Source organism: Bacteroidota bacterium (assembly GCA_016722565.1).
GTDB lineage: Bacteria > Bacteroidota > Bacteroidia > 2-12-FULL-35-15 > 2-12-FULL-35-15 > 2-12-FULL-35-15.
In genome coordinates this window covers 634,386-692,056 of sequence record JADKIU010000001.1, presented here as the reverse complement: position 1 = coordinate 692,056, position 57,671 = coordinate 634,386, and the positions used below count along the sequence as shown (strand labels likewise).

Here is a 57,671-nt window from a genome sequence, read left to right as displayed (position 1 = left end):
GTAAATGTACATCCATTAATATCTCTAACCACCACCGAATAAACACCCGAAGCCAAAGCTGTATAAGATGTAGTTGAAGTAAATGCACTTCCATTAAATGAATACGTATAAGGAGCCGCTCCACCAGTAACAGCACCTAATGTTGCTGTACCAGTTGACAATCCACAACTTGCATTGGTTGAAGAAACAACCAATGCTGTTGGTCCTGCTAAATTGGTAATCGTTGCAGAAGTTGTAAACGTACAACCATTTACATCTCTAACAACAACAGTGTATGTTCCCGCTGCAAAACCAGTTACGGTTGTAGTACCTGAAAAAGGACCACCATTTACTGAATACGTATATACTGGTGTACCGCCAGTTACAGCACCCATAATGATTGAACCATTGCTTGCACCACAACTAGCATTTACTACTGTTGTTGCAAATGCTGTTGGTCCGGCTGTGTTTGCAATTGTTGCAGATGTTGTAAACGTACAACCATTCGCATCTCTTACAATAACAGTATATGTTCCCACTCCAAATCCTGTATAACTTGTTGTTGTTGTAAACGCACTGCCATTTACAGAATAAGTATATGGAATCGATCCACCGGTTACGATACCAATATTAATTGTTCCATTCGTATTTCCACAAGTTGCGTTAACAGTAGAAACAGCTAATGCTGTAGGACCTGGAGTATTAACAATGGTAGCTGTAGTACTATAGGTACAACCATTTACGTCTCGAACAATTACGGTATACGTTCCTGCTGCAAAACTTGCATAACTTGTTGCGCCAGTAAAAGCACTTCCGTTTACAGAGTATGTATAAGGAGCGGTTCCCCCGGTAGTTGTACCAATATTAATAATACCATTGCTTAAACCACAAGTGGAGTTAAGTGTTGTAACGCCCAAAGCAGTTGGGCCAGGAGAATTTCCAATTGTAATCGTTGTCGTAAATGTACAACCATTCACATCTCGAACAACTACAGGATATGTTCCTGCTGCAAATCCCGGATAAGCAATTGTTGTGGTAAACGGACTACCATTTACGGAATATGTATAAGGACCAGTTCCGCCAGTTGCTAAACCAATATTAATAACACCATTACTCAATCCACAGGTAGCATTAACCGCTGTAACACCTAATGCTGTTGGATTTGAATACACTGTTACGGTTGAGGTAGTAGTAGAAGTACAACCACCTGTTGCAGTTACAACATGTGTAATTGTATAGGTTCCCGGTAGCGTATACGTGATGCCTGTAGGACTCACCAATGTGGAAGTATTTACAACTGCCCCACCAAAATTCCAGGTTTGACTATACCCTGCTCCACTCGATCCGGTGCTTGTAAAGTTAAACGTGTTTCCGGTTAAACATTGATTAGCGGATTGTGTATACGTTGAAGTTGGGTTCGGATTAATTGTAATTGTATATGTTAACGGAGGGCCAGTACATACTCCAATTGTTGGAGTCACAGTAATGGTTCCGGTAATTGGAGTTGCTGTAATATTTGTACCAACAAATGCCGGAACGTTTCCTGTTCCACCGGCAGCAAGACCAATTGCTGTATTGGAGTTCGTCCAAGAGAATGTTCCCCCAGCCGGAGTAGTAGCAAAAGCTGATGCTGGAATTGTTGCTCCGGAACAAACAGTAATATTTGTAATTGGGTTAACAATAGGGTTTGGATTCACGGTAATGGTGAATGTCAATGGGGTTCCCGGACAAGGATTCCCGGCTATAGTAGGTGTTACTGTTATTGTAGATGTGATGGGCGAACTGGTTGCATTGGTTGCAGTAAACGTTGGCAAACCACCGGTACCACTGGCGACAAGACCAATAGCCGTATTGGAGTTCGTCCAAGTATACGTTGCTCCTACAGGAGTACTCGCAAAAGTATTCGCGGGGACGGCTGTTCCAGAACAATAAGTTAGGTTAGGTTCGGGATTAACAACCGGACTCGGTTGTACAAGCACGACAAGTGGAAAAGACAAAGGCGCAAAACATGCATTAACCGGTGTTCCGGTAACGGTATAAGTAGTTGTAGTAGCCGGACTAGCAGAAACGGTTGCACCGGTTGTAGGTGTCAAACCAGCTGTTGGAGCCCAAGACCAGTTGTAACTTGCAATGTTTGGACCTGCAACACCAATAGTAGCAGGTACACCTTGACAAATTCTAGCAGTATCAGTATAAGGAGTACAAGCAGCAGGCGGAGCAGTTGCAGAACCCGGATAGGTCAAATAAGTAGTATTGGCAACCGCATTTGTTGCTGCTAAGTCATCAAGAATAACAACAAATTTAAATGTTTCGGTTGCTCCCGGAGCTAAGTTTGTAATTCGGTAAGCTAAAGCAATTGCAATATCTGCAAACATACTAGAACCAACGGTTTGCGTAAAACCCACACCATTCCACAAATCAGAAGCATCTCTATTGGAAAAACCACCATACGATGCTCTCCAATTAGCCCCTGTTGCAGCCAAACCTACATATGACATCGGTTGAGCTGCAGGAACAACAGAAGTAGCTTTTACGTGAGCAGTGTTACATAAACCACTGAATGGCTGAGCAACAATGGTATTTGTTGTAGTAAAGTCAAAACTAATAGGCTCATTGTTATCAGGGTCAAAGTTTCTGTAATAATACAAAGTAGGGATTGTCGCTCCTGTATTATTGGTAATGGATACTGTTGTGGTATAAAAAAGATCATTTTGCTTTAAAAGATAATTGATTTTAAAATGCAAGTTTGTTCCAGACGTCAAATCTCCATCCCAAGTAGAAGAGTAACATGTAAAAGTATTTGTAGAACTTGTTATCGATCCATTGATTTGTTGCAAAAAAGAACAATTGTTTCCATAATTAATCCCTGAAGGAAGCTCAATCCCCCATCCATTTTCAGGACTCCCTGGTGTAAAAAAGTCACCATCAAAAGTAGCCCAAGCATTTACTTGCGGATTAGATACGAATCCAAAATAAGGATTTCCCCCTGAACGAAAGTGATAACCCAAAGGAGGAGGCGATGTAGTAGTTGGAGCCCCTTCGAATCCACCGATGCCCGAAATTCCGAGTTCAACACTCGTTCCTTTGATGTAGGAATCAGGACCGACCATTACGGACTGGGCATTCAATAAAAGTGTTTGTAATAAAAGTGCCACAAAAAAGGCAGAACGAAGGAGTAATTTTTTAATCATTTGAGAGCTGGGGTAAGTAAAAAGTTTCCTTTTTCGAATCTAGTTATATCAAATATATCTGATATTTGATATAATACGACACTATTTTAACAAAGAAGGTTGCATAGATTTTAACTTTTGTTAACAAGTTATCTCCAGCAAACGAGCAACTCAACACAAAACACTCATAATCAACTATTTAAATTAAAATGATTCTATTTTAGGTTATTCATTTTTTCATAAAAAAAGCTCTGATATTTCTATCAGAGCTTTTAAAATCTATCATCATATTCCTCTATTTGATCATATCAAAACCGCAATATGGAACTAACACTTTCGGAATTCTAATTCCTTCAGCCGTTTGATTATTTTCTAACATGGTTGCAACAATTCTTGGTAATGCCAATGCACTTCCATTTAATGTATGAGCCAATACAGGTTTTGCATCTCCATCTTTGAAACGTAATTTCAAGCGGTTACTTTGGAAGGTTTCGAAATTGGAAACAGAACTTACCTCCAGCCATTTTTGCTGCGCTGTAGAGTATGTTTCGAAATCGTAGGTTAATGCAGAAGCAAAACTCATATCACCTCCACACAATTTTAATATTCTGAACGGCAATTCTAATTCACGCAATAATCCGGCAACATAATTTCGCATATCTTCTAATGTTTCATAGGACTTATCGGGATGTGCAATTTGTACAATTTCTACTTTATCAAATTGGTGCAAACGATTTAATCCGCGCACGTGTGCTCCATAACTACCAGCTTCTCTTCGGAAACAAGGAGTATAACCACAATTTTTAATTGGCAATTGTTCCGCTTTTAAAATCACATCACGGTAAATATTTGTGATAGGTACTTCAGCGGTTGGAATTAAATATAAATCATCAATTCCAGCATGATACATTTGTCCTTCTTTATCCGGAAGTTGTCCGGTTGCATACCCCGAAGCAGCGTTCACTAAAATAGGCGGTTGCACCTCTAAATATCCAGCAGCAGTTGCTCGATCAAGAAAGAAATTGATTAGTGCACGTTGTAAACGCGCTCCTTTCCCTTTATAAACAGGGAATCCGGCACCCGTTAATTTAACACCCAATTCAAAATCAATCAAATCATATTTTGTAGTCAGTTCCCAGTGTGGTTTTGCGCCATCATACAATTTCGGAATTTCCCCTTCCTGATATACGTTTTCGTTATCCTCAGGTGTTTTTCCTTTTGGAACTTTTGTACTAGGTGCATTTGGAACTTGCACCAATAAATCGTGTTGTTCTTTTTCGATGAGTGCTAATTGTTCTTCTAATTTTTTAGAATTTTCTTTTAGCTGAGCACTCTTACTTTTTAAATCATCGCCTTCCGCTTTTTTTCCTTGTTTGTATAAATCACCAACTTGTTTAGCAAGTACGTTTGCTTCATTTAAAATAGCATCCAATTCATTTTGAATTTTTTTGCGTTTCACATCCATTTCCAAAACATTTTCCAGAATGGCTTTTGCATCAAAATTTTTGATTGCTAAACGAGCAATTGCTTCGTCTTTATTTTCGCGGATATAATTAAGTTGTAACATAAATTCGTTGTTGGTTAATAGTTGTTGGTTATTGGTATCATTACATAAAAAAATCTCCTAAACTTCGAATGAAGCCCAGGAGATTTTTATGAAATATATTTCCTTCTTATGCTTCAGTAGAGAATGGAACAACCGAAACAAACGATCTTTCATCGCGTTTCTTTTTAAATTGTACTGTTCCATCAACCAATGCAAATAAAGTATGGTCTTTACCAATACCCACGTTTTCACCCGGGTTATGCTTAGTACCTCTTTGGCGAACAATAATGTTACCAGCGATAGCTAATTGACCACCAAAAATCTTAACGCCAAGGCGTTTGCTGTGTGACTCACGACCGTTCTTAGAACTACCCGCACCTTTTTTATGTGCCATTTTATTATAAAATTATAAGTTAAAACTTAAAAGTTAAAAGGTTTTGAGGCCAGCTAACTTTTTCTAATTGTCTATTATTTTGCTGCCTTTTTTGCTGCTTTTTTAGGAGCTGCTTTTTTTGCTGGAGCTGCTTCTTTTTTTGCTGCCGCTTTTTTAGGAGCTGCCTTTTTAGCTTTCACTTCTGCTACAGGAGCTTCTGCTTTAGGTGCTTTTTTCTCAACCTTAATCTCATCTTTCAACGTTTCGCCTTTACCTAAAATTCCTTGAACAAGGATTTGAGTTAATTGCTGACGGTGACCATTTGATTTTTGGTAACCTTTTCTGCGTTTCTTTTTAAATACGATGACTTTGTCACCTTTCAGATGGGAAAGTACTGTTGCAGCTACTTTTGCACCATCAATTGAAGGAGTTCCGATTTGAACTTTTCCGCCATTGTCAACCAACAATACTTTGTCGAATTCAACTTTAGCCCCTTCGTTAGCATCTAGGCGGTGAACGTATACTTTGTTTCCACGTTCCACTTTAAATTGTTGCCCGGCTATTTCTACAATTGCGTACATTTTTTAGGGTTTTATTTGTTTATAATTCCAAGACATTTTTTTCTTGGGGGCACGAAATTAAGAATTTATTTGAATGTGGCAAAGATTTTTGGAAAAAAAGTGCTTAAAAACAGGCAATTCCATCTTCAATAAGCAATTTTTCTGCTGTTAAGCTTCAATTCTAGGCTTTTTGTTCACCAAATAAACACCCAGCAAAATAATCACAATCCACACAAAATGAAGAACTTGAACATCTTCTCCGTCCAAAATACCCCACATCAATGCCACAATCGGGATTAAATAGGTAACGGAGGAGGCAAACAGTGCATTGGTATTCCGAATCAGAACATTGAATACCATAACAGACAAGGCTGTTCCAAATACGGCTAAAATCACTACATAACCTAAACTATTATATGCCAACGGGTTAGAGGCAAGTTTAGTGGTAAAATCCGTAAAACCAAAGAGGTAGATTCCTGCTAATGGACCAATAAACATTATCGCCCATACGGTTGCCGTCACCGAATTCACTTCATTCAAATCTTTTTTAATAATATTTACACTTAGTGCATAACAAATGGTCGCCAAGACAACATAAAAACCAAACAACATATTGTTATTCATGTCTTCAGATTTTCCTACCAGCAACAATCCAATTGCTCCTACAAAACCTATTAATATACCAACAACATTGATCCATTTTGTTTTTGATTTAAATAACATAACGCCCAGCAACAATGTGAATAGAGGAGTCAATGAATTAAGCATCCCGGTTAACGAACTAGAAATTCCAGTTTCTGCTTTTGTAAATAAAAACGCTGGAATAAAATTTCCAAGCACACCCATTCCTAAAAAACCTTTCCAATGTTTTAGCAAAGGCTTTTTAACATGTCGATAAATTAATGGGGTTAAAAAAACAAACGCAATGAATATTCGCAATGCCGCAACTTCCTCACTGGAGTATACATCCATCCCACGCTTCATAAGAATGAAAGAGCTTCCCCATGTAAGCGCCAATACAATTAAAATAATCCAATTGATAACTTTTGTGTTCACGACCACGATTTTAGTGGCGACAAAGATAGGATTAGAATCAAGATGGCATGAGTCCAATATTAAAAAAGTCTTCGACTCCGCACAGCCTGACATTTGAGTTGTCACACTGAGCGGAGTCGAAGTGTTGTTATTTGCGGAGACTATAATCCCTTCAGCTTCTCTCCTGCTCGTTTCGAATAGAACCCTTTTTCATTTGCAATTTCGGTTAGTAATCGTTTTGCATTAACTTTTTCACCAACTTTTAAATTGGCCAATGCAAGATTCCATTTTGCTTCCGGATGAAATGTATTGTTTTCTAGACTCAAAACGGCTTCCAAATTTTTTATCGTACGATCATATTTTCCAATATTATAATAGCAAACAGCGCTGTAAAAAAGTGAATTTACATCTTTCGGATTTGCTTCTAATAACAACTGAAATTCAGCTGCAGCATTCGTATATTTCCCTTTATTAAAATACCACAAGCCAGATTTTAAAATCTTATCTGCTGCAATAATTTCTTCAGTTTCTTTTTGCGCGAAATTATTTTCGCTCTCTTTATTTTCTTTATACGGTGGTGTATGCCCTTTTATTTCAAAAGGATTCGTTTGATGATTAAAATATAACGCATTGTAACTTGTCACTTTCAAATCGTAGATATAAATAATATCCGAATTATAAGTTGGCTCAACAAGCACTTCAGGAATATTAATTGAAACGGGAGTTAAATCCGGGGTAATGCTTTTTATCGGTTCTACAGGAATACTCACCTTTTCAACTATATTGATTTTTTCAACAACAGCCTGAGCGCTTAGTTTTAGTTGAGGTGTTGATTCAAATTTCTCAACTGAAAACGTTTTCTCAATCACCGGCTGAACAAATTGCTGATTATTTTCTGGCAAAATTGCTTTTTGTTTTTCAGGTTCAAACGAATTTACAAAATGATAAAACCCAAAAATAGATAACACCGAAATACAAGCAACAAAAGCTTGCACAAAGGTTAACGGATTTGCGTGCGTAGCATTTACTTTTAGATCAAGCTGGTGGTGGATGGCGTCAACCTCATCTGAACTAAAAGGAATAGCAGTAAATCCGTTAACCGCACAAGCGCACAATTCGCATGTTGAAATGTGCTGATACAATTGGGCGCGTTCCGCTTTTTCACTTGTGTTAAGTGAATACGACTGAAGCTGCTCGTATGATAAACAATGGTTGTGCATAGTAGTTGTGTTCATGGGGATGGTTATTTTGTATTTGTAATAATCATTTTTAAATTTCGCTTACCGTTTTGAATATAACTTTTCACTTCATTCACTGAATAACCAGTCATTTCAACAATTTGTGTATACGTCATATTTTTCAAATAAAACAATTCAATGCATTTCTTTTGAAAAGGGTTTAAACTTTCCAAAGCTTTTTCCAATGCTTCCAGCTTTTGTTCCTCCTCCGCTTCCAACTCTTCATCTTCTTCAATTGCATTTACTTTAACCTGATATTGATATTCAACATCTCGATTTAGTTGTGTTTGCATTTTTCGCAATTCGGAAATACAATGATTACGAACAACGAATGTTAGCCATGCTTTGAAATTTTCTACTTCACGCTTTTTTAATTCTTCAAACAGTTTTTCGAAAATCTGCAATACCACATCTTTTGCAACATCTTTATCTTTAAAATAGTTGATGCACATTCCCAGTACCAAATGTGTATAGCGTTTGTATAATTCTCCAACATAAATTTTATCACTACTCATTTTGTAGTGTTTTACCAATTCATTATCGGTTAAATGGCTTTGATGTGAAGTAGCGTAACTCATAATCCGATGTTTTTAAAAGTTCCGGAATCGCACCGATAAATGACCGGTTGAAAATTAGACGTATTGAAGTATCCGATTCCATAAGATTAAACTGCATTTTTTAGGAATAGTTTGTGGCAATGAGCAAACGGCAGATTTTCTGATTAAATGGCAGAAGGGTACAAATCTGAATCGATAGAAATATCGAATTGGAGATACTGAACATTACAGAACTATAGTAAAATCATTTTCCTATCCTCCTTTTTCATTCTATGTTTATGTGATTAATTTTTTATTTATGGAAAAGTGTTTTTGTAAACGTCTTATTTGCAAACCGAGTAAAAGCGCAATCTCGAATCAACATAAACCTTTTAAACTCCATACTTATGAAAACGAAAAATCAGGAACTCAATCACTTTAAAAATAAAGTAATGAGTAGTACATTAAAAACAATTGCAATACTGTTTGTAATGTTGGGTTCAATCAATGCCATTGCTCAAACAAATGGTACTATTAAAGGAACAATAGAAGATGAAAAGAAAGCGCCCTTACCATTTACTCAAGTCGCTATCCTACAAGATTCAACCGTTGTTGCTTCGACTCAAACCGACATCAATGGGGAATTTACCGTAAAAGAATTAACTCCGGGGAAGTATAGCATCAAAGCATTTGCAAGCAGTTACAATACTTTTCTTCTGGAAAAAGTAAGTGTCAATCCGAATCAAATCAGATATGTGACTATCAACATGAGTTTATCATCGAAAGATTTACCATATGTTGTAATCACAGCAAATTTCGTAGAACCTGCTTTTGACTCTAAATTTGTAACCGTAACTCCACTTTCCATCAATCAAATTGAAAACAGTGCTGTTGGAAAAACTGATATTATAGGCTTAATAGTAATGGTAACGCCAGGAGTATTGGAAACGCCTGACGGAAAAGACATTTATGTAAGAGGTTCACGCAGAGGAAGCACAGGCTATTATGTGGATGGTAATAAAACAATGGAAGTACCAGATGTACCGGGCATGGGAATTAGCGGAATGGAAATCATTACAGGTGGTGTACCGGCCATGTATGGTGATTGCACCGGTGGATTAGTAATCATTACCACCAAAGAATACAAATGGGAAATGAATCGTAAACAGAATAAAATAGACGACAGAAAAGAACGAGATGCTGCGGCTAAAAAAGTAAGTGAACCAATGGAAATTACTCAATAAAATAAAAACTCCGCTCTGACAATCAGAGCGGAGTTTTTATTTTAAGATGAAGTATTTTTCTTTTTTTCTTTTACAACAAATAAATTAAAACCTAACCCAAATGTAATTCTCAACTCTTCAAGAGAAATTGGACTAGGAGCCTGAGACAAGTGTCTTCCGTAAACGTATCTTGTTTCAACAAATAAATGAGCAAAGCGCTGGAAATAATAGTTAAAACCAACACCAACAGTTGCTAAAGGACTAACTACACCTGGATAATATGTATGACTTATTTGCTCATCTTGCAATTGAACCGGAACCCAATTGTGAACTTGAAAAGAAGATGTATACGCCACCCCCGGTTGCACAATCACATATGGATCAAAGTGACCATTGGTAGTAAAGTGATAGGCCGCTCCTAAATAGATTGAATGAAAATCTTTTAAACCCATCGAATCATTTGTGATACCGCTACTTCCCAAGAGATAACTGGCTGAACCTCGAATTGATATTTTATTATCCATATAATATTCTGCGCTTCCGTTTATATGCACATTGCTTAGTCCTTCATTAAACAAATACCCGCCTACAATAGAAGCATCTGCACGAACCAAATGTTTGTGTATATATTGTATTTTGTCTTGTTGTGCAAAAACAACACTTGAAAAAAACAGAAATATTGCGCTTAATTTTTTAGAATCCATAAGTGTAAAATTTAAAAATCGTTCGTATTCTGAAACACAAAACAGTTAGGCCGTTTTCTTTCTTTTATGATGTTGATCCCACATATCAAATAAGCGTACATTTAAACTTATATTAATGAGCATATGCCCTTCAATTCCCCTCACTTGATTCTTTTCTATCAAAACGTCTTTCCTTCCATCTATCTCAAAAACTTCCGCATTAATGTCTTTACCGAGATGCATCATATATTGTGCAGTTAATGAAATATCCGCTTTATCGGTGATGTTATAATGCATCCCCAAACCTGCTTGAACAGCACTGCTCAGCTTGTCTTTTGCAAATCCATTCGCATTTTTAGTAATTTTCGAATAGTCAAAGCAATGTCCTGCCAAAATGTAAGGCGTAATTTTACCTTTATTAGTGTGGTAGTTGAATGGGTAAGCCAGAACGGACCAACCGATGTGCAAATCCTCTCTTCGAGCCAATCCGCCAATATCCGTTGTAATATAATCGGCATACCAATCAGTATTAATACGACTTAAAACCCGAATTCGAAATTGACCACCGTATCCAAAACCTGCAGCACCATCATCGCTGAATACACTCACTGCATTTCTAACACCTAATTGAAAATAACCGCTTTCTTTGTCGAGCGGTTCTTGTGCCATGCCCATCACTGGAAGAAGCAAAGCAAATAGAATGATCTTGTTCATAGGGATGTTTGTTTTAGTTATATGTGTAAAACAACCCACTGCTTACTGATATTGCAGTAGGTGCTTGATTTGAGGTAAATAGACTATAAGATTCGGTAGAACCTGATATTTTTTGTTTTTACAATCTGACAATTATCATATTGCGAGGCGAAACATTTAGTAATTTTGATGCGAAATTCATTTTATGAATACAAAGAGCATCCATCGTTTTATTCTGATTGCCCAAATCACCTTGGTATTTATTATTATTGTCATCATTGCCGGCTCTGTCGTTCGTGCGACCGGCTCCGGAATGGGCTGTCCGGACTGGCCAAAATGTTTCGGCAATTGGATTCCGCCAACGGATGTTTCACAATTACCTCCAAACTATAAAGACCTGTATGCAGGAGAACATCATGCGGTTGCAGAATTTAATGCACTAAACACATGGACAGAGTATATTAATCGTTTGGCGGGAGCTATTTTAGGGATATTGGTATTTATTCAATTACTTCTTTCTATCAAAATCAGAAAGCAAGACAAACGTATTTTTGTGATGTCGTTGCTTTCATTTTTTATGATTGGATTTCAAGGGTGGCTGGGAGCAAAAGTGGTGAGCAGTAATTTAGCACCAATGAAAATTACGATTCACATGGTGATGGCGCTGGTGATATTAGCTGTTGCTGTTGCAATTATTTATCGTGCTAAAAAATTAATTTCAATTACTTCCGAAACAATTGTAAACCCTCGAATTATTCAACTGGGTGCGATTGTTTTCTTTTTTACGATTATTCAAATTATGCTTGGAACACAGGTACGCGAAGAAGTAGATGTATTATTAAAAAATTTCGATGCATCCTTCAGAGGAGATATCATTGAAAACTTAGGCATATCCTTTAAAGTTCACCGTAGCTTTTCAATTGCAATTATGCTGGTTAACTTTTTTATGATTTATAAAATCATAAAAAGTGACGCGACTGATTCATTAAAAAAATACGGGAAGATATTAGGAATTGTTTTAATTGGAGAACTTCTCGCTGGTATTATCTTAAGTAGATTTGCACTTCCGGCTCCACTCCAACCTATTCATTTACTGTTAGCTTGTATTGCTTATGCGCTGCAGTTCTTGATTATTTTGAAGGTTTTGAAGAAGTAATCGTTCCTCCACTTTTCCATTCAAATGTTTCTATCATTCGATAGATATCTTTCCTAACAAAATCAACAACAGGAGCAATTGAATCTGTATTTGGTGCAACGTTAAAATACAGGGCACCGCGAATAAAATGATGTGTGCTGTCTGTTAAAAAAAACTGAATAGATGAAGCAGCATTTCCGCCAATCTCATAAATTAATCCATATACTTTACTGGAATCACGCGCAACTAATTTCTCTTCAATGCCTGAGGCTTTGATTTGATGCTTCGATGCCAGTTCGTTTGTTTCATCTAAATAAGCATTGATGTCGTTCTTCACTTCATGATAGGTTAAATGAAGTGTTCCATTCATGCTTGGAAATTCCAAATTCAGCCAACAAGGTTCAGCACGATAATTCTTATCCTTTTCCATTTTAGTGTAGGTAGGGATTTCAAAAGAAAAAGGACAAACTGAATCGTAGCGTACATATTTTTTTTCAGGGAAAACCAAACGATAGTATGCACGTGGCTTCGGAGCAATGGCTTCATCTTCGTCATCACCACCACAAGCTGGAAACAAGACGCAAGAAAAAAGAATCAAGATGCCTCCTAAAATTCCCGACACCTGATATGTAACACCTCTTAATTTACTCTTCATCATTCGACCTTTCAATTGTAATTTTAACACGTTTAATTTTTCTATTATCGGCAGATTCAATTGTGAAAATTAAATTTTTGAATGCAATTTTTTCGTTTTTCGTTGGAATACGACCTTCAATTTCAATAATCAATCCAGCAAGACTATCAGCTTCGCCTTTTGCATCTTCAAAATCAGCTCTATCAATTTCCAGAATTCTCGCCACATCGTTTAATGCGGCTTTCCCTTCAAATACAAAATTAGAATCATCTAACTTCGAATAAACGATATCATCATCATCAAACTCATCGTTAATTTCTCCAACAATTTCTTCAATCACATCTTCCAAGGTAACAATCCCTGAAGTTCCGCCATATTCATCAACCACAACAGCTAAGTGAATTTTTTTGTATTGAAACTCACGCAACAAATCGTCAATTTTTTTATTCTCAGGAACAAAAAACGGAGGACGAACAATGCCTTGCCAATTAAAATCATCCGTTTCATTAATGTATTGCAACAAATCTTTGGTATACAATACACCTACAATATTGTCTAATGTTTCTTTATAAATTGGAACGCGCGAAAAGCCAAAAGCGGTAATATCCGCGAGTAATTTTGTGTATCCGATTTTATATTCGAATGCAGTCACATGGGTACGTGATTGCATAATCTGTTTTACATCGGTATTTCCAAATTTCACAATGCCTTTTAAAATTTTATGATCTTCTTCAGGAATATCCTCGTCTGAAGTCAAATCCAGGGCTTGAGACAATTCATCAACGGAAATACTATGTGATTTTGGCTTTATGACTTTATCCAATAAAGAAGTAATAAAAATCAAAAATGAGCTGACAGGTGAGAACAAACGTTGGAGAACGAGCACAAAATAAATCAGTCTGCGTGAGGCTTTCAACGGATTTTGGGTCGCATAAATTTTAGGGGTTACTTCACCAATCAACAAGATTAAAAAGGTAACAGCAACCACCTGAATTACGAATCCTAAGGTTGGACTACCTGGAAAATCAAACCATCCTTCCGCACCGAAAATAAAGGAGGAGTTGACAATTACAATTGCGATATTAATAAAGTTGATACTTATTAAAACCGTGGCCAACAAGCGTTTCGGTGATTCTATCAATTGAAGGATTTTCTCATCTGATTTTGCATCGGAAGATTTCAATTCTTCCATATCATTCGGGGTGAGTGAGAAGAATGCTGATTCAGCAGCAGAAACTAAAGCGACCACCAATAACAACACAAACATGGTTATCATTGCAATTACAATACTAAACGATAATGGATTTACGACAATGCTTAAAAGCGAAGAATGAACAAGAAGGGTACTCGTGACGGCCAAAATTTTTTGGTATTAGTTAAACGTATATTCCTGCAAAGATAGCAGTTTGCAATTAATCGGATTAAAAAGGTAAATCATCTCCTGTTTTGGGTCCCGACAAGCTACTATGATCATCGTTGCTACCACCGGATTGATTTTCTTTTTTACTTAAAATGGTGAATGTATCGCCAACCACTTCAGTTGTATAGCGCTTGTGTCCTTCCTTATCATCCCAAGAACGTGTTCTTAATTTGCCCTCGATATAGATGGTCATTCCCTTTTTCAAATATTTTTCTGCTACTTCTGCCAAGCCTCTCCAAACAACAATATTATGCCATTCGGTTTGTTCTTGACGAGCTCCTGTTTTGTCTTTATATATTTCTGTTGTAGCGATTGGAAAATTCGCAACTGCCGCACCACCTTCTAGGTGTCGCACTTCTGGATCTTTCCCTAAATTACCAACCAATATTACTTTATTAACGCCTGCCATAACTAAAAATTTATTTCAGTAACAAATATAAGGAAAAATGGCCTTACATCCAAAGATGAAATGCTCCTTGGTTGCCAGTTAAACAGAATCAATTTTTCTTCTCCAGATAAAGGTCCACCAACCTCGGAACTGCGAATTTATGAATATCGTTTTCTCTGATAACAAGAACATCCTTTGGTAAAAATGTTTTTAAAGTTTGTTTTGATTCAATTTCTACAAAACGGGCATAAATTTTTTGGTGACTCAGGATGTGCTTATAAGGTTTCGAAATCGACTTTATAGAATATTTTGTCTTACCCAATAGTTGTTTCCACTCGGGTGATTTTAACAATTGCTCTTCAGATAACTCTTTGTCCGTTTCAATCAACGGAAAATCATGAAGATTTATCCAAATATCATTTGCAGTACGTTTATGAATTGCAATTGTTCCTTTATACCGGAATACAATATAATTGAAGTAGCGATTTCGTACTTTTGTTTTCTTTTCCTTGATTGGCAAATCGGCTACCATCTTTTTAGAAAATGCATAACAATGCATATTTAAAGGACAACCATTACAATCAGGATTTACCGGCTTGCACTGAATAGCGCCAAATTCCATGAAGGCTTGATTGTGCAGACCTGGATTTTTCTTATCAATTAGTTCGTTGGCTAATTTGTAAAACTCTTTTTACCCAATGAGCTATCAATAGGCGTTTCAATACCAAAAACACGAGAAAGTACGCGATAAACATTGCCATCCACAACCGCATGCGGTTTATTAAATGCAAAAGAAGCAATTGCAGCAGCTGTATAATCGCCCACCCCTTTTAAAGAGAGAATATCTTCATAGCTAGATGGAAACTTACCTTTATATATTGTATGAACCGTTTTTGCGGTAGTATGTAAGTTACGGGCACGGGAATAATAGCCCAATCCTTGCCAGAGTTTCATTACTTTATCATTATCAGCTTGTGCAAGATGTTTTACAGTAGGGAAATTTTGGGCAAATTTTAAATAATAGGCCATCCCCTGCTCTACACGGGTTTGTTGCAAGATAATCTCTGAAAGCCATATTAAATAAGCATCTTTTGTATTCCGCCAAGGCAAATCACGTTTATTTTGGTGGTACCAGGCAATTATTTTAGGAGAAAAATGCTTCATTTTGAGGCTTTAATGCAGGATTTTAATCAAAATCAGGTCGAAATTACGATTTAAATTTTTGTTTGAAAATTAAAATACTATCTTTTGCCTCCCGAAAAATTATTATTGTATTAATTGTTTGATTATAAATAGTTTATAGAAGTATGACAAAGGCAGACATCATTAACGACATTGCAGAAAAAACAGGAATTGAAAAAGTAGCAGTTCAAGCAAGCGTAGAAGCATTCATGAAATCAGTTAGAAACTCAATGGTGAGCGGAGAGAATGTTTATTTAAGAGGATTTGGAAGTTTCATTGTAAAAAAACGTGCTGAAAAAACCGGAAGAAATATTTCCAAAAACACAACCATCATTATCCCAGCTCATTATATTCCGGCTTTCAAACCGGCTAAAACATTTGCTGAGAAAGTGAAGAAAAACGTTAAAAAAGAAATACCAGCATAACTAATTTAGGATTGCTGAATTTAGGATCGTGAAATTTTAAAATCCTTTATTGTATTCCTAAATCAAACATATAAAAATGAAACTGAATAAAACTCAAATAGCAGTCGTTTCAGGAGCATTATTACTTATCGTTCTTTTATTATTAGCAAACACAAAACTTCTTCCAAAAGAAGAAGCCCCAGTTGCAGAACACGAGCATTCAGAAACAGCTGATTTCACCAAAATGGTGCAAAGTGCTATTGATGCGTTGGGTGCAAGCGAAAAAAAAGCAGTTCAATCATTGGATGAAGCCATTAAAACTTCGCCTGATAAAAAGCTTGCTTTTGAAAACATGATTAACATGTGGGACAGCTTGCGAAATCCTTCGGTTGCTGCTTATTATATGGAGCTAGCATCACAAGCCTCACCAACGGAAGTGAATTGGTTTGAAGCAGCAAGTCGTTATTACGCTGCTACCCGGTTTGTGGAAGAAACCAATCGCCCTTTATTGTATAACAAGGCAATTGAATGTTACAACCATGTGCTTGAAATGAATCCCAAAAACGTGGATGCAAAAATCAGTTTAGCAGCATGTTATGTGGAAGGCAGTCCGGATCCGATGAAAGGAATCGGAATGTTACGTGAGATTGAGAAAACAGATTCAACGAATGTAAACTTGCAATTAAATTTTGCATTTTTCTCAGAACGTTCAGGACAATGGGAAAAGGCAATTGCTCGATTTGAAAAAGTTTTGAAATTTCAACCGGATTACATTGAGGCTTATTTGCATTTAGCAGATGCATATATTCAGATGGGTGATAAAACAAAAGCGATTGAGAGTTTAAAAAAATATGTTGCATTGGTAGACGATGTAACTATTAAAACAGAAGTACAGGATTATATAAATAAATTAACCACTGAGGAAACTCATGGTCACACACAGTAAATAGATTTTATAAACATTAAATTTTTAAGTCATGCCAAGCGGTAAAAAAAGAAAAAGACATAAAATGGCTACTCACAAACGTAAAAACGTTTGAGAAAAACAGACATAAGAAAAATAATTCCTTCCTGATTAATTATCGGGATTAGGATTATTTTAAATATGTGATTAGTAGCTTTATTTTACAGAATAGAAATTCCAATTTCTATTCTGTTTATTAGCACACGTCTGTTTGTTTTCTTTTCGTCCCATAATGCCGGGAGAAATTAAGCACAATCAATATTAAAAAAAGTCCACAGACTCCCAATTAGCGGAGGGCTGTGGATATTGTATTATTTAAAAAACTTTAGAGTGAACAGCGAATTAATCATTGATTCCAAGCCCTCGGAAGTTGTTATTGCATTATTGAATGACAAACGATTAGTAGAACTTAATCGAGAAAAAGCAACAATAACTTTTCAGTAGGCGACATTTATTTGGGACGCGTTAAAAAAGTGATGCCCGGATTAAATGCAGCCTTTGTGGATGTTGGATACGAAAAAGATGCATTTTTGCATTATCTGGATTTGGGGCCTCAGGCCGCATCATTCGGAAAATATACCAAATTGGTACAAACGGGGAAACAAACGACTTCCAACTTAATGTATTTTAAGTTCGAAAACGATATCCCAAAGGATGGTAAAATAGGCAATATCATCAATGCCAACCAACAAATTCTAATTCAAATTGCCAAGGAGCCGATTTCTACAAAAGGCCCTCGAATTACTACCGAAATTTCTTTAGCAGGACGATATTTAGTCCTAATTCCTTTTTCAGATAAAATATCCGTTTCTCAAAAAATTAAAACCAATGATGAGAAAACGCGTTTAAAAAAACTGATTGCCAGCATCAAACCTAAAAACTTTGGTGTTATTATCCGTACCGTAGCTGAAGGAAAGAGTGTTGCAGATTTGGATGCAGATTTAAACGATTTGGTAAAAAAGTGGGACATCTGTTTTGAAGCATTAAAAACAGCACAACCACCGCAAAAGTATTAGGTGAATTGGATCGTACCTCTGCAATATTGCGAGATTTGCTTAATGCAAGTTTCAACAGTATTCATGTAAATGACCAAGCATTGTATGACGAAACAAAAACGTATTTACATGCCATTGCTCCCGATAAAGAAAACATTTTAAAACTTTACAAAGGCACCACTCCTATCTTCGACAACTTTGGAGTTGATAGACAAATCAAAGGATTGTTTGGAAAAACAGTAACCATGAAAAGTGGTGGTTATTTAATTGTTGAGCATACCGAAGCGTTACACGTTATCGATGTAAACAGTGGTAATCGCGCGAAATCGGACAACTCACAAGAAAACAATGCGCTAGAAGTAAACTTAGAGGCAGCTGTTGAAGTGGCTCGTCAATTGCGTTTACGCGATATGGGCGGAATCATCGTTGTCGATTTTATTGATTTACATTCTGCCGAAAATCGCAAATTGCTTTACGAAAAGATTCGTGACGAAATGTCGAAAGATCGTGCGAAGCACAACATTCTTCCTCCAAGTAAATTTGGATTAATCCAGATTACACGTCAACGCGTTCGCCCGGAGATGAATATTGTAACCGTAGAAAAATGCCCTACATGTAATGGTAGTGGTGAAATTCAAGCGAGTATTATTTTAATTGATCAAATAGAAAATAACTTACGTTATATTCTAAAAGAACAAAACGAAAAAGACATTACACTTTGTGTGCATCCTTACCTTGAAGCCTACATCACAAAAGGTTTCTTCTTTAATTCATTAAAACACAAATGGGCTAAAAAGTACGGACGAAAATTTAAAGTACGCGCAGTTTCTTCTTATACATTTATGGAATACCATTTTATGAATAAGAATGAAGATGAGATTAAGATTTAAAATAGTAGATGTAAAATAATAGACAAAACGCCTTGAGAGATTGAGGCGTTTTTGTTATTAAAATATATTTGATAAATAAAGTAAAACCAATGAAAAAAATTATCCCAACACTTTTCGCATTCTTCTTTTATATAACACTTCAAGCACAAATCATCAATCAAGATTCTGTTTATTTTGTTACCAACTATTATAAAATCGAACGTAGCATCCCAATGCGTGATGGTGTAAAACTATTTACATCCATTTATATTCCGAAAGATGCTTCAAAAAAATATCCCATCATGCTTACGCGCACCCCATACTCTTGCGCTCCCTATGGTGAAGATAAATTCAGAAATTTCTGGACCAGAAACACGCGTGAGTATTTCAAACAAAATTACATCATCGTTTATCAGGATGTGCGCGGTGCCTACATGAGCGAAGGAGTATATGAAGATGTTCGACCCTATAACCCAAATAAAAAAACAAAAAAAGATGTGGACGAAGCAAGTGATACTTATGATGCGATTGATTGGATGATAAAAACATTCCTACAAATAATGGCAATGTTGGTGTAAGTGGAATTTCGTATCCCGGTTTTTATTCAACTATGGCAGCCTTATGTGGGCATCCGGCATTAAAAGCTGTTGGTCCACAAGCCCCTGTTACTGATTGGTTTATTGGTGATGACGTTCATCACAAAGGTGCATTCTTTATGATGGATGATTTTGATTTCGATTATTCCTTTGGAGTTCCTCGTCCGAAACCAACAACAGAGAGTGGACCCGACTTTAAATATCCCACTCCCGACAATTACGATTTCTTCTTAAAAGTTGGAACATTAAAAAATCTCACCAAATTATACATGGGTGATTCCATGAAATTTTGGAATGAAGAAATGAATCATGGAAACTATGATGAATTTTGGAAAGCAAGAGCCGTAACCTATCATTTAAAAAATGTTAAACCCGCTGTTTTGATCACCGGAGGTTTATTTGATGCAGAAGATGTTTGGGGAGCTTGGAACACTTATAAAACAATTGAAAAAAACAGTCCGAAAACAAACAACAGAATTGTGATGGGCCCTTGGATTCACGGTGGATGGGCAAAAACAGACGGCAGTTCCTTAGGAAATGTAAAATTTGGAGAAGGAAATTCTGACTTTTATTATAAAAATATTGAAATGCCTTTTTTCAATTATTATTTGAAAGGAGAAGGCGATGCGAACAAAATTGCAGAAGCAACTATTTTTTTAACAGGCGCCAACAAATGGACAACCTTTACAGAATGGCCACCTAAAAATGTTGAATCAAAACTCATTTATTTAAAAGAGAATGGTGGACTCTCGTTCACAAAACCAACATCCGTAAACAGTTTTACGGATTATGTGAGCGATCCGGCTAAACCAGTTCCATATACGGAAGATGTGCACTTACAACGTACACGTGAATACATGATTGACGACCAACGCTTTGCTGCACGTAGACCGGATGTTCTTGTGTTTACGACTGAAATTTTAGCAGAGGACATAACACTAGCAGGTCCGGTAATTGCCAATTTGTTAGCGAGCATTTCCACCACCGATGCCGATTTTATTGTAAAACTCATTGATGTATTCCCGAATGATTTTAAATATACCGAAACCGATAAATACCCGATGGGAGGTTATCAAATGTTGGTTCGCGGAGAAGTATTGAGAGGAAAATTCAGAAATAGTTTTACTCCTGGCGATTCAATCGGAAAGCTTCCTGAACCGTTTGTTCCGAACCAAATTACTCCTGTGAGTTTTGAATTACCGGATGTTGCACACACCTTTCAAAAAGGGCATAAATTAATGATTCAGATACAAAGCACTTGGTTTCCTTTGGTAGATAGAAATCCACAACAATTTTTAGACATTTACCATTGTGATGAAAAAGATTTTATCAAGTCTAACATTAAAATTTATCATGATGCAACAAATGCATCCAGCATTCTATTACCGATATTAAAAAAATAAATCATGGAGATTGCAATAAAAATAATTATTGGCTTAGTAGCAGTAACTCACATTTATATTTTGTGGCTGGAAATGTTTGCATGGACAACCAGAGGTAAAAAAACGTTTAAAAATTTTCCGGAACATTTATTTGAACCAACCAAGGCCTTGGCAGCAAACCAGGGACTCTATAATGGATTTTTGGCGCCAGGATTGATTTGGTCAATGTTTATTAAGGATGTACAGTGGTCAGAAAATGTTTCTATTTTCTTTTTAGGATGTGTTTTGGTTGCCGGAATTTATGGTGCACTAACGGCCGATAAAAAAATATTTATGGTTCAAGGATTTTTGCCGTTGGTTGGGTTAATTTCAATTTTGTTGAAATAATAAATCAGCGAAAATTTATTTTCCGCGTCTCCCGATAGTTATCAGGTTGCGTTCTACTTATCAAAATTATACTGGCTATAATCTTGCACAACAGTTGCTAAAAATTGCGTATCAGGCAATTTTGTTTGTATTCCCATTGCATCTTTTGTTTTAATCGCTAGGCGCTCGATGGCTTCTTGATTTCCTGTTCGTATTGCCATTTGCATCACCTCTTTAATAATAGCAATATCCGAATCGGATAGCCGAGATACTTCCGGGTAGACGATGGTATAAACTGGCTTTACTTTATTGAGGATTGTATCGTGGATGGTTACTTTCTGTTTCATTTTTATAACAGTGGTTCCTGCGGCCATATCACCAATACGTTGTCCTTTTCCATTCACAAGTATTGCAATCAATGCAATCGCTCCCGAGAATAAACGCATGTCGATTATTCGCAACAACCAGCGCAATAGATATGCTCCGAAACCTGCTTGAGTACCATCCAACTTCACTACTTTTATTTTCATAATCATTTTTCCAAAAGACTTGCCTTGAAAAAAAAGTTCGCATAACAAATCATAAAGCAGAATTGGTAAAAAAAGAACAATCACCAGCCAAATATTATTTTCAATTACTTCTCCAATTACATTCATCAATAAGAGAATTAGAAGAGAATACCCGAAAAAAAACAAATAATCAAGAAGAGTGGCAAGAATACGGTCGCCAATACTCGCTAACTCGTATTCGATATCAACATTTTGTGTTGTTTGTATTTTAATATTATCCATCGAAATCAGGAATTTTTATAAAAATAAGCAATTAAATGGACTATAAAAACCTATTAAATAACGATTATTTTTCATAAATTTACGAGATGTGTTCGGGATAAACACTACTACCAGAATCGATAAACAGATCGTGAAAGAAATTACATTTTTAAAACAAAATGCCGACAAATGGCAAGAGTTTGAAAAGCTCATCTCCACCAAAGGTGGTTCTAATCCCGATTTAATGGCAGATTTGTTTATTCAACTGACAGATGATTTATCCTATTCAAAAACACATTATCCAAAAACCAAAACAACGCAGTATTTAAATTCAATTGCTGCTCGTGTGCATCAAGAAATCTATAAAAACAAAAAAGAAAAAAAATCACGCATTTTTAATTTTTGGAAATATGAATTACCGTTCCTGTTTAAAAATTCACATAAACAATTGCTTTATGCATTTCTCATTTTTGGTGTTGCCTTTTTAATAGGAGTGGTTTCCACGTTGTATGATGACAGCTTTGTTCGATTAATCTTAGGCGACCAATATATTAATGAAACCTTAGAAAATATCGACAAAAACGATCCTATGGACATTTACAAAGGAATGAGTCAGGGAAACATGTTTTCAATCATTACAATAAATAATATTTATGTTTCTTTTATTTGTTTTGCGATGGGAATTCTATTTTCATTTGGAACAGGTTATATGTTATTTACAAACGGAGTGATGGTAGGTGCATTTCAATTTTTCTTTTACACGAAAGGTGTGTTATTGCAATCGGCACTTGTTATATGGATACATGGCACGTTAGAAATTTCGGCAATCATTATTGCCGGTTGTGCAGGGCTTACAATGGGAAACAGTATTTTATTTCCGGGCACCTACTCCCGTGGAGCCTCTTTTGTAAAAGGTGCAAAGCAAGGTGTAAAAATTGCTATTGGTCTTGTTCCTATATTTATTGTAGCGGGATTTCTAGAATCATTTGTAACACGTTATACACAAATGCCAATATGGTTAAGCTTATCAATCATCGGAGCCTCTCTCACATTTATCGTTTGGTATTTTATCATTTATCCGATACGATTAAACAAGAGCGCATTAAAAAATATTCATACTAATCAAACAACATGAATCAAGAAAAAATAAATCTGCGTCAGGTACGCGACTTTGGAGAAACCTTCAACACATCCGTAAAGTTTGTTCGTCAGAATTTCAAACTTTTTTTTCAGTCCTTGTTATTTATTGCAGGACCATTTCTTCTGATCAGTTCCATTGCAGGAGCTTTCTATCAGGCGAATGCGATTACCATGCAAAGTAAATTACAATCCGGTATTGCATCCGCATACGCGACAGATCCTATGGATATCATATTGGATCAATTTGGTTGGACTTATTTCATATTCATCATCGCAAGTATTCTTGCTAATTTAGCATTGGTAGGTACCGTTTACGCATTCATCTTAAATTATATCGAAAAAGGACCCGGCCAATTTACTGTTAATGATATTTCCTCCACGTTACTTAAAAATGCCGGTGGAATCTTAGGAATATTCTTCGGATTGACGTTATTAATCATTCTCATTGTAGGAGGTGTAGTTGCGCTAGGTGTTGCTATTGGGTTTGCCGTTCCGGCTCTCGGAATATTATTCTTAGTGGCGGCATTTTTTGGTATGCTGATCTTATTTCCTCCATTGATATGGCAATTATCAGTGGTTTATTTGGTGCGCATGGAAGAAGGCACAGGTGTATTGGGATCTTATGGAAAAACAAAAGAGGTGATGCGAGGTAATTTCTGGTGGACCTGGTTAATTGTAGTTTGCTCCAGCTTTGGAATTGGTATTATAGGAATTATTTTTTCACTTCCACAAGTAGCCTATCAGCTGGTTTTAACTTTCAGTAGCTTAAAAGGAGGAGAAAATGAAACGTCAATCGGATTTGTAATTGTTGCAACCCTCTGTACATTCTGCACAACAATGCTCTACAGTTTCATGTATGTTATCAATGGAGTGCATTATTATAGCCTTGCTGAAAAAAATGACGGAAAAGGATTAATGGAAAGAATAAACGAAATTGGTACTACTCCAACTACAAATGTTAATCAGCACTATTAGAAAATTCTTTTTTATATGTATACTGATCGGTTGTCTAACAGCGAGTGGTAGCCTATTTTCCATTAACGATTCTACTCAAACGAGGTATAGTTTAGTATACGACACTGCCAAAATTCAAGTACGTGAGCCCCATCCTAAGGCACAAGAAGAATTATTAAAAGACAGCGATTATCAATACGACCGGATTGGACCTGCTCCAAAATCCTGGTGGGAACGTTTCAAAAAATGGTTCTGGAGAAGTATTTCTAAAATCTTCAATACCGAAGGAGGAGAAGTCGGCTTAACTATTTTTCAATACGTTCTCATCGCTGCTGTTGTTGTTATTATTATTCTACTCCTTCTAAAAAATGACATACGGGCAGTATTTTATGGTAAGAGTGCATCCATTCCGATTGACTTTAAAGAGTTTGACGAGGATATTCATAAAATAAATTTTGACGAATTGATTGGAGATGCAATCACAAAAAACGATTATCGCAAAGCCATTCGATTACATTTTTTAAAATTATTGAAAGAGTTGACAGATAAAAATTTAATCAGTTGGCAAATTGATAAAACGAACAATGATTATTCAATGGAGCTTTCCAATAGCAAATTCAGTAATCAATTCAAAGAATTAGCTCTATTGTATGAATACATTTGGTACGGTGATTTCACACTAAACGAAACAAATTTTAAAAATACCATTGAGAAATTTAAAAATTTCAAAGTGCAATAGTGAAGAATGTTTAAAGGGAACAAAAAATATATATTCATGTTGGTTCTGTGTTTCACAGGATTAATCCTTATGCAAGTATATGCTCCAAAACCAATCAATTGGAATCCTACATTTATGAAAAAGGACAAAATTCCATTTGGTATGTCAGCATTGTATGAGGCATTACCGGGAATTTTTCCTGATCAAGAAATAAATACTGAAGCGGCTCCCATCTATAATGTATTAAACAAAAAAGAAATTAAACATAGTAACTATATTATTGTAAACAATGCTTTTGAACCCGACAATTTAGACACTCGTGAATTATTAGAATTTGCAAAAAATGGGAACACTGTTTTTATTGCTGCTAACTATTATGGTGGAAAATTTGCCGATACGTTAAAACTTAAAACCGATAATTACCAAGGTGTTCAGAACATTTTAAAGGAAGATTCCATCAAGCTTCGAAATTTTTATAAACCTTACGATACGGCTGTAGTCAATTTTGTAAATCCACAATTAAAAAGAAAAACAAACTACGTCTATTCAAAAGGAATTGAAAACACGTATTTCACTTCTTTCGACACCAACAAGGTTACAGTATTGGGAACCAATAGTATTAATAATGTTAATTACATAAAAATCAATTGGGGCAAAGGTCAGCTATTTTTAAGCACACTACCAGAAGTTTACACCAACTACCTTTTTATCAATGAAAAAAATCACGATTATGCATACAGAGCATTATCGTATCTTCCAAATCAAACAGTCATTTGGGATGAATATTATAAAGCAGGCAATATAATTAAGGATAGCCCGCTAAGAGTTGTCTTCAATAACCCTGCATTAAGAAGCGCTTATTTTGTATTACTACTTTCTTTAATACTTTTTATTATAATCGGTATAAAGCGCAAACAACGCATCATTCCAATCGTTGAACCATTAAGAAATACTACCTTAGATTTCGTGGATATCGTAGGAACGCTCTACTATCAAACGGGGAATCACAAGAATATTGCTGACAAAAAAATAACATACTTTTTGGAATACATCCGGTCAACATTTCAAGTAAAAACGAATCTGTATGACGAAGTGTTCATTGAACGCATCACCAATCTATCAGGAGTTGAAAAAGAAAAAGTACATCAGTTATTTTATTACTTCGCTGATTTAAATGTGAAATCCAGTATCAGTCAAAATGAATTATTGAAATTAAATAGGATGATTGAAGCGTTTCATGCAGAAAATAAAAGATAATAGTTAATAGAAAAGTTATTTGTAAATCGTAAAAAATAAATTAACGAAATGGAAGAACAAGTATTTCAAAACAGAGTTGACCTCAGTGGACTGCAAATAGCAGTAATCAACATTAAAAGAGAAATCAATAAAATCATTGTGGGGCAAGACGATATGATAGAGTTATTGATTGCAGCAATATTGGCTGATGGTCATGTTTTAATTGAAGGCGTCCCGGGGGTAGCCAAAACGCTATCTGCCAAGCTATTGGCAAGAACCATGAAAGTTGAATTTTCAAGAATTCAGTTTACTCCTGACTTAATGCCGTCCGATATAATTGGAACAAGTATTTATAATCTAAAAACATCTGAATTTGAATTCAAACAAGGACCACTTTTTTCCAACATCGTATTGATCGATGAAATAAACCGCGCTCCGGCAAAAACACAATCAGCATTATTTGAGGCAATGGAAGAGCGTCAAATAACAGTTGACGGGAAAACCTATCTACTCAGTCCACCTTTCATTGTATTAGCAACACAAAATCCGGTAGAACAAGAAGGAACGTATCGTTTACCCGAAGCTCAGTTAGATCGTTTCCTATTTAAAATAGAGGTTGATTATCCAAAACTGGAAGATGAAACAAAAATAATTGCGGATTACCATGCGAGTAAAAACAAGATAGATATTACTGCTGTAGCAGGAGTTATGAATGCATCTGAAGTGAAAGAGTATCGTGAAAAAGTTGGAAGTGTTCACATTGATGCTAACTTAATTTCCTATATCGCAAAAATTGTGAATCAAACCAGAAACAATTCATCCTTGTATTTGGGTGCTTCGCCACGAGCGTCATTAGCAATTTTAACAAGCTCCAAAGCAATTGCTGCGATGCGAGGCCGCGATTTCGTTACACCGGATGATATTAAATTTGTTACTGCACATGTTTTAAAACATCGTGTCATCTTAACTCCAGAAAAAGAAATGGAAGGAATTACAACAAAAGACGTAATTAAAGGAATTGTAGAAAAAATTGAAGTTCCTAGATAGTTCGTCAAAGAGGCGTTTGCTTGGTGTTATTCTGAATGAAGTTGAGAAAACACAAACAATACGTATCACAGCCATTACTTTCGACTCCGCTCGAACTGACGGGTAAAAAAATTATAGTTAAGAATAGAATGAAAACATTTTTTAAATCCATATACATTTCCAACTTGCTCTATTTTGTTATAGCAGCCGAAGTTGTATTTCTTGTATTTGGATTTTTTTTCCCAACGCTTTATGCAATTGCACATTATACGTTAATTGCAATTGTTGCTTTGCTATTTGCGGATATTTTAATTCTTTTTATCAATCAAAATGGAGTTTTTGCCAGAAGAGATACACTTGATAAATTATCAAATGGAGACGACAACCCAGTGCAAATTATCATTGAAAATCGCTATTTGTTTTCAATTCGCATTGGAGTAATTGATGAGTTACCCTTTCAATTTCAGGCACGAGATAAAGAATTTAAACTATCACTTGAATCGGGAAGCAATAAAATTATTGAATATGATGTACATCCGGTAAAACGCGGTGAATACAATTTCGGAGCTGTAAATATATTTGTCAAAAGTCCGATTGGTTTTATTCAAAAACGATATCGTTTTTCACAAGACATGCTTGTGCCGGTATATCCTTCCTTTATGCAAATGCGAAAATATGAGCTTCTAGCGATCTCGAACCGCTTGACTGATGCCGGAATCAAAAAAATTCGCAGAAGAGGTAACAATGCAGAATTTGAACAGATAAAAGAATATGTTTCTGGAGACGATTATCGAACTGTTAACTGGAAAGCGACTGCCCGAAGAAACAAATTGATGATTAATCAATATCAAGATGAAAAATCACAACAGGTGTATTCGGTGATTGATATGGGAAGAATCATGCGCATGCCCTTTGAAGGTTTAAGTTTACTGGATTATGCTATCAATTCCAGTTTGGTCATTTCCAATATCGCGATGTTAAAACAGGACAAAGCAGGAATTGTTACATTTTCAAACAAAGTACAATCGGTATTACCAGCAGACAGGCGAAATGCACAATTACAAAAAATAATGGAGTTGTTGTATAATCAAAAAACGGGATATCTGGAAAGTGACTTTGAAAATTTATACATCAATGTTAAAACAAAAATTAATCAGCGAAGTTTATTTTTGTTATACACCAATTTTGAAAGTCTATCCGGGCTAAATCGGCAATTAAAATATTTAAGACGAATAGCCAAAGACCATTTATTGGTTGTTGTGTTTTTTGAAAATACAGAGCTGAACGCTTTCTTAAATAAACCGGCTGTATCGACAGAAGACGTTTACAACAAAGCAATTGCCGAAAAATTCGCATACGAAAAAAAGTTAATTGTAAAAGAGCTGGAAAAATATGGTATTCATAGCATTTTAACCGCGCCACAAAATTTATCTGTAAATACGATTAATAAATACTTGGAATTAAAAGCAAGAGGACTGATATAAGTGACTAGGTAACTAGGTGACTAAGTGACTAGGGGACTAAGGGACTAGGGGACTAGAGGACAATTGATTGAAGAGAAGTATCAACAATAAAAAGTGATGAAGCAAAAATGTTTGAAGACGACAAAAAACCAAAAAAGAAACTTACTCCCAACCAAGCGACCATAAAAGCGCAAAACTCCTGTGCCTATCAGGAGCGATGCCAGCAAGAGATGCGTGACAAACTTTATGAATGGGGATTACATAGCAACGATGTAGAAAACATCATTGCTAATTTAATTTCCGATAATTTTTTAAATGAAGAGCGTTTTGCTAAAGCATTTGTAGGTGGCAAATTTCGAATTAAAAAATGGGGCAGAATAAAAATAAAGATTGAATTAAAAAAACGCAAAATTTCCGACTACTGCATTAAAAAGGGAATGCAGGAAATTGATGAAGACGATTATCTAAAAACACTCCAAGAGATTCTACTAAAAAAGTTAAAAGAAAATCCAAAAGGCAAAGAGCAAGTCCGGAATTATAAAGCGGCACAATATGCTATTTCAAGAGGATTTGAAGGCGATTTGGTCTGGGAAACAATTAAAGAGGCTACAAGGTAACTAAGTGACTAGGTGACTAAGAAATTTACCCCTCCTTCACAAGACCAACTTCCTTAAGTACTTGAAGTGCTTCTTCCTTATATTTTACTGAAATGCTTCTACGTAAAACATTCCCTTCCGGTCCATCAAAATAAATAACAACTCTAGGATAGGAGAACATTGGTGTTTTAAAAATCACCGATTTAATTTTGCTTCTTGGAATCGTTGGTGTATTGCTACTTACAAAAGCTTCTTTTATTCTCACAAATGAAACAAACAACAATAATAAGGCTCCGTAATTAACCGGTTGCTTAAAAAAACCAAACCCATAATAAGAAACAGAAAACATGGTATAAAGTAATAGCATTACAAAAAATATATAATTCAATATACTTTTTACAGCCCATGCGTTTCCTAATTCATGCTCCAAAGGAATACGAGTAGGTTCCTTCGTATTAAATATAAAAACTGTATCGTCATTGATATGACAATATTCTTTTGTTGTTGTACGAAAATATTTTGTTGGCATCATCCCTGCAAAAATACTCTTATTTCACACTCAATTTCCCAATATTTATTAACTTTACACCATGATTACTACAGACCAACTAAAAGACCTTCGGGAGCGCACGGATGCGTTAAGGGGGCATCTTTGACATCGATCGTAAGCTCCGCGAAATAGCTGAAGAAGAAGAGAAAGCACTCGCCCCGAATTTTTGGGATGACCCAAAAAAAGCAGAAGAACTGCTCAAACAAACTAAACTTAAAAAGAACTGGACTACCTCATTTGCAAAAGCACAAAGCAATGTGGATGATCTTTCTTTGCTCTATGATTACTTCAAACAAGGTGAAGCAACAGAGCAAGATGTGGAAGAACAATATAAAATTACTGTTCAGCATCTAGAAGAAATCGAGTTTAAAAATATGCTCAGTGGCAAGGAGGATATCTTAAGCTGCGTGGTACAAATAAATGCAGGAGCCGGTGGAACAGAAAGCTGCGACTGGGCAGAAATGCTCATGCGTATGTACATGATGTGGGGAAGTAAAAATGGCTATAAAATAAAAGAGACCGACCGCACCGATGGAGACACAGCGGGTATAAAATCTGTCACTTTAGAATTTGAAGGCGATTATGCATTTGGATATTTGAAAGGTGAAAATGGAGTGCATCGTTTGGTGCGTATTTCTCCCTTCGACTCCAATGCAAAACGCCATACTTCTTTTGCTTCTGTTTATGCTTATCCTTTAATTGACGATACGATTGAAATTGATGTCAATCCAGGCGACCTGGAATTTGAAACATTCAGAGCCGGAGGCGCTGGTGGACAAAATGTAAATAAAGTAGAAACGGCAGTGCGCTTATACCATAAGCCATCAGGAATCATTATCAAAAATCAGGAATCACGCTCGCAACTGCAGAATAAAGAAAATGCGATTAAATTATTAAAATCACAATTGTTTGAAATTGAATTGCGAAAACAACGTGAAGCAATTAATGTAATTGAAGGGAATAAAAAGAAAATCGAATGGGGTTCACAAATTCGAAACTATGTTTTTCATCCCTACAAACTTATCAAAGATGTAAGAACAGGCTATGAAACATCCAACATTCAAGCTGTTATGGATGGCGACTTGAAGGATTTTATTAAGGCATACCTCATGGAGTATGGGAATAGTTAAGTGACTAGGTAACTAGGTAACTAGGTGACTAGGTGACTAGGTGACTGAGGAGATAACGGTCAGCAATTAACTAACACCTACCGGAAATCCATTTAGTCTAAAAATATAGAACAACAAAACCACTTTGAACACACTTAGTCATTTAGTCACCTAGTTACTTAGTCACCTATGTTAAAGATCTACCACAATACCCGTTGTTCAAAAAGCAGAGACGTTTGTACTATCTTAGAAAAAAAGAAAGTGAAAACAGAAGTTGTTGAATATTTAAAAACACCACCTACTCCAGCTGAAATAAAAGAGCTGTTAAAAATGCTTGGGATGAAAGCCCTGGATTTGGTCAGAAAAAAAGAACCTATATTTTTGGAAAAATATGAAGGGAAGAAATTAACCGAAGCCCAATGGATAAAAGCGATGGCCCAAAACCCTATTTTGATTGAGCGCCCGATCATCGTAAAGGGTAAGAAAGCCATCATTGGCAGGCCTCCAGAAAAAGTGCTGGAGTTTTTGAAATAATTAATTGATTTACATTGAAATATTTCTACTTAATCATACTGCCTATCCTCTTTTCATGTGCAAAAAAAACGCATGACATCCCTTTACGTAATTACTTCCCATCTGAAGAAGGGAGAAAATATGTTTACAACTACACAAACAACAACAAAAATTTCGGCTCAACCGAATCTCTGTTGATAAAAGTAAAAATAAAGGACAATCCTGATGTGTATTGTTATGTTGCACCGGATGAAATTAGCAGCACAAATCCAACATTAGCTTCGTATCATTTTCTGGAAGGGATCTTCTGTTTTTCCGGAGATACTGTTAAGATTAGTCCGCGTTTTACTTTACTTGAGCCAGACACTGCAAGTATTTACAATCAATTTCAACCATTTTTTAAGCCCTTTGTGAATATAAAGGATGAGATAACCATAAAGTTTTCGCAAGAAATTATTTATACATATAGAATCTCTAAGTATGAAAAGGTAAAAACTCCAATGGGAAAATTTAATTGTATTAAAATCGATTATACGAGATATGACTTAGTTCCACTAAACATGCGTGGGAATGATTTTATATTATACGAAGGCGTAAACTATCCCGCTTTCAGCAAAACGGCTAGTGCTTGGCTTGCTGCCGATATTGGAATGATTAAGTGGGAAAGGTATACAGGAAGAATTGACAAACTAAAAAGTTATTCCAAAAAGTAAAATTATTGCCTATATTATATTCAAATAAATCTTAAATTTACCCTACGAAAATCCAAAATCAAAAAAATCTTAAAATCCTAAATAGCACTATGGAATTCAGAATTGAAACAGACACAATGGGCGAGGTAAAAGTACCTGCTGATAAATACTGGGGAGCACAAACAGAGCGCTCTCGCAACAATTTTAAAATAGGACCAGAAGCAAGTATGCCAAAGGAAATTATCTATGCGTTCGGCTATTTGAAAAAAGCAGCTGCCATGGCAAACTGTGAATTGGGTGTTTTACCTGCTGAGAAAAAAGATCTGATTGCGAAAGCTTGTGATGAAATTATTGCAGGAAAATTAGATGATCAATTTCCATTGGTGATTTGGCAAACCGGTTCCGGTACTCAATCCAACATGAATGCGAATGAAGTAATTGCTTATCGTGCGCACGTGATGAGTGGCGGAAAATTAGCAGATGAGAAAAAAGTATTGCATCCGAATGATGATGTGAATAAATCACAATCTTCCAACGACACCTATCCTACCGCGATGCATATTGCATCATATAAACAAGTAGTAGACATCACACTTCCGGGAATGGAAAAGTTGAGAGATACCTTGTTAAAAAAATCCAACGATTTTAAAAGTATAGTAAAAACAGGTCGTACGCACTTTATGGATGCAACACCTTTAACACTCGGACAAGAGTTTGGAGGGTATGCACAACAATTAACGAATAGTATCCGAGCAATTAAAAATGCATTGGAAATGGTTCGCGAATTGGCTTTGGGAGGAACAGCAGTGGGAACCGGACTCAACACACCAAAAGGATATGATGTGTTGGTTGCGAAAAAAATTGCAGAATTAACAGGATTACCATTTGTAACAGCACCAAATAAATTTGAAGCATTAGCAGCACACGATGCAATGGTAGAATTATCTGGAGCTTTAAAACGTGCTGCTGTTGCATTGATGAAAATTGCAAACGATGTCCGCATGTTATCATCAGGACCACGTTGCGGAATTGGTGAAATCATCATTCCTGATAACGAACCGGGCTCATCCATCATGCCAGGGAAAGTAAATCCAACACAACCGGAAGCATTAACCATGGTGTGCGCACAAGTAATGGGAAATGATGTTGCTGTTTCCATTGGTGGATCCAACGGCCATTTTGAATTGAACGTTTTCAAGCCGGTGATTGCCGCAAACGTACTGCAATCTGCACGTTTAATTGGTGACGCATGTGTTTCTTTCAACGATAATTGTGCTGTAGGAATTGAGCCTAACTTACCAATTTTAAAACAACATTTAGAAAACTCATTAATGTTGGTAACTGCATTAAACACGCATATTGGTTATGAAAAAGCAGCTAAAATTGCTAAAACTGCACACAAAGGAAATAAAACCTTGCGTGAAGCAGCCATTGAATTGGGATATGTAACCAACGAACAATTTGATCAATGGGTAAAACCGGAAGATATGTGTGGGAGTATGAAGTAGCATTTTCTTTCTAATGGGCAAGATTGCTTCACTGCGCTCGCAATGACGTTCTTTAAAAGTCTAACACACTGTTGGACCTCATTGCGAGCATAGTGAAGCAACCTCTAACATGAATTAGAGATTATACACTAAAAGGTGAACAATCTTCGTTTATAAATATCATCCCCATTACCTTTACGATTACGATTTTGAAAAAATATCTATCCATACTACTTTTCGTTGCAGTCAATTTTATTGCGAGTTCTGTTTTTTCACAAACAGATACTGTGATTAATGGCAAACATTATAAAATTGTTGAAGAAACACCTCAAACAGAAACAGCAGGAAAGAAGAAAAGGCATATCCCTCCGATGGATAGCACCTTTGTATTGAACAACAAAAAATTAAGGTATTACAACAATTGGTTTACGGTGGGTGGTGGATTTAATCAGAACTTAACGTACAAACGTAAAATTGGGTTTGCCGGTGGTTTGGATTTTAATTTCCATATCAAGCAACACTATTTTCAATTGGGGACAATGATTACCGGTGAGCAATTCGGCTTCTACGATAATTATGAATTCCATTTAGGATATGGCAAACGGTATGAGGACAAAGACATTCACTTTGCAGGATTTGCAGGCATCTCATACTCTACCGGCTATGCAAAAGTAGGTGACACCGTATACACAAGGCCTTTCAGTCACCCAGGTATTTATGCGCAGATTGAAGGTGTTAAAAAAATCACATATGATGTTGGAGCAGGGTTAGCATTATTCGTTGACCTCAATCAAGAGCAAGCTATTTTCGGAGCGCGGTTTATTGTTTATTTCTCAGGAGCCTATAGAGGAAAAAAATACAGTGATGGCAAGACAATAGATTGATGTGCAGCTTTGCGATTTTTGAATATGTAATCAGAATTTTCCTCCTCTAGGTTAACACAGCATCAACCCAGCACTTAGTCGCTCCTAAATAAACTTATCCCCTTTTTGAATTTTCACATCGTTCACGAATGTTTTGATTTCTTGCTCGTCTTGCTTTTTGCAGATCAACAAGATTCCATCTGATTCCACAACAATATAATCTTCTAAACCTTGCATCACAACCAATTTATCTTTCGAAACGTTTACGATACAATTTTTTGAATCATACAACATCACATTTTTTCCAACTACTGCATTATTATGATCATCTTGTTTGATATGATCATAGAGTGACCCCCAAGTTCCTAAATCGCTCCAACCAATAATAGAAGAACGGACATATACATTTTCTGCTTTTTCCATAATCGCATAATCGATGGAAATATTTTTACAGTTGGTGTATGCTTTTGCAATAAACTCAGCTTCCTTTGGAGTATTATAAACACCATTTCCCTCTTTAAAAATAGCATCCATATCGGGAGAGTATTTTTCAAAGGCATTAATGACACTTTTCACACTCCAAATAAAAATTCCAGAGTTCCATAAAAAGTCACCACTTTGCAAAAAGAATTTAGCCAATTTCCAACTCGGGCTTTTCGGTAAAAGTTTTTACTTTTTTAATTCGTTTATCTTTTTCCTTTGCATCCGACTCGACAAACTGAATATAGCCATAACCGGTATCCGGTCGGCTTGGACGAATGCCCAATGTCACCAAACAATCTTCTGAAGCCGCTTTTAAATAACAGGCTTTGATTGCTTTAACAAATGTATCTTCTTTCACAATCAGGTGATCTGACGGAGCGATTACAGTAAGCGCATCCGGATTCATTTGAGCAATCTTATAACAAGCATAAGCAACACATGGAGCTGTGTTTTTACGAGCAGGTTCACTCAAAATATTATCCGATGCAATTCCTTTGATTTGTTCTTTTACCAAATCAACATATGAATCGTTGGTAACAATGTAAATATTTTCTTTCGGACAAAGACGTAAAAAGCGTGCATAGGTTTGTTGCAACAAAGTTTTGCCGGTACCTAAAATATCCATGAATTGCTTTGGATGAGATGTTCTGCTCATCGGCCAAAAGCGGCTACCGATGCCGCCTGCCATTATCACACAATAATTATTCTTCACAAATTTGCTAATTACGAATTAATACGAATTTCAATCAAGTCTTTCTCGACTCCGCTCGAAATGACTTTTAGCGCGTCACTTCGAGCGGAGTCGAGAAGCGCGCAAACTCAATTTACTATTTTAATTTCTTTAAAGCACTTCTTAAATTCTCAATCACCACTTCAATTTCTTCAATTTTGCAAGTTCCAACCGACAAGCGATACCAGCTCGAATCGGCAGAAGCACCAAATGCATAAAAAGGAACAAGAGCAACTTTTGCTTCGTCCAAAATATATTTCGTCACATCTTGGGTTGTTTTTAAAACAGTGCCATCTGCTTTAGTTTGTCCGTGTAACGAAAACTGAACCGTTAAATAAATTGCTGCTTCAGGAGCGATTGCATCCACTTTAAATCCTTCTGCTTTTAAACTTTGAAAGCCTTTGTAAATATTCACCAAGCGATCATTAATCTTAGTTTTAATATCACCCAAAAATGCATCGTATGCGGATAAGTCATTCAGATAAGTGGCAGTTGCCATTTGTTCCGCTTTTGGAGCCCATGCTCCAACATGCGTTAAAATGGATTTCATTTTTTCAATAATTTTTTTCGGACCCATGCTCCATCCAACGCGCACACCTGTTGCAGCCAAGGATTTTGAAATACCATCCACAAAAACAGTATAGTTTTTCATAGCAGGGCGAAGGGTCACAGGATTATAATGTTTGGTATCACCAAACGTTAATGCCCAATAAATTTGATCGTACATTAAATACAATGGCTTTTTATTTTCAGCTAAACGTTTGTCGTTTTCAACCAAAATCATATCGCAAATTTCTTCCAAATCTTTTTTACGGAAGGTTGTTCCGGTAGGGTTTAGTGGAGAACACAATGCAATTAAATTTGCTGTGCCGATATGCGGTTTCAAATCCGCAGCAGTAGGCATAAACTTATTTTCAGGAGTTGTTTCAATCAATACTGGTTTTGCATTATTCAAATACGTGTAATGATTGTTGTTCCAGGATGGTACAGGAAAAACAACGGTGTCGCCTTCATCCACTAAAGCTTTGAAAATTGCATAGATAACAGGACGGGCCCCACCAGCGATAACAATCTCATCCGTTTTATAATCCAACTCGCCCCGTTCTTTCAATAGTTTTACAACAGATTGACGCAACTCTAACATTCCATCTGCTGCAGGGTAATTGGTTTGATCATCTTCATACGCAGCAATAATTGCTGATTTTAATTCAGTGGGAATTGGAAAAATTTTCGGATTAAAATCACCAATTGTAAAATTATAAACCTTTTCACCTTGTTTAATTTTTTCATTTACCTCAGCAGCAAGTTTTATAATCTCTGACCCAATAATATTCTGAGCCAGTTTTGATACTTTCAAATCGATGTTTTTTTCCATTGTATTTGCACTCATTTTGTAAAGTTTTTAAGCGTTATTAATAGGTAATTGTTGAGAATAATACCGAAATCAAAAAATATGGCTCAATTGCATTCGTCCATTTATATATTGTATAGGCATTTCATCAAGTAGAATTGCATTAAAAATAAATGCAATTACTTGCTGAAACAAATTTAACAAAAACCCAATACCTTGTGCTTATTTGTTAATTAATTCTTGGTGATTTTTGCCTGATTTTCGGCAAATAAAGGTGTTTGGATTACCAACACTTCAGTAACAGGGTTAAATAGGTAGGTTGTATTCGTTTTTACCTCTTTACATTTTATTCTTTTACGGGCTTGAGGACCTTTAATGAAGTGACGATTATCATTATACGTGAACATGGCACCTTCCGGAACATCTTCCAAAAGGACGGTGTGTTCGCGATTATCATAGTTTTTAAGAATACGCAACAAATTTGTATCCGAACAGCTGGATGCAGCAGGATTGTTCATGTATTTACGCAACGCTGTGATTATGTCCACAGGGAAAATATCAGGAATTAAAAATTGTTGCATTAATAGTTTATAATGCAATTTCCACTCTTCTCCATGCGGCTTTACATTATTCTTGTGCTTATTGTAAGTAGATAAATGCGCGATTTCATGTACAAGTGTGATTAAAAACGCATACTTATTCATGTCGTAATTGATCGTTATCAAATGATTTTCTCCTTTAAAAGGAGGACGATAATCTCCGTATTTAGAAGATCGACTTTTTTTTATTTTCAGCTTGAAATCAAATTTATAAATCCATTCGGAAATAACCGGAACGGCCTTTTCAGGAATGTATTTATGTAAGATGGATTGATTGCGTTCGAGTTGACTCACGAAACAAATTTACGAATCTAATTTGTTGAAGATTGAACTTTTTATTAACCATTGTTAGGTGACTAGGTGACTAAGTAACTAGGTGACTAAGTAACTAAGTGACTAAGTGACTAGGTGACTAAGCATAAGTGATAGGGTGATAATAAAATAACTACATACAAGAACTTGATTAACGATTGAACTCCCCTAGTCACCTAGTTACTTAGTCACCTAGTCACTTACTTCAGCAATTGATAAACAATAAAGCTAGAAACATAAGCAAGTAGGCCCATGAAAAAGAATTGAACAGTTGGCCATTTCCAACTTTTTGTTTCACGATAAACGACCGCAAGTGTGCTCATACATTGCATCGCAAATGCATAAAAAATCATTAAGGAAAAACCAACTGCGATGGAATATTTTGGCAACCCTGTATCTGGATTTTTTTCGGCTTGCATTTTCTCGCGAATGGTTTGTGTATTATCGGTATTTCCGGCACTGTAAATGGTCGCCATGGTTCCAACAAATACCTCTCTCGCTGCAAATGATGTAATCAACGAAATGCCAATTTTCCAATCAAACCCAAGTGGTTTAATAGCCGGTTCTATTGATTTTCCGAGCATTCCAGCATAGGAGACTTCCAGTTTTTCAGAAGCAATTTTTGCATCCATCTCATTTTGATTCAAATCACCTCTGAAGCTATGCTCTTGATATTTTTTGTCGATTTCTTCGAACTTATTTCCGGGAGCATGAGCTGATAAAAACCAAAGTATAATGGAAATAGCAACAATAATTTTCCCGGCATCAAACAAAAATAATTTTACTTTATCGTAAATGGTGAGTCCAACTGTTCGCCACTGAGGAGTACGATACACGGGCAATTCCATAATAAAATAACTTTTTTCTTTCGCTTTTAAAATCCATTTCAAGACCCATGCAGCCCCTATCGCTGCAACAAATCCAATCAAGTACAAAGCCATTAAAATCAAGCCTTGATAATTAAAAAAGCCAAGGTTCTTATCCTGAGGAACAACCAAAGAAATTAATAATGTATACACTGGTAGTCGCGCAGAACAGCTCATTAAAGGTGTTACAAAAATGGTAATAATGCGCTCTTTCCAACTGCTGATGGTACGAGCGCTCATGATAGCCGGCACGGCACAAGCAACTCCACTTATCAATGGAATTACCGACCGTCCGTTTAACCCAAACCTCCGCATCAACTTATCCATAATAAAGCTGACACGTGCCATGTATCCTGTATCTTCTAAAATAGCGATAAATGCAAACAACAATGCTATTTGCGGCACAAACACCACTACTCCACTTAACCCGGCAATAATTCCGTTCACAATTAAATTACTAAGTTCACCTTTGGGAAGTACATCCGAAGCTAATTCAGAAATCATCACAAACAAACTTTCAATCCACTCCATAGGAAAAGAAGCAAGAAAGAAAATGGTTTGAAAAATAAAAAACAATACCACTAAGAAAATAGCATATCCCCAGATACGATGCGTTAATACACTATCCAATTTATGAGTAAACGATTCGGTTTTTATTGCTGATTTATGTGTGATACATTCTTCAACAATCCGATTGATGACTTTATAACGCTCCACACTTTCAAGCGACTGAAGTTTATTGGTATCAACAATAAGTGTATTTAGTGCATCGGTAATTTTGATTTGCAATTCAACATTGTGCAAATAACTGATATCCGAAAGATTATTGACGATTTGAAAAGCCTCGAAATCGCTTTTCACTTTTACCACCGTTTTCACTTTTTCAATTGCTTCAGGCGCAATTTTTTTGATGTCGATAAAATCGTATTGCGGAACCGACAGGGGTTGTAACAGAGCTTGCTTCAACACCTCCACACCATCCTTGTTTCTGGCACTTAATCCCAAAACTTTCACACCGAGCTTTTCTGACAAACGAATGGCATCGATAATATCTCCTTCCTTCTCCACCATGTCCATCATGTTGAGTGCAAGAATTACAGGAATTTTTAAATCAATGATTTGGGAAACCAAAAACAAATTGCGTTTTAGATTACTGGCATCTGCAACAATAATCGTAACATCCGGATGGTCCGGATTTTCTTTGTTACAAAGCACTTCAAACGCAACGCGTTCATCAAGCGATTTAGGATACAAACTATACGTTCCCGGCAAATCAACGAATTCAGCAGTAACAATTTCATTGAGTTTTGCGAAACCCGACTTTTTATCTACTGTAACACCGGGGAAGTTTCCCGTTTTTTGATGTAAACCAGTAAGGGCGTTAAAGAGCGTAGACTTACCACTATTAGGATTTCCAACAAGGGCAACCTTAATGTTTTTTTTATCCGAAAAATTGACAAAAGATTTGTTCGTCTCCACCAGCAATCAAATTAATTATTCAGTAATAATAGGTGAGACAAGAACGGTGGAAGCTTCCGCTTTACGCAAGCTTAATAAGTAGCCGGACACAGATATGGCAATTGGATCCCCGAGTGGGGCAATACGGTCGAGTTTAACAATCTCACCCGGAGTACAACCCATCTCCAATAATTTCAAAGCCATTTCTTTATCGGTAAACGAATCGATGATGGCACTTTGACCTATTTTTAATTCAGCTAAATTTTTCAAGGGCTTTATCATATTTCCTTACAAAAGTACGCTTTTTTAAGCGACAGAACGAGGAGGGACAATACCTAAAAGGTGGTATTTTACGATTAAAAACAGACTAAATCATTGATTTACTTGAAGAAAAAATCAACAAACTCGATTTTCCATTTCGGGCAATCACCACATCTGTTTTTTTTCCGAGTAGCAAAACAGCTCGAAAGCATTGAAATAAAAATAAACGCAGTAACAAGTTTTAGTGCTTTTCGGGTAGAATGTGCCATCTTTAAAAAGGTTGATATACAAATATAGCAAAAACAAAACAATCAATTGTGGTCAATTATTCTTATTTTTACGCTGTATTCGATTACTTAAACAAGAACTCGTTTCGTAAAAATGAACATCTTTTTTCACTTCGGTCAATATTTCATGCTTATTAAACGCGCATTCGGCAAACCCGAAAAGCGTTCCATTTACCGACAACGGATTTTTGAAGAGATGTATTCTTTAGGTATAGGCTCCTTGGGAATTGTAGCTATCATTTCAGTTTTTATGGGAGCGGTTATTACTATTCAATCTGCTTTCAATTTTGAAAGTCCGCTTATCCCTGCTTATGCTGTTGGAGTTGCTGTTCGTGATTCAATGATTTTAGAGTTTTCCCCGGCCATTGTTAGTTTAATATTAGCCGGAAAAGTAGGTTCAAGCATCGCTTCGGAAATTGGCACGATGCGCGTAACGGAACAAATTGATGCCTTGGAAATAATGGGTATTAATTCGGCAGGATATTTAATATTCCCAAAAATAATCGCTTCCGTTTTATTCAATCCTGTATTGATCGTTTTTTCAATGTTTTTAGGAATTTTAGGTGGTTACATTTTCGGTTTAATGGCTGGTGTAGTTACCGATTTTGAGTACATACTTGGTATCACTTACGAATTCCGACCATACAATGTTGTTTACGCCTTAATCAAGGCAGCTGTTTTTGCATTTTTAATTGCCTCTGTTCCGGCATATCATGGATACTATACAAAAGGCGGAGCACTTGAAGTAGGTCGTTCCAGTACAAAAGGCGTAGTTTATACCAGTGTACTCATTTTGGCATTCGATTTAATTTTAACCCAGGTTTTATTAGTTTGATACAAATTAACAACATATCAAAATCCTTTTCAGGCAGAAAGGTATTGAATGATATATCATTCACGTTTCAAACAGGAAAAACCAACATGATTATTGGCGAGAGTGGTTCCGGGAAAACAACCTTACTTAAATGCATGGTGGGTTTAAATGATATTAACTCCGGAGAGGTATTGTTTGACGGAAGAAATTTTTATGATCTAGATTTTACCGGCAAAAAAGAAATTCGAAAAGAAATCGGAATGTTGTTCCAAGGTGGCGCCTTGTTCGATTCAAAAACGGTTGAGGAAAATGTGGTGTTTCCATTATCGATGTTTACGGATTTATCAGAGAGCGAGAAACGCGACAGAGCAAACTTTTGTTTGCAACGTGTAAATTTACAAAACGCAAACGGATTGTATCCTGCTGAATTAAGCGGAGGGATGAAAAAACGTGTTGCCATTGCCAGAGCGATTGCTGTTCAACCGAAATATTTATTTTGTGATGAACCCAACTCGGGATTAGACCCTAAAACCTCTATTGTTATTGACAATTTAATCAAAGAAATTACGGATGAATATGGGATTACTACAGTAGTAATTACGCACGACATGAATTCTGTAATTGAAATCGGTGATAATATAATGTTTATTTACAAAGGGGATAATTGGTGGACAGGTAGTAAAGAAGAAATATTAAAAACAGATAATAAAGAGGTGTGTGATTTTGTTTATGCTACAAAATTCATGAAAGATTTAAAAACAAAATTTTAATTATACATTCTAAAAAAAAGACGAGCCAAGAGAAAAACCCTTGGCTCGTCTTTTTTAGTATAAAATCTTATTAATTTTTCATTACAGTTAATTTCTTCGTCAATTGTTGTTCGCCAACAGTAAGTGTATAGAAATAAACTCCTGCATCAATATCAGAAGTTTCTAAAACAATGGTATGCATTCCTGCAGCTAATTTTCCTTGATCAATTGATTTAATCAATTTTCCTGTTACATCATAAAGCGACAAAGAAACCGTATTCGCATTTACAATTTCAAAGTTCACTGCTGTAGAAGATACAACCGGATTAGGAATATTTTGGTGCAATACTGCATTTGCAGCATCATTTTCGTTAACACCTGCATTGATTGCCTCTACGTTTAAATGCAAAAATGGAGCTTTCTGAATCCATCCCCAAGTCCCTGTTCCACCAGCATCCACAAACGTTGTTTGAGCCGGTTGAGTTCCTTCTAAGGTCAAGTCGTTAAGGATATCCAAATCAAATGCAGGCGCACCGTAAACACGTACACCAATCACATAGGACTCACCAGCAAGAACAGGATATGGACCACCAGGAGTAATGAATGGCATGGTTACCCATTTGTTTTTGTCTGCAGCTGTTGCAACATTGTAAATGTCAGAAGATGCTACTTCAACAAATGTTCCTGTCCCATCGATATTATACAAAACAAAATCAAAAGATGCTCCATTTTGAGTAGATGTAGCAACGTAAGCCGATGCAGTAGTAATTACACCGTTCGCAGGAAACTCATATAAGGTTGCAATAACAGACGCATCCACATCTCCTCCAACGTAATCGGATGGACTTAAAGAGTTGGTAATACCTGCTCCAATCACACCATTATCTCTTGCATAAACAGTATCAGAAACTCTGATTGCGCGAGTGATGGTGTTGTTTGAAAGTAACTCATCCGTTTCAGTCTGTGAAACGGTATGCGCCATGGTGTACAACCCAACCGCTGTAGGATTAAATGTTGGAGTAGTAATTAACAACGTATCTCTTCCATAAAGTGGGAAGCTGGTGATGGTATTACTATTTTGACTGTAGGTTCCGGCACCGGTAATGGTTACGTTCATATTCACAGTTGTTTGCGCTTGAAATCCATCATTTAAAATTGCACCTCTGAAGGTGATAGGAGCAACTTGTCCAGCAGGAGTTTGGGTATAATAACCACCATCTTCGTAACTAAAATCGTTGTACACACGCTCCAATTTCACGTCATTGAGTGGCCCTTCAATAATTTGAATGTCATCAATTTGCCAAAAGTAAACGCCTAATCCGCTATCAAATCTAAATTTCACTTTTACATTGTTAGACCCGCCAATGGCAGCGCTAACATTGATTGAAACGAGTTCGTTGTTTGGATTATAACTATTGATTCCGGTTGTTCCTTTCACATTATAATCCGTCCAAGTCCCTCCACCATCAGCACTAACTGAAGCTATTAAAAAGGTTGTTGTTGGTGAACAGCACAATCTAAAATATTGTCTAAATTCCAATCGAACATTGGGTTCACCAGTAAGATCAATCGTTTCACTAATGATTTCACCTGACAACGGAGTATAGGTCCCGCCTGTACAATCACCTGTATTCGCTTCATTCAAAGAATCCGCATCGTACATTAACACACCATTGGAAGCCGTAGGTGAGGCAAGTGTTGAAGTGGATGTTCCGAAACAGCCGGTTGAACCAATCATTGATTTTTTCCAAATTTGGTTGGCACCAGCTTGTGTCCACCCGGTAGGAATTCCTCCCATTGGAGTGGATCCAAAGTCTTGCGACCAAAGAATATCGAATGGTGCACGGTTATCTCCCGGATAAGGTGTAATCGTCATTTCGTCAGCATCCGCAGTTGTCATCACTGAACTTGCTGCCATTTTCGAAACACTTTTTTGCGCCCATATTCCGGCAGAAAAAAGCATTGAAAAAGATAAAAGGTATATTTTTTTCATTGCTATAAGGATTAAGTTGGTTTCTAATGAATTACTAATAAAAGTAGTGATAAAAACAATACAAAGCAATTGATAGTGGAAGGAATAAAAAAAAGCCCTGAGATGAATATCTCAGGGCTTTTCAAAGAAAAATTAATTCTTATTTAGTAATTACTAATTGTTTTGTGAAGTGTCTTCCACCTGCATTTAACTGGTAGAAATAAGTACCAGCAGCTAAGTTAGAAGCATCAACGTTTACTTTATATGTTCCAGCATTTTGGTTACCGTAAACATTTTCAATTACTTTTGTACCATTTGGTGCAAAAACAACTAAGCTAACACCAGTAGAAGCGTTTTCTAATGTATATTCAACAGATACATTGTTAACTGCAGGGTTAGGGTAAGTTGTCAATTTCATTCCGTTAAAGAATTCATTAACACCAGTTGCATCAGCAACAACAGCCCACATTGCGATATTGTTATCCAATCCACCAGAACCGAAATCCGGACTACCAGCAGGTGAGAACAACTGATCTGTTACATACCAGTTTGTTCCGATTTTATGCCAAGTTAAATCGATGTTTAATGCATCATTTTTATCATCACTTACTAAACCAACTGTATCACCAGTAGCTAAGTTTGTAACATCCATTACTAATGCGAAATCATCAACAAAAGTAGCAGGAGTAGTGAAAGGTACGTAGTTAAAACCTAAAGTATCAATGTCAGAGAAAAGCAAATCTGCTGAACATTTCGCAGTTGCAGCTGGTCCAGGCCAGTTGTTAACAGTAGAGTTAAATGTACCACTTCCGTTTGTGTTTCTTGATCTGTTAGCAGTTACGTCAAAACCACTGATTACAACTTTAGAAGTTACAGAACTTCCCATGTCGCTTTCTTGACCACCAAACCACAATAAAGCTCCGATAACTTTAACAGGAATAGGACCTAAGTTATCATAACCTTGACCACAAATTCTCAACACGTTTGCGCTGACATTGTTACCATAAATAAATCCACCACCTAAATAACCATAGATAACAGCGTTTCCAGATGGAGCAAATTCTGGCAAGAAATCAACAAAGTTTACCAATCCGGTTGTATCCGGATTCAAAATTCTGTCTGCAGAAGCAGTGTGAACAAAAGGCATTGTAGAGATAGGGGTAGCTTTTCCCGCATCTGAACTTTGTGCATTTGCTGTAACCGCAAGCGCAGTAAAAGCAAGTAATGTGTAAAGTTTTTTCATTTTTTCAGGTTTTAAATTTGAGTTTTTCTTAAATTGAGGCATAAAGATATAAAAATGTGATTAAAAAAACAATAGCTCATCTATTAATATAAATAAGAAAGCCACCCCAAATGGGATGGCTTTCTTAATAATTATGAGTTAAATGATTACTTGATAACAACCATTTTCATAGCTGCTGTAGTAGCATTATTAACTGTTAAAGAATAGTAATAAACACCAGCAGAAAGGTTTTCTACACTGTAGTTCATGTTATGAGTTCCAGCATTTTGCTCACCTAAGCTTAAAGTAGAAACAACTTTTCCTGTAACATCATATACATTTAATGAAACTTGAGCATTGTTCTCTAATTCGTAGTTGATTGTAGAGAAAGAGCTAGCAGGGTTTGGCATGTTTTGGAACAATTTAGCACCGTTCACAAATTCATTCACTCCTGCAGGCATTTCAACTACCAAAAGATCATCCATGTACAAAATGAACATGTCATTTGCTTGGTGTTGGATACCAATGTAGATATCTTGACCAGCGAAAGCAGCTAAACTAGCAGTTCTTGTAGCAAATACATTGTATGGAGTATTTACTGTATCACCAGCTGTAGAAGCATCCATATCTGTAACTGTGAAGATTGCAGGGTTCGTGAAATCTGTGTAGTTAGTTAAACCTGTTGTTGAAACAAACACTTTGTATCCATCACGGTAAGCACCATCAGGCATGTTGTGTTTCCAAGAAGCAACTGCACCAGCAGCAGGAATTGTTATAGGTCCAACAGCGAACCAATCATCAGACATTCCAAGTGGGCTTAACCAAGAAGTAGCACCCATAAAGAAGTTTGTATCTCCTGGTAACGCTAATTCTTCATAGAAAAATTTCCAATCAGTAACCGGATTCCATGGAGTCATTGCTGCATTTGGTGCTGCACCATCAACGTCATCATTAGCAAATGCAAATGGAGGAGTACTTGTAGCACTGATACCTAAACCATAGAAAGCATTTCCGTCAAAATAAAATACAGTATCTCCAGTTGCTCTAGAAGCATCTGTATTGATTACAGGAGTTCTAGCAATACTTGGAAGATTTGTGTTTGTTCTCTGCGCAGTTGCAGAAAAAACTACCGCTACAGTAGCAATAAGCGTGTAAATTTTTTTCATTTTATTGTTTTTTAGTTATTAATTAATTTTCATTTTTTTAACCTATCGGCAAAGGATAGATTACAAATTTAACAAACAGCATCCATTTCACCAAATACTACCAATTAAATCTATGCCAATTCGGGTTCAGCATAGGCCTCAATTGGCGGACAAGCACAGATTAAGTTCCTGTCTCCGTGAGCGTTATCTATCCTTGCCACACTTGGCCAAAATTTAGATTCTTTCACCCATTTTAACGGATAAACTGCCTTTTCGCGAGAATAACCATGCTTCCAATCATCCGAAATCACCGATTTTGCCGTATGAGGTGCATTTTTTATCACATTGTCTTCTTTATCTGCTTTTCCAGAGATGATTTCATCAATTTCTTTCTTAATGGATATCATAGCGGAACAAAAACGATCCAATTCTTCTTTCGACTCGCTTTCTGTCGGCTCTACCATTAATGTATCATGAACAGGGAAAGAAACCGTTGGAGCATGATAGCCATAATCCATCAAACGCTTTGCTATATCCCCTACTTCAACTCCACCAAGGCGCTTAAACTCAACACAATCCAAAATCATTTCATGGGCACATCTACCATTTTTACCACTGTACAAGGTCGGATAATGGCCTTTTAATGTTTCCTTGATATAATTTGCATTCAAAATAGCGATTTTAGTAGCCTCAGTAACTCCTTCTCCTCCCAACATTTTAATGTATCCGTAAGAAATCAATAAAATCAATGAACTACCGAAAGGGGCCGCAGATACAGCTGAAATGCCTTTTTCGCCACCTGTTTTTACCAAGACATGCGAAGGTAAAAATGGCACCAATTGTTTTGCAACACCGATTGGTCCCATGCCCGGTCCACCGCCACCATGAGGGATAGCGAATGTTTTATGTAAATTTAAGTGACATACATCTGCACCAATATTTCCCGGAGATGTTAATCCAACTTGTGCATTCATGTTCGCACCATCCATATATACTTGTCCGCCATTTTCATGAATGATATTCGTAATTTCAATTATGCTTTCCTCATATACTCCATGAGTACTAGGATAGGTCACCATTAAACATGCTAAGTTATCTTTATGCAACACCGCTTTTTCGCGCATGTCGTTCACGTCAATATTTCCTTTTTCGTCACATTTCACCAACACAATTTTCATCCCACACATTGCAGCACTTGCAGGATTTGTTCCATGTGCTGAAGTTGGAATCAATGCAATATTGCGGTGTGAATCACCACGTGATTGATGGTATGCTTGAATTACCAACAAGCCGGCATATTCACCCTGAGCACCTGAATTTGGCTGAAAACTCATTTTTGCAAATCCTGTAATTTCACTCAACGAACGATCTAACTCATCAATCATTTCGATATATCCTGCAGCCTGATCCATAGGAACAAACGGATGAATGTTTGCAAACTCCGGCCATGTGATTGGCATTAATTCGGAAGCTGCATTTAATTTCATCGTACATGAACCCAATGAAATCATCGAATGGGTTAAGGATAAATCTTTATTCTCCAAACGTTTGATGTAGCGCATCATTTCCGATTCGGAATGATAGGTATTAAAAATAGCATGTGTTAAAATAGCTGATTTACGAACAGCGATGTTTGCCTTTTGAGAAAAAACAAGTTCTTGTGTCAGTTTTGAACCAGCTTTGTTTACTGCTTTTGCAAAGATATCGATGATTGCATTTAAATCATCCGCATCTGTTGTTTGATCCACTGCAATTGAGATTCCTGTATCTGTATAACGGAAATTAATGGAAGCTGCTTCAGCTAATTGCTTAACCTTTGCATTATCAGTTCCGGTAATTTTTATCGTATCAAAAAAGGAATCGTTCTCAATGCCATAGCCTAATTTTTTCAACTCAGCAGCCAATGCTACAGCCGACAAATGCACTTGTTGCGCAATGCCTTTAATACCATCAGGGCCATGATAAACCGCATACATACTCGCCATAATTGCTAATAAAGCCTGAGCAGTACAAATGTTGGATGTCGCTTTATCTCTGCGAATATGTTGCTCACGTGTTTGCAATGCCATACGCAAAGCCGGATTACCTTGCGCATCCACAGAAACCCCAATGATACGACCTGGGATAATGCGTTTATATTCTTCTCGGCAAGCAAAAAATGCAGCATGAGGACCGCCATAACCCATTGGAACTCCAAAACGTTGTGAATTACCAACCACAACATCTGCTCCCCATTCACCCGGAGGTGTTAACAATACTAAACTCAAAATATCTGCAGCAACGGCAATGGCAATTCCATTTGCTTTTGCATTTTTTACAAAATCAGCATAATCATTTACTTTCCCATCAATTGTAGGATATTGTAAAATAGCACCATACACCGTGGCATCCAACTTTGCAACTTTCCAATCACCAATCACCAACTCAATTCCTAAAGGAGTAGAACGTGTTTTTAACAAATCAATCGTTTGAGGATAACATTCGTTTGAAACAAAAAACTTATTCGCACCGTTTTTTACTTGGTCACGGTTACGATTACTAAACAACATAGCCATCGCTTCTGCTGCTGCGGTTGCCTCATCCAACAAAGAAGCATTTGCAATTTCCATCCCGGTTAAATCCATAATCATCGTTTGAAAATTCAACAAGGCTTCTAAACGACCTTGTGAAATTTCTGCCTGATAAGGAGTATATGCCGTATACCAACCCGGATTTTCCAACACATTGCGTTGAACTACTGGAGGAATAATGGTATTACTATACCCTAAACCAATATAGGTTTTGAAAATTTTATTTTTTGAAGCAATTGCACGCAAATGCTTATGGTAGTTATATTCTGTCATTCCCGCTGATAGATTCAAAGGCTTCTTCAATCGAATTGCGGCAGGAATAGTTTGGTCAATTAATTCATCTACACTTTTTGCTCCAATTTTAGCAAGCATGGCTTTTACGTCATTTTCGCGTGGGCCATTGTGGCGGTTTACAAATTTGTCGGTTGTGATCATTCGTTTCGTTTTTTTTGAGGAACGCAAATATAATTAGAAAACAGATTTTATCATATGATAATTATCAACAATAAATAATAAAAATGATGGTATAATTCAGAATGGTTATCTTTGAACAAATTATAACGCTAATTATGTTTAAACACCTATCTATAACAATTGTTTGGCTTTTCGTTGTATTTTCTTCCAACGCAATTGCTCAAAAAGGCAAAGACACTATTTTGTTGTTAAACGGGGGAATCGTTATCGGAACAGTTGTAGATACCTTAAATGGGGTTACAACCATCAAAAGCAAAAAAGACAGCACCAAAAACGATATTATCGAAAATGATCGAATTTTTTCTATCACGAACGCCAATGGAGAAAGCATCATGTATGTATACGACACCATCCTTGGAAATGAATTTACAGTGGATGAAATGCGCTACTTTATACTTGGAGAGCAAGACGCGGAAAGAGGTTTTAAAGCAAAAGGTGCCTTCTGGGGCAATATGGTATTGGGTGCAGCAGGTGGAGTAACCGGAAGTTTTTTATGTTTGATTCCTCCTTTTGGGTTTACCGCTTTATCCGGATTGCCGCGTGTAAAAGTAAAAAGCAGCTCTGTCTCCAATGTTGACTGCATCAAACACGACACCTATATCATGGGCTACGAACGAGTTGCTCGCAAGAAAAGAAAAATTAGTTCCTTGATCGGTGGTGGAATCGGATTGGGTGTTGGAATCGGAACAAGCATTATCTTAAACAAGACCAACAACGAAATTCGATTTGATTAGTCGTTCAACTTTGTAAGCATTGAATTTCCTCAAACGCTTTATTAACTTTCTTCTTTTCGGCAATATTTATGTTGCAATCGGTTCTGTTTGTCTCATACAGAGCAGTCTCATTCAGCTAGGAGCAAACAACACTCTGATTTATTATTCTCTTCTTACTTTTTTTGCAACCTTATTTATCTACAACTTGCAACGGATTTTTTATGCTCCACAAAAAGATAATAGTCTTTTCTCCATTCGCAGAAAATGGATTTTTGAAAATCAATTCACCATAAAAATGCTTACCATCATTGGATGCGTGGGTGTTGCAATCACTTTTTTCTTTAACGATTATCGCATTGCATTCTACCTCTCACCACTATTACTTTTATCCATTGCCTACTTTTTGCCGGCTATCAAACTCCGACAAAATACACTCTTTAAACTCGTGACTTTGGCTTTTGTATGGACAATGGTAACTGCTGTTGTGCCAGTACTTTTAACCAACACACCACTCTTTTCCCCAAGCGGAATTCTTCATTTTTTTGTACGACTGACTTTTATGATTGCCATTTGCATTCCATTCGACATTCGCGATATGGAAATCGACAAAGCAGAAAATATTTTTACACTGAGTCAGAAATTAGGCGAAAACAAGACGCGATGGATTGGCTTCGGATGTATGCTCATCTATATTCTTCTGATTGCCGCGGAGTTTTTCCTTGACCTATTTTCGATGAAGATTTTTATCGCATTACTACTAACTGCAATAGTAAATGCAATTATCGTATTTATGAGTTCATCGAAACGGAGCGAATATTTTTATACCGCACTATTAGATGGAACAATGATTTTGCAGGGGATTGTAATGATTGCAGTCAACTACCTTTAGTTTATTTCATCGCTATTTCCAACGCTTCACCAAACGCTTTTGCAGTTTTTATCAAATCTTCTTCCGTATGTGCTTCACATACAAAACCTACTTCGTAACCGGATGGGCCCAAATAAATTCCTCGCTCCAATAATTCTTTGTGCAAAATTCTAAAATACCTCATCGAATCGGCATCAATCTCTTCTGCGGAGCGAACAACTTCTTTATCTGTGAAAGCAATCCAGAATATGGAACCGACTGAATAGATGCTAAAAGGGACAATGGAAGAAGTAAAATGTGAGTGAATATTTTCAATTAAAAATTGTGTCTTTTTTTCTAAGTCTTCATAAAAATTCGGCTTCAAACACTCCGTCAACTGCGCTATCCCGGCAGCCATCGCTACAGGATTTCCACTCAATGTTCCTGCTTGATATACATTTCCTTCCGGAGAAATATTGCTCATGATTTCTGCGGAAGCACCATACATCCCCACAGGCAAGCCTCCACCAATAATTTTTCCGTAAGTAATAATATCGGGTTGAATTTTATAATAACCTGCAGCACCTTCAAAACCAACTCTGAATCCGTTAATCACTTCATCAAAAATCAAAAGTGTTTTATTTTCGGTACAGATGTCACGTAAAAATTGTAAATATTCTTTTCGTTGCAACAACAAACCATTGTTAGCCGGAATCGGCTCAATAATCACACATGCGATCTGATCTTTAAACTCAGCGAATGCTTGCTTCACTGCGGCTTCATTGTTCAATGAAACAACAATTGTTTCATTCACAAAACTTTCCGGAACCCCCGCTGATGAAGTATTTCCAAAAGTCACCAACCCCGAACCGGCTTTTACCAATAATGAATCACTGTGCCCATGATAACACCCTTCGAATTTCAAAATCTTGTTTCTTTTGGTATATCCTCTCGCTAAACGAATTGCACTCATCACCGCTTCTGTACCTGAACTAACAAAACGAATTTTTTGAATGTATTTGTTATTACTTAAAATCAATTCTGCTAATTCATTCTCCAAAGCCGTTGGGGCTCCGAATGAACTTCCATTCTCTACTGTTCTTTTAATCGCATCTACCACTTTATCGTTCGCATGACCTAAAATCAAAGGACCCCAAGAACCACAATAATCAATAAACTCATTTCCATCGGCATCCCAAATATGGGAACCTTTACCTTTTTGAATAAACAAAGGTGTTCCTCCAACCGAGCGAAATGCGCGGACTGGACTGTTTACACCTCCCGGAAAATATTTTTTAGCTTTCTCAAACAAAGCTTCTGATTTTTCTCTCTTCATAATTGAAAATATTAGGCTGCAAATATATATCTTTGGATTCAATAACCTCTGTGTCCTCTGCGAAAAAACTCCGCGCTCTGCGGTAAAATTTAACCGCTGAGAATTGCAGAGAAAAAAATGAGAACCACAGATAAATTATGACCTATCAGAACACACTAGCGTTTGCAAAACAACAAGACGCTGCCGATCCCTTAAAAAGCTACCGTGAAAAATTTTATTTCCCGATCATGCACGGCCGTGAAACCGTTTACTTCACAGGAAACTCACTTGGATTGCAACCGAAAGCAACACAAGATTATATTCTAAATGAATTAGAAGATTGGGCAACATTTGGTGTTGAAGGCCACTTTCATGCTCGTAAACCATGGATGCCTTATCACGAACAATTTGCTGAACCGATTGCAAAAATTGTTGGTGCAAAACCCGAAGAAGTAGTGGTTATGAACCAACTCACTGTCAATTTACACTTGCTATTGGTTAGTTTTTATCGCCCTACCAAAACTCGTTATAAAATTTTATGTGAAGCAAAAGCTTTTCCATCCGACCAATATGCATTGGAATCGCAAGTGAAGTTTCATGGATTAAATCCTGACGATGCAATCATTGAAGTAGCACCCCGCGAAGGTGAAGTTTGTATCCGACATGAAGATATTTTAGCCGCAATCGAAAAAAACAAAGATTCAATTGCAACCATTCTGATTGGTGGGGTAAATTATTATAACGGTCAAGTGTTCGACATGAAAGGCATTACCGAAGCCGGACAAAAAATCGGTGCAACGGTTGGGTTCGATTTAGCACATGCTGCCGGAAATTTAAAATTGGAATTACACAACTGGAATGTTGATTTTGCTTGTTGGTGCAGTTATAAATATTTGAACTCCGGTCCAGGTGGTGTTGCAGGTGCATTCATTCACCAACGCCATTTAAACAAACCTGAAATTATTCGGTTTGCAGGATGGTGGGGACATGATAAAAACACACGTTTTAAAATGAACAAAGGCTTTGTTCCTATGCCAACAGCAGAAGCTTGGCAGATGAGCAATGCGCCTGTTTTATCTATGGCAGCGCACAAAGCGTCCGTTGATATTTTTAATGAAGTTGGAATGGATGCATTGGTTTCCAAAGCAGAACAACTAACCGGATTTTTAGAATTTATCATTGATGACATCAATAAATCATTGGATACAAAATTAGAAATCATTACTCCAAGAGATAAGAAACAACGTGGCTGTCAACTATCCATTGTTGCTCATGGAAGAGGAAAAGAATTATTCAACAAACTAACTGAAGCAGGAATTATTTCCGATTGGCGTGAGCCGAATGTAATTCGCTGCGCACCTGTTCCCTTGTATAATTCGTTTGAAGATGTTTTTAGATTCGGAGAGATTTTAAAAGCTGCATTATAAAAAAATTACCACAGAGTAAAAGGAGAAAATCAAGAGAAACGCGGAGAAAAAATATTAAAAAATACAAGTCAGTGGCTCGCTGCGATTAATCAGCGTCCTCAGTGGTAAAAGAAAATGTCAAAACAGAAATTCAAAGTACAAATGCAAAAAATGGGAGCATGGGTAGTCGTGATTACTCCTATCGATGTAAAAAAAGTATTTGGAAGAAAAGGGCATGTCAGAGTAAAAGGAACGATTGATGGTTATCCGTTTGACGACACTTCTTTGATGCCGATGCGAACAGGTGAATATTGTATGGCGATTCGGCAAGAAATCAGAAAAGCGATACGAAAAGGACCGAATGATACGATTGAAATTATTAGAAGAAGATTTTGCTGAATTAAAAATACCTGAAGAATTAATAGAAGCATTTGAAGCAAGTCCGGAAGCAGAAAAAATGTTTAATGCTTTTCCACCTTCTTACAAAAGAAATTATACAAAATATGTTGCTGGATCCAAAAACAAAGCAACAAGAGAAAGGAGAGCAATAGCAAGTGTATTGCGACTTGAAAAAGAATACGTTGAGAAAGGGAAATTAGCCGAAGAGAGGGCTGAGAAAAGGGCTAGAATTGCTAAAAAATAGCGCTAATGCTTCGTCAATGCCGGTTATAAACAGGAGCTGAAATCGAAAGAATTGAATAAACTACTTGTTTACAAACTGACAATTATCATTCTTACTTTAGAAACAAAACTATTTATTTGAAATAAAAAAATTATGAGTCAAAAAACAGCAACAATCGTAGGTGCAGGATTAGTCGGTTCACTCTGGGCAGTTTATTTATCAAAAGCCGGATATAAAGTAACCATTGTAGAGCGCAGACCAGATATTCGTAAAGCTGAAATATCAGCCGGAAAATCAATCAACTTGGCATTATCAGACAGAGGTTGGAAAGCATTAGACACGGTTGGAATTGGTGACGAAATCAGAAAAATTGCCATTGCCATGCCGGGCAGAATCATGCACGACTTAAAAGGAAATTTATCCTACCAACCTTACGGAAAAGAAGGACAAGCCATCTATTCGGTTTCGAGAGGTGGGTTGAATGCTCGCATGATGACAATCGCGGAAGAAGTTGGGAATGCTGAAATATTTTATAACGAACGTTGCACCGATGTTGATTTAGTAAAAGGAATTGTTTCCACCGAACATGGTGAAACAAAAGAAAAGAAAACCTATCACTCCGATGTTGTTTTCGCTGCCGATGGCGCCTTTTCTGCTGTCCGTTACAACGCCATGCAAAAACTGGATCGATTTGATTACAGTCAGCGTTTTATTGAAGATGGTTATCGCGAAATTCTATTGCCGGCAAATCCGGATGGCTCTTACCCAATCGAAAAACACGCTTTACACATTTGGCCCCGTGGAAGATTTATGTTGATTGCTTTACCGAATGAGGACGGTTCTTTTACTTGCACACTCTTTATGCCAATGCAAGGAGAAAAATCTTTTGAATCGTTAAAAACAAAAGAAAATGTAAATGAATTTTTCAAAACTACGTTCCCTGATTTTTACACCATGATGCCCAACATTGCGGATGCGTGGGAAAACCATCCATTATCTGCTTTGGCAATTATACGTTGTTATCCATGGACACATGGGAAAACAGCATTAATGGGCGATGCAGCACATGCTACGGTTCCATTTTTCGGACAAGGGATGAACTGCGGTTTTGAAGATTGTACCGTTATGTGGCAATTGATGCAAAAGCACAAGGAAGATTGGACAAAAGTATTTGAAGAATATCAAATATTGCGTAAGCCGGATGGGGATGGCGTTCAAGACTTATCCTTACAAAATTATCATGTGATGCGCGACTATGTTGCTGACCCAAAATTTTTATTGCAGAAGAAAATCGAAGCACATTTTTCAGAAAAACATCCCGACAAATGGATGCCGGTTTACAGTCAAGTTACCTTCAGCCACATTCGCTACTCTGAGGCATTCAGAGTAGGAAACCAGCAAGATGAAATTATGAAAAAAGTGATGGCTATGTTCCCTGATATCGAAACGAAATGGAACAGCGAAGAAGTGGAGAAAGCAATTTTGAATAGTCTTTAGAAGATAGAATCAAGATACTAGAATCAAGAGTTAAGGTAAAATATTCACGCTAGAAAATCTTGTCTCTTGAATCTTACATCTTGACCTGAAAATGATTTACTCCAAAAAATACCTCATCGTTAAACTGCTCGTTGAAAATCTGAGCAAATATGAGTTAATGGGCATTTATCGCCCGCAAGCCTATGTAAAAGGAGCCAAAAGTTACTCCACCGAATGCCAGATTGAACTCTACAAAAGCCAATAGAACAAGGGCAAACAGCCGTTTTAAATGCAGTGCTCTATGCCCCGGTCGGATTTGGTGAGCATTTAAAACAAGGAAGTTTACTAACTTTACGAAACGGATTGGATATTGAAGCCAAAGCAGTGGTATTGGAAATAATTGGATATAAATAAAGAATAAGGATTTAAGACATAAGAATCAAGACTAAAAAACGTTTATTAAGTATTGAAGGCTATTAAACACATATTATTTTTTCTATTTGTAATTATTCAATTGCACACATTTGCTCAACCCGGAACAGATGAGCAATTGGCTTTGCAATTTTATCAAAACAAAGAATTTGATAAAGCATTGGATTATTACGAAAAGCTCTACAATAAAAAATCTCCGCAAGAATTTTATCTGCCATATTTAAATTGTTTGCTCGAAACAAAAGATTTTAAGAAAGCAGAAAAGATTGCAAGAAAACAAATTAAACAAAACCCAGATGCACCCAACTTCATCGTTGATTTAGGAACGGTGTATACACTTTCTGAAGATCCTGAAAAAGCAAAATCTACCTGGGAATCGGCCATCAAAGCAATTAAATATGACGAACAGGTATTTTCTGTGGCCAACGCTTTTCTTAAAATTCGTCAATACGATTTTGCCTTAGCGACTTATTTGAAAGGAAGAAAAATTTCTGAAAATAATTATCCGTTTAGCTTTGAGCTGGCTGATGTTTATAAAATGAAAGGCGATAATATCGCCATGATTAACGAGTATCTGGATGTTTTGGAAAAACAAGAATCCTACATTCAAAGCGTTCAAAATGCATTGCAAACCAGCTTCGGGAACGAAGCCGATCAAAAACAAAACGAACAATTAAAAACAGAACTCCTTAAACGCATTTCAAAAAATCCGGATAAAACAATTTTATCGGAATTACTAATTTGGATGCAAATTCAGCAGAAAGACTGGGAAGGTGCTTTTGTACAGGCAAAAGCATTGGACAAAAGAAAAAAGGAAGAAGGCAATCGTGTGATGGGACTCGCACAACTTTTTGCACAAAACGAAGCCTACGATGTTTCCATTAAAGCTTACAACTATGTGATTGCAAAAGGTCCAGATATTTATTATTACACCAATGCACGCATCGAACTTTTGAATGTCTACTATCAAAAAGTTGTTTCCAAAGGAAACTATACACCACTCGATTTAACTGAATTAGAAAAAAATTATTTAACGACCATCGAAGAGTTAGGTAAATCACCGAGCACTGTTCCTTTAT

50 protein-coding genes and 4 pseudogenes (2 of these 54 cut by a window edge) are annotated in these 57,671 nt (G+C 36.6%); 29 read left to right on the top strand and 25 right to left on the bottom strand.

The window, feature by feature from the left end; translation table 11 throughout:
• The 7 genes from IPP64_02810 to IPP64_02780 all read right to left on the bottom strand — a co-directional run.
• Positions 1-3,170, bottom strand: partial view of a hypothetical protein gene (locus IPP64_02810; protein MBL0328358.1) — the 5' portion only. Its footprint begins 2,053 nt before the window's first position; 3,170 of the gene's 5,223 nt are visible here — the first part of the coding sequence; the start codon lies at positions 3,168-3,170; the stop codon falls past the left edge of the window.
• Between the two features lie 274 nt (positions 3,171-3,444).
• On the bottom strand, positions 3,445-4,716 hold the full coding sequence (gene serS, locus IPP64_02805; protein MBL0328357.1) for a serine--tRNA ligase: 1,272 nt from the start codon (positions 4,714-4,716) through the stop codon (positions 3,445-3,447).
• 106 nt (positions 4,717-4,822) lie between these two features.
• Complete coding sequence (rpmA, locus tag IPP64_02800) at positions 4,823-5,089, bottom strand: 50S ribosomal protein L27 (protein MBL0328356.1); 267 nt, start codon at positions 5,087-5,089, stop codon at positions 4,823-4,825.
• A gap of 74 nt (positions 5,090-5,163) precedes the next feature.
• A complete protein-coding gene (rplU, locus tag IPP64_02795; GenBank protein MBL0328355.1) occupies positions 5,164-5,649 on the bottom strand; it encodes a 50S ribosomal protein L21 in 486 nt (161 codons plus the stop codon).
• Positions 5,650-5,796: 147 nt separating this feature from the next.
• Positions 5,797-6,669: a DMT family transporter gene (locus IPP64_02790; protein MBL0328354.1), complete on the bottom strand. Its 873-nt coding sequence runs from the start codon at positions 6,667-6,669 to the stop codon at positions 5,797-5,799.
• Between the two features lie 155 nt (positions 6,670-6,824).
• On the bottom strand, positions 6,825-7,898 hold the full coding sequence (locus tag IPP64_02785) for a hypothetical protein (GenBank protein MBL0328353.1): 1,074 nt from the start codon (positions 7,896-7,898) through the stop codon (positions 6,825-6,827).
• Between the two features lie 8 nt (positions 7,899-7,906).
• Positions 7,907-8,479, bottom strand: coding sequence for a sigma-70 family RNA polymerase sigma factor (locus tag IPP64_02780; protein MBL0328352.1), 573 nt, complete (start codon positions 8,477-8,479; stop codon positions 7,907-7,909).
• Positions 8,480-8,844: 365 nt separating this feature from the next.
• Here IPP64_02780 and IPP64_02775 point away from each other — a divergent pair, with 365 nt between their 5' ends.
• Positions 8,845-9,681, top strand: coding sequence for a carboxypeptidase regulatory-like domain-containing protein (locus tag IPP64_02775; protein MBL0328351.1), 837 nt, complete (start codon positions 8,845-8,847; stop codon positions 9,679-9,681).
• Positions 9,682-9,722: 41 nt separating this feature from the next.
• Here IPP64_02775 and IPP64_02770 read toward each other — a convergent pair whose 3' ends face one another.
• Positions 9,723-10,364 carry a hypothetical protein gene (locus tag IPP64_02770; protein ID MBL0328350.1) on the bottom strand — a complete coding sequence of 214 codons (642 nt, stop codon included), beginning with the start codon at positions 10,362-10,364 and terminating at the stop codon, positions 9,723-9,725.
• Between the two features lie 45 nt (positions 10,365-10,409).
• Complete coding sequence (locus IPP64_02765) at positions 10,410-11,057, bottom strand: outer membrane beta-barrel protein (protein MBL0328349.1); 648 nt, start codon at positions 11,055-11,057, stop codon at positions 10,410-10,412.
• A gap of 184 nt (positions 11,058-11,241) precedes the next feature.
• On the opposite strand from IPP64_02765, the gene IPP64_02760 reads away from it, so the two are divergent.
• Complete coding sequence (locus IPP64_02760; GenBank protein ID MBL0328348.1) at positions 11,242-12,192, top strand: COX15/CtaA family protein; 951 nt, start codon at positions 11,242-11,244, stop codon at positions 12,190-12,192.
• On the opposite strand, the gene gldD is transcribed toward IPP64_02760, so the two are convergent.
• The 4 genes and pseudogenes from gldD to mutY all read right to left on the bottom strand — a co-directional run bounded on the left by gldD (position 12,167) and on the right by mutY (position 15,777).
• The gene (gldD, locus tag IPP64_02755) at positions 12,167-12,826 is read right to left on the bottom strand and encodes a gliding motility lipoprotein GldD (GenBank protein MBL0328347.1); all 660 of its coding nucleotides are present in this window, start codon (positions 12,824-12,826) and stop codon (positions 12,167-12,169) included. The two genes, IPP64_02760 and gldD, sit on opposite strands and share 26 nt — an antisense overlap.
• Positions 12,816-14,081 carry a gliding motility-associated protein GldE gene (gene gldE, locus IPP64_02750; GenBank protein ID MBL0328346.1) on the bottom strand — a complete coding sequence of 422 codons (1,266 nt, stop codon included), beginning with the start codon at positions 14,079-14,081 and terminating at the stop codon, positions 12,816-12,818. The genes gldD and gldE overlap by 11 nt, the downstream gene beginning before the upstream one ends.
• A 145-nt stretch (positions 14,082-14,226) precedes the next feature.
• Positions 14,227-14,634, bottom strand: coding sequence for a single-stranded DNA-binding protein (locus IPP64_02745; GenBank protein MBL0328345.1), 408 nt, complete (start codon positions 14,632-14,634; stop codon positions 14,227-14,229).
• An 88-nt stretch (positions 14,635-14,722) separates the two neighbouring features.
• Positions 14,723-15,777: pseudogene (gene mutY, locus IPP64_02740) on the bottom strand (A/G-specific adenine glycosylase).
• 143 nt (positions 15,778-15,920) lie between these two features.
• On the opposite strand from mutY, the gene IPP64_02735 reads away from it, so the two are divergent.
• From IPP64_02735 to IPP64_02715, 5 genes and pseudogenes are all read left to right on the top strand, one after another.
• Complete coding sequence (locus IPP64_02735; protein ID MBL0328344.1) at positions 15,921-16,220, top strand: integration host factor subunit beta; 300 nt, start codon at positions 15,921-15,923, stop codon at positions 16,218-16,220.
• A 76-nt stretch (positions 16,221-16,296) separates the two neighbouring features.
• Entirely contained in the window at positions 16,297-17,145 is an 849-nt protein-coding gene (locus IPP64_02730) for a tetratricopeptide repeat protein (GenBank protein MBL0328343.1), read from the top strand.
• Between the two features lie 348 nt (positions 17,146-17,493).
• Positions 17,494-19,048: pseudogene (locus IPP64_02725) on the top strand (Rne/Rng family ribonuclease).
• A gap of 89 nt (positions 19,049-19,137) precedes the next feature.
• Positions 19,138-21,026, top strand: a pseudogene (locus IPP64_02720) (CocE/NonD family hydrolase).
• A 3-nt stretch (positions 21,027-21,029) separates the two neighbouring features.
• Positions 21,030-21,392 (top strand): DUF1304 domain-containing protein, encoded by a 363-nt coding sequence (locus IPP64_02715; protein MBL0328342.1) that lies wholly within the window; start codon positions 21,030-21,032, stop codon positions 21,390-21,392.
• Positions 21,393-21,445: 53 nt separating this feature from the next.
• Here IPP64_02715 and IPP64_02710 read toward each other — a convergent pair whose 3' ends face one another.
• Positions 21,446-22,162, bottom strand: a complete 717-nt coding sequence (locus IPP64_02710; GenBank protein MBL0328341.1) for an RDD family protein — start codon at positions 22,160-22,162, stop codon at positions 21,446-21,448.
• A gap of 130 nt (positions 22,163-22,292) precedes the next feature.
• On the opposite strand from IPP64_02710, the gene IPP64_02705 reads away from it, so the two are divergent.
• The 7 genes from IPP64_02705 (at position 22,293) to IPP64_02675 (ending at position 29,295) form a co-directional block, all read left to right on the top strand.
• Positions 22,293-23,276 (top strand): stage II sporulation protein M, encoded by a 984-nt coding sequence (locus tag IPP64_02705; protein MBL0328340.1) that lies wholly within the window; start codon positions 22,293-22,295, stop codon positions 23,274-23,276.
• A complete protein-coding gene (locus IPP64_02700; protein ID MBL0328339.1) occupies positions 23,273-24,256 on the top strand; it encodes a hypothetical protein in 984 nt (327 codons plus the stop codon). Before IPP64_02705 ends, IPP64_02700 begins: the two co-directional genes overlap by 4 nt.
• The gene (locus IPP64_02695; GenBank protein ID MBL0328338.1) at positions 24,237-24,974 is read left to right on the top strand and encodes a hypothetical protein; all 738 of its coding nucleotides are present in this window, start codon (positions 24,237-24,239) and stop codon (positions 24,972-24,974) included. Before IPP64_02700 ends, IPP64_02695 begins: the two co-directional genes overlap by 20 nt.
• A gap of 36 nt (positions 24,975-25,010) precedes the next feature.
• Entirely contained in the window at positions 25,011-26,210 is a 1,200-nt protein-coding gene (locus tag IPP64_02690; GenBank protein MBL0328337.1) for a DUF4350 domain-containing protein, read from the top strand.
• Positions 26,211-26,258: 48 nt separating this feature from the next.
• Positions 26,259-27,236: a MoxR family ATPase gene (locus IPP64_02685; GenBank protein MBL0328336.1), complete on the top strand. Its 978-nt coding sequence runs from the start codon at positions 26,259-26,261 to the stop codon at positions 27,234-27,236.
• A gap of 128 nt (positions 27,237-27,364) precedes the next feature.
• A complete protein-coding gene (locus IPP64_02680) occupies positions 27,365-28,699 on the top strand; it encodes a DUF58 domain-containing protein (GenBank protein ID MBL0328335.1) in 1,335 nt (444 codons plus the stop codon).
• A 107-nt stretch (positions 28,700-28,806) separates the two neighbouring features.
• The gene (locus tag IPP64_02675) at positions 28,807-29,295 is read left to right on the top strand and encodes a RecX family transcriptional regulator (protein MBL0328334.1); all 489 of its coding nucleotides are present in this window, start codon (positions 28,807-28,809) and stop codon (positions 29,293-29,295) included.
• Positions 29,296-29,320: 25 nt separating this feature from the next.
• On the opposite strand, the gene IPP64_02670 is transcribed toward IPP64_02675, so the two are convergent.
• Positions 29,321-29,803, bottom strand: coding sequence for a hypothetical protein (locus tag IPP64_02670; protein MBL0328333.1), 483 nt, complete (start codon positions 29,801-29,803; stop codon positions 29,321-29,323).
• 61 nt (positions 29,804-29,864) lie between these two features.
• Between IPP64_02670 and prfB the strand changes: the two genes are divergently transcribed.
• From prfB to IPP64_02645, 5 genes are all read left to right on the top strand, one after another.
• Positions 29,865-30,954, top strand: a protein-coding gene (gene prfB / locus IPP64_02665; protein MBL0328332.1) for a peptide chain release factor 2 whose coding sequence is annotated in 2 segments (ribosomal slippage) — positions 29,865-29,927 and positions 29,929-30,954 — 1,089 coding nt in all. Because the reading frame shifts where the segments join, the coding sequence is not laid out codon by codon here.
• A gap of 168 nt (positions 30,955-31,122) precedes the next feature.
• Entirely contained in the window at positions 31,123-31,467 is a 345-nt protein-coding gene (gene arsC, locus IPP64_02660; protein MBL0328331.1) for an arsenate reductase (glutaredoxin), read from the top strand.
• Positions 31,468-31,481: 14 nt separating this feature from the next.
• Positions 31,482-32,159, top strand: a complete 678-nt coding sequence (locus IPP64_02655; protein MBL0328330.1) for a hypothetical protein — start codon at positions 31,482-31,484, stop codon at positions 32,157-32,159.
• 89 nt (positions 32,160-32,248) lie between these two features.
• On the top strand, positions 32,249-33,646 hold the full coding sequence (gene fumC / locus IPP64_02650; GenBank protein MBL0328329.1) for a class II fumarate hydratase: 1,398 nt from the start codon (positions 32,249-32,251) through the stop codon (positions 33,644-33,646).
• 188 nt (positions 33,647-33,834) lie between these two features.
• Complete coding sequence (locus IPP64_02645) at positions 33,835-34,509, top strand: hypothetical protein (GenBank protein MBL0328328.1); 675 nt, start codon at positions 33,835-33,837, stop codon at positions 34,507-34,509.
• Between the two features lie 84 nt (positions 34,510-34,593).
• Here the strand turns inward: IPP64_02645 and IPP64_02640 are convergent.
• The 5 genes and pseudogenes from IPP64_02640 to IPP64_02620 all read right to left on the bottom strand — a co-directional run bounded on the left by IPP64_02640 (position 34,594) and on the right by IPP64_02620 (position 40,569).
• A pseudogene (locus tag IPP64_02640) lies at positions 34,594-35,659 on the bottom strand (mannose-1-phosphate guanylyltransferase).
• Between the two features lie 139 nt (positions 35,660-35,798).
• Complete coding sequence (locus IPP64_02635) at positions 35,799-37,058, bottom strand: aminotransferase class I/II-fold pyridoxal phosphate-dependent enzyme (GenBank protein ID MBL0328327.1); 1,260 nt, start codon at positions 37,056-37,058, stop codon at positions 35,799-35,801.
• A gap of 227 nt (positions 37,059-37,285) precedes the next feature.
• Positions 37,286-37,945: a SprT-like domain-containing protein gene (locus tag IPP64_02630; GenBank protein ID MBL0328326.1), complete on the bottom strand. Its 660-nt coding sequence runs from the start codon at positions 37,943-37,945 to the stop codon at positions 37,286-37,288.
• A 218-nt stretch (positions 37,946-38,163) separates the two neighbouring features.
• Positions 38,164-40,263 carry a ferrous iron transport protein B gene (gene feoB / locus IPP64_02625; protein MBL0328325.1) on the bottom strand — a complete coding sequence of 700 codons (2,100 nt, stop codon included), beginning with the start codon at positions 40,261-40,263 and terminating at the stop codon, positions 38,164-38,166.
• Positions 40,264-40,323: 60 nt separating this feature from the next.
• Complete coding sequence (locus tag IPP64_02620) at positions 40,324-40,569, bottom strand: ferrous iron transport protein A (GenBank protein ID MBL0328324.1); 246 nt, start codon at positions 40,567-40,569, stop codon at positions 40,324-40,326.
• Between the two features lie 360 nt (positions 40,570-40,929).
• On the opposite strand from IPP64_02620, the gene IPP64_02615 reads away from it, so the two are divergent.
• On the top strand, positions 40,930-41,670 hold the full coding sequence (locus tag IPP64_02615; protein ID MBL0328323.1) for an ABC transporter permease: 741 nt from the start codon (positions 40,930-40,932) through the stop codon (positions 41,668-41,670).
• On the top strand, positions 41,667-42,419 hold the full coding sequence (locus IPP64_02610) for an ATP-binding cassette domain-containing protein (GenBank protein ID MBL0328322.1): 753 nt from the start codon (positions 41,667-41,669) through the stop codon (positions 42,417-42,419). Before IPP64_02615 ends, IPP64_02610 begins: the two co-directional genes overlap by 4 nt.
• Before the next feature lie 70 nt (positions 42,420-42,489).
• Here IPP64_02610 and IPP64_02605 read toward each other — a convergent pair whose 3' ends face one another.
• The 4 genes from IPP64_02605 to gcvP all read right to left on the bottom strand — a co-directional run bounded on the left by IPP64_02605 (position 42,490) and on the right by gcvP (position 49,742).
• The gene (locus IPP64_02605; GenBank protein ID MBL0328321.1) at positions 42,490-44,391 is read right to left on the bottom strand and encodes a T9SS type A sorting domain-containing protein; all 1,902 of its coding nucleotides are present in this window, start codon (positions 44,389-44,391) and stop codon (positions 42,490-42,492) included.
• Positions 44,392-44,530: 139 nt separating this feature from the next.
• Positions 44,531-45,613: a T9SS type A sorting domain-containing protein gene (locus tag IPP64_02600; protein MBL0328320.1), complete on the bottom strand. Its 1,083-nt coding sequence runs from the start codon at positions 45,611-45,613 to the stop codon at positions 44,531-44,533.
• Positions 45,614-45,759: 146 nt separating this feature from the next.
• On the bottom strand, positions 45,760-46,758 hold the full coding sequence (locus IPP64_02595) for a T9SS type A sorting domain-containing protein (protein ID MBL0328319.1): 999 nt from the start codon (positions 46,756-46,758) through the stop codon (positions 45,760-45,762).
• A 110-nt stretch (positions 46,759-46,868) separates the two neighbouring features.
• Positions 46,869-49,742 carry an aminomethyl-transferring glycine dehydrogenase gene (gene gcvP / locus IPP64_02590; protein MBL0328318.1) on the bottom strand — a complete coding sequence of 958 codons (2,874 nt, stop codon included), beginning with the start codon at positions 49,740-49,742 and terminating at the stop codon, positions 46,869-46,871.
• Between the two features lie 134 nt (positions 49,743-49,876).
• On the opposite strand from gcvP, the gene IPP64_02585 reads away from it, so the two are divergent.
• Both IPP64_02585 and IPP64_02580 read left to right on the top strand, forming a co-directional pair.
• Positions 49,877-50,515 carry a hypothetical protein gene (locus tag IPP64_02585; GenBank protein ID MBL0328317.1) on the top strand — a complete coding sequence of 213 codons (639 nt, stop codon included), beginning with the start codon at positions 49,877-49,879 and terminating at the stop codon, positions 50,513-50,515.
• A gap of 19 nt (positions 50,516-50,534) precedes the next feature.
• The gene (locus IPP64_02580; protein MBL0328316.1) at positions 50,535-51,383 is read left to right on the top strand and encodes a UbiA family prenyltransferase; all 849 of its coding nucleotides are present in this window, start codon (positions 50,535-50,537) and stop codon (positions 51,381-51,383) included.
• A gap of 1 nt (position 51,384) precedes the next feature.
• Here the strand turns inward: IPP64_02580 and hemL are convergent, their stop codons facing one another.
• Entirely contained in the window at positions 51,385-52,677 is a 1,293-nt protein-coding gene (gene hemL, locus IPP64_02575; GenBank protein ID MBL0328315.1) for a glutamate-1-semialdehyde 2,1-aminomutase, read from the bottom strand.
• A gap of 137 nt (positions 52,678-52,814) precedes the next feature.
• Between hemL and kynU the strand changes: the two genes are divergently transcribed.
• The 6 genes from kynU to IPP64_02545 form a co-directional block, all read left to right on the top strand.
• Positions 52,815-54,083, top strand: coding sequence for a kynureninase (gene kynU, locus IPP64_02570; protein ID MBL0328314.1), 1,269 nt, complete (start codon positions 52,815-52,817; stop codon positions 54,081-54,083).
• Between the two features lie 114 nt (positions 54,084-54,197).
• Positions 54,198-54,461 carry a DUF1905 domain-containing protein gene (locus IPP64_02565; protein MBL0328313.1) on the top strand — a complete coding sequence of 88 codons (264 nt, stop codon included), beginning with the start codon at positions 54,198-54,200 and terminating at the stop codon, positions 54,459-54,461.
• Positions 54,433-54,705 carry a YdeI/OmpD-associated family protein gene (locus IPP64_02560; GenBank protein MBL0328312.1) on the top strand — a complete coding sequence of 91 codons (273 nt, stop codon included), beginning with the start codon at positions 54,433-54,435 and terminating at the stop codon, positions 54,703-54,705. Before IPP64_02565 ends, IPP64_02560 begins: the two co-directional genes overlap by 29 nt.
• A 132-nt stretch (positions 54,706-54,837) precedes the next feature.
• Positions 54,838-56,181, top strand: coding sequence for an FAD-dependent monooxygenase (locus IPP64_02555; protein ID MBL0328311.1), 1,344 nt, complete (start codon positions 54,838-54,840; stop codon positions 56,179-56,181).
• Between the two features lie 91 nt (positions 56,182-56,272).
• Positions 56,273-56,425, top strand: coding sequence for a hypothetical protein (locus IPP64_02550; protein ID MBL0328310.1), 153 nt, complete (start codon positions 56,273-56,275; stop codon positions 56,423-56,425).
• A 249-nt stretch (positions 56,426-56,674) separates the two neighbouring features.
• Positions 56,675-57,671, top strand: partial view of a tetratricopeptide repeat protein gene (locus IPP64_02545; protein ID MBL0328309.1) — the 5' portion only. It continues 776 nt past the right edge of the window; the window shows 997 of its 1,773 coding nt (coding positions 1-997); the start codon lies at positions 56,675-56,677; its stop codon lies off the right edge, out of view.

Coding starts and splice junctions, on each gene's coding strand:
- serS (MBL0328357.1), bottom strand. CDS start 4,716: ATGTTACAACTTAATTATATCCGCGAAAATAAAGACGAAGCAATTGCT.
- rpmA (MBL0328356.1), bottom strand. CDS start 5,089: ATGGCACATAAAAAAGGTGCGGGTAGTTCTAAGAACGGTCGTGAGTCA.
- rplU (MBL0328355.1), bottom strand. CDS start 5,649: ATGTACGCAATTGTAGAAATAGCCGGGCAACAATTTAAAGTGGAACGT.
- IPP64_02785 (MBL0328353.1), bottom strand. CDS start 7,898: ATGAACACAACTACTATGCACAACCATTGTTTATCATACGAGCAGCTT.
- IPP64_02780 (MBL0328352.1), bottom strand. CDS start 8,479: ATGAGTTACGCTACTTCACATCAAAGCCATTTAACCGATAATGAATTG.
- IPP64_02775 (MBL0328351.1), top strand. CDS start 8,845: ATGAAAACGAAAAATCAGGAACTCAATCACTTTAAAAATAAAGTAATG.
- IPP64_02770 (MBL0328350.1), bottom strand. CDS start 10,364: ATGGATTCTAAAAAATTAAGCGCAATATTTCTGTTTTTTTCAAGTGTT.
- IPP64_02765 (MBL0328349.1), bottom strand. CDS start 11,057: ATGAACAAGATCATTCTATTTGCTTTGCTTCTTCCAGTGATGGGCATG.
- IPP64_02760 (MBL0328348.1), top strand. CDS start 11,242: ATGAATACAAAGAGCATCCATCGTTTTATTCTGATTGCCCAAATCACC.
- gldD (MBL0328347.1), bottom strand. CDS start 12,826: ATGAAGAGTAAATTAAGAGGTGTTACATATCAGGTGTCGGGAATTTTA.
- gldE (MBL0328346.1), bottom strand. CDS start 14,081: ATGATAACCATGTTTGTGTTGTTATTGGTGGTCGCTTTAGTTTCTGCT.
- IPP64_02745 (MBL0328345.1), bottom strand. CDS start 14,634: ATGGCAGGCGTTAATAAAGTAATATTGGTTGGTAATTTAGGGAAAGAT.
- IPP64_02735 (MBL0328344.1), top strand. CDS start 15,921: ATGACAAAGGCAGACATCATTAACGACATTGCAGAAAAAACAGGAATT.
- IPP64_02730 (MBL0328343.1), top strand. CDS start 16,297: ATGAAACTGAATAAAACTCAAATAGCAGTCGTTTCAGGAGCATTATTA.
- IPP64_02715 (MBL0328342.1), top strand. CDS start 21,030: ATGGAGATTGCAATAAAAATAATTATTGGCTTAGTAGCAGTAACTCAC.
- IPP64_02710 (MBL0328341.1), bottom strand. CDS start 22,162: ATGGATAATATTAAAATACAAACAACACAAAATGTTGATATCGAATAC.
- IPP64_02700 (MBL0328339.1), top strand. CDS start 23,273: ATGAATCAAGAAAAAATAAATCTGCGTCAGGTACGCGACTTTGGAGAA.
- IPP64_02695 (MBL0328338.1), top strand. CDS start 24,237: ATGTTAATCAGCACTATTAGAAAATTCTTTTTTATATGTATACTGATC.
- IPP64_02690 (MBL0328337.1), top strand. CDS start 25,011: ATGTTGGTTCTGTGTTTCACAGGATTAATCCTTATGCAAGTATATGCT.
- IPP64_02685 (MBL0328336.1), top strand. CDS start 26,259: ATGGAAGAACAAGTATTTCAAAACAGAGTTGACCTCAGTGGACTGCAA.
- IPP64_02680 (MBL0328335.1), top strand. CDS start 27,365: ATGAAAACATTTTTTAAATCCATATACATTTCCAACTTGCTCTATTTT.
- IPP64_02675 (MBL0328334.1), top strand. CDS start 28,807: ATGTTTGAAGACGACAAAAAACCAAAAAAGAAACTTACTCCCAACCAA.
- IPP64_02670 (MBL0328333.1), bottom strand. CDS start 29,803: ATGCCAACAAAATATTTTCGTACAACAACAAAAGAATATTGTCATATC.
- arsC (MBL0328331.1), top strand. CDS start 31,123: ATGTTAAAGATCTACCACAATACCCGTTGTTCAAAAAGCAGAGACGTT.
- fumC (MBL0328329.1), top strand. CDS start 32,249: ATGGAATTCAGAATTGAAACAGACACAATGGGCGAGGTAAAAGTACCT.
- IPP64_02620 (MBL0328324.1), bottom strand. CDS start 40,569: ATGATAAAGCCCTTGAAAAATTTAGCTGAATTAAAAATAGGTCAAAGT.
- IPP64_02615 (MBL0328323.1), top strand. CDS start 40,930: ATGAACATCTTTTTTCACTTCGGTCAATATTTCATGCTTATTAAACGC.
- IPP64_02605 (MBL0328321.1), bottom strand. CDS start 44,391: ATGAAAAAAATATACCTTTTATCTTTTTCAATGCTTTTTTCTGCCGGA.
- IPP64_02600 (MBL0328320.1), bottom strand. CDS start 45,613: ATGAAAAAACTTTACACATTACTTGCTTTTACTGCGCTTGCGGTTACA.
- IPP64_02595 (MBL0328319.1), bottom strand. CDS start 46,758: ATGAAAAAAATTTACACGCTTATTGCTACTGTAGCGGTAGTTTTTTCT.
- gcvP (MBL0328318.1), bottom strand. CDS start 49,742: ATGATCACAACCGACAAATTTGTAAACCGCCACAATGGCCCACGCGAA.
- IPP64_02585 (MBL0328317.1), top strand. CDS start 49,877: ATGTTTAAACACCTATCTATAACAATTGTTTGGCTTTTCGTTGTATTT.
- hemL (MBL0328315.1), bottom strand. CDS start 52,677: ATGAAGAGAGAAAAATCAGAAGCTTTGTTTGAGAAAGCTAAAAAATAT.
- kynU (MBL0328314.1), top strand. CDS start 52,815: ATGACCTATCAGAACACACTAGCGTTTGCAAAACAACAAGACGCTGCC.
- IPP64_02565 (MBL0328313.1), top strand. CDS start 54,198: ATGTCAAAACAGAAATTCAAAGTACAAATGCAAAAAATGGGAGCATGG.
- IPP64_02555 (MBL0328311.1), top strand. CDS start 54,838: ATGAGTCAAAAAACAGCAACAATCGTAGGTGCAGGATTAGTCGGTTCA.
- IPP64_02550 (MBL0328310.1), top strand. CDS start 56,273: ATGATTTACTCCAAAAAATACCTCATCGTTAAACTGCTCGTTGAAAAT.